The sequence below is a fragment of the Pseudomonas sp. GW456-E7 genome, assembly GCF_059424105.1.
In genome coordinates this window covers 57672-114331 of record NZ_JBWKZB010000001.1, presented here as the reverse complement: position 1 = coordinate 114331, position 56660 = coordinate 57672, and the positions used below count along the sequence as shown (strand labels likewise).

The 56660-nt window shown below is 61.9% G+C and carries 53 protein-coding genes (2 of these 53 cut by a window edge); 25 read left to right on the top strand and 28 right to left on the bottom strand.

Going from position 1 to position 56660, the window contains the following annotated elements; translation table 11 throughout:
* The 3 genes in view from AC07YV_RS00520 to selO are tightly spaced (at most 48 nt apart) and all read left to right on the top strand, a layout consistent with a single transcriptional unit that may run on beyond the window.
* Nucleotides 1-1275, top strand: the 3' portion of a protein-coding gene (locus AC07YV_RS00520; protein WP_102698610.1) for a potassium/proton antiporter. The gene continues 468 nt to the left of window position 1, outside the view; only the last 1275 of its 1743 coding nucleotides appear in the window; its start codon lies off the left edge, out of view; it ends in the stop codon at nt 1273-1275.
* Between the two features lie 34 nt (nt 1276-1309).
* Nucleotides 1310-4678: a mechanosensitive channel MscK gene (gene mscK, locus AC07YV_RS00515; protein WP_102698609.1), complete on the top strand. Its 3369-nt coding sequence runs from the start codon at nt 1310-1312 to the stop codon at nt 4676-4678.
* Between the two features lie 48 nt (nt 4679-4726).
* Nucleotides 4727-6190 (top strand): protein adenylyltransferase SelO, encoded by a 1464-nt coding sequence (gene selO, locus AC07YV_RS00510; protein ID WP_102698608.1) that lies wholly within the window; start codon nt 4727-4729, stop codon nt 6188-6190.
* 6 nt (nt 6191-6196) lie between these two features.
* On the opposite strand, the gene AC07YV_RS00505 is transcribed toward selO, so the two are convergent.
* Together AC07YV_RS00505 and AC07YV_RS00500 are read right to left on the bottom strand one after the other, a co-directional pair.
* Nucleotides 6197-6598, bottom strand: coding sequence for a helix-turn-helix domain-containing protein (locus AC07YV_RS00505; RefSeq protein ID WP_102698607.1), 402 nt, complete (start codon nt 6596-6598; stop codon nt 6197-6199).
* A complete protein-coding gene (locus tag AC07YV_RS00500) occupies nt 6595-6891 on the bottom strand; it encodes a type II toxin-antitoxin system HigB family toxin (protein WP_102698606.1) in 297 nt (98 codons plus the stop codon). The genes AC07YV_RS00505 and AC07YV_RS00500 overlap by 4 nt, the downstream gene beginning before the upstream one ends.
* Before the next feature lie 195 nt (nt 6892-7086).
* On the opposite strand from AC07YV_RS00500, the gene trxC reads away from it, so the two are divergent.
* Complete coding sequence (gene trxC / locus AC07YV_RS00495) at nt 7087-7521, top strand: thioredoxin TrxC (RefSeq protein ID WP_102698605.1); 435 nt, start codon at nt 7087-7089, stop codon at nt 7519-7521.
* A gap of 126 nt (nt 7522-7647) precedes the next feature.
* Here the strand turns inward: trxC and AC07YV_RS00490 are convergent, their stop codons facing one another.
* Nucleotides 7648-8418: a ParA family protein gene (locus AC07YV_RS00490; protein ID WP_102698604.1), complete on the bottom strand. Its 771-nt coding sequence runs from the start codon at nt 8416-8418 to the stop codon at nt 7648-7650.
* A gap of 345 nt (nt 8419-8763) precedes the next feature.
* Here AC07YV_RS00490 and AC07YV_RS00485 point away from each other — a divergent pair, with 345 nt between their 5' ends.
* The 20 genes from AC07YV_RS00485 (at nt 8764) to AC07YV_RS00390 (ending at nt 27115) form a co-directional block, all read left to right on the top strand.
* Nucleotides 8764-9489: a beta-ketoacyl synthase chain length factor gene (locus tag AC07YV_RS00485; protein WP_102698603.1), complete on the top strand. Its 726-nt coding sequence runs from the start codon at nt 8764-8766 to the stop codon at nt 9487-9489.
* Complete coding sequence (locus AC07YV_RS00480; protein ID WP_102698602.1) at nt 9465-10277, top strand: lysophospholipid acyltransferase family protein; 813 nt, start codon at nt 9465-9467, stop codon at nt 10275-10277. Before AC07YV_RS00485 ends, AC07YV_RS00480 begins: the two co-directional genes overlap by 25 nt.
* Nucleotides 10255-10530 (top strand): phosphopantetheine-binding protein, encoded by a 276-nt coding sequence (locus AC07YV_RS00475; RefSeq protein ID WP_095964643.1) that lies wholly within the window; start codon nt 10255-10257, stop codon nt 10528-10530. The genes AC07YV_RS00480 and AC07YV_RS00475 overlap by 23 nt, the downstream gene beginning before the upstream one ends.
* 9 nt (nt 10531-10539) lie before the next feature.
* A complete protein-coding gene (locus tag AC07YV_RS00470; protein ID WP_007972204.1) occupies nt 10540-10794 on the top strand; it encodes an acyl carrier protein in 255 nt (84 codons plus the stop codon).
* Nucleotides 10791-11336, top strand: a complete 546-nt coding sequence (locus AC07YV_RS00465) for a COG4648 family protein (protein WP_102698601.1) — start codon at nt 10791-10793, stop codon at nt 11334-11336. Before AC07YV_RS00470 ends, AC07YV_RS00465 begins: the two co-directional genes overlap by 4 nt.
* Nucleotides 11333-13012, top strand: coding sequence for an acyl-CoA synthetase family protein (locus AC07YV_RS00460; RefSeq protein WP_102698600.1), 1680 nt, complete (start codon nt 11333-11335; stop codon nt 13010-13012). The genes AC07YV_RS00465 and AC07YV_RS00460 overlap by 4 nt, the downstream gene beginning before the upstream one ends.
* A 131-nt stretch (nt 13013-13143) precedes the next feature.
* On the top strand, nt 13144-13878 hold the full coding sequence (locus AC07YV_RS00455; RefSeq protein ID WP_095964640.1) for a glycosyltransferase family 2 protein: 735 nt from the start codon (nt 13144-13146) through the stop codon (nt 13876-13878).
* Nucleotides 13875-14816 (top strand): lysophospholipid acyltransferase family protein, encoded by a 942-nt coding sequence (locus AC07YV_RS00450; protein WP_102698599.1) that lies wholly within the window; start codon nt 13875-13877, stop codon nt 14814-14816. The genes AC07YV_RS00455 and AC07YV_RS00450 overlap by 4 nt, the downstream gene beginning before the upstream one ends.
* Nucleotides 14797-16341: an HAL/PAL/TAL family ammonia-lyase gene (locus AC07YV_RS00445; protein ID WP_102698598.1), complete on the top strand. Its 1545-nt coding sequence runs from the start codon at nt 14797-14799 to the stop codon at nt 16339-16341. Before AC07YV_RS00450 ends, AC07YV_RS00445 begins: the two co-directional genes overlap by 20 nt.
* On the top strand, nt 16334-16759 hold the full coding sequence (locus AC07YV_RS00440; RefSeq protein ID WP_007974600.1) for an acyl-CoA thioesterase: 426 nt from the start codon (nt 16334-16336) through the stop codon (nt 16757-16759). The genes AC07YV_RS00445 and AC07YV_RS00440 overlap by 8 nt, the downstream gene beginning before the upstream one ends.
* Nucleotides 16756-17460 carry an outer membrane lipoprotein carrier protein LolA gene (locus AC07YV_RS00435; protein ID WP_102698597.1) on the top strand — a complete coding sequence of 235 codons (705 nt, stop codon included), beginning with the start codon at nt 16756-16758 and terminating at the stop codon, nt 17458-17460. The genes AC07YV_RS00440 and AC07YV_RS00435 overlap by 4 nt, the downstream gene beginning before the upstream one ends.
* Nucleotides 17444-19783 (top strand): MMPL family transporter, encoded by a 2340-nt coding sequence (locus AC07YV_RS00430; RefSeq protein WP_102698596.1) that lies wholly within the window; start codon nt 17444-17446, stop codon nt 19781-19783. The genes AC07YV_RS00435 and AC07YV_RS00430 overlap by 17 nt, the downstream gene beginning before the upstream one ends.
* Nucleotides 19783-20940 (top strand): sodium:proton antiporter, encoded by a 1158-nt coding sequence (locus tag AC07YV_RS00425; RefSeq protein WP_102698595.1) that lies wholly within the window; start codon nt 19783-19785, stop codon nt 20938-20940. The genes AC07YV_RS00430 and AC07YV_RS00425 overlap by 1 nt, the downstream gene beginning before the upstream one ends.
* On the top strand, nt 20927-22174 hold the full coding sequence (locus tag AC07YV_RS00420; protein ID WP_102698594.1) for an NAD(P)/FAD-dependent oxidoreductase: 1248 nt from the start codon (nt 20927-20929) through the stop codon (nt 22172-22174). Before AC07YV_RS00425 ends, AC07YV_RS00420 begins: the two co-directional genes overlap by 14 nt.
* Nucleotides 22171-22896 carry a class I SAM-dependent methyltransferase gene (locus tag AC07YV_RS00415; RefSeq protein ID WP_102698593.1) on the top strand — a complete coding sequence of 242 codons (726 nt, stop codon included), beginning with the start codon at nt 22171-22173 and terminating at the stop codon, nt 22894-22896. The genes AC07YV_RS00420 and AC07YV_RS00415 overlap by 4 nt, the downstream gene beginning before the upstream one ends.
* Nucleotides 22896-23513 carry a hypothetical protein gene (locus AC07YV_RS00410; protein ID WP_494990254.1) on the top strand — a complete coding sequence of 206 codons (618 nt, stop codon included), beginning with the start codon at nt 22896-22898 and terminating at the stop codon, nt 23511-23513. Before AC07YV_RS00415 ends, AC07YV_RS00410 begins: the two co-directional genes overlap by 1 nt.
* A complete protein-coding gene (locus AC07YV_RS00405; protein WP_102698591.1) occupies nt 23510-24706 on the top strand; it encodes a beta-ketoacyl-[acyl-carrier-protein] synthase family protein in 1197 nt (398 codons plus the stop codon). The genes AC07YV_RS00410 and AC07YV_RS00405 overlap by 4 nt, the downstream gene beginning before the upstream one ends.
* Nucleotides 24703-25164, top strand: coding sequence for a hotdog family protein (locus tag AC07YV_RS00400; protein ID WP_095964629.1), 462 nt, complete (start codon nt 24703-24705; stop codon nt 25162-25164). The genes AC07YV_RS00405 and AC07YV_RS00400 overlap by 4 nt, the downstream gene beginning before the upstream one ends.
* Entirely contained in the window at nt 25161-25889 is a 729-nt protein-coding gene (gene fabG / locus AC07YV_RS00395) for a 3-oxoacyl-ACP reductase FabG (RefSeq protein ID WP_102698590.1), read from the top strand. Before AC07YV_RS00400 ends, fabG begins: the two co-directional genes overlap by 4 nt.
* The gene (locus AC07YV_RS00390; RefSeq protein ID WP_102698589.1) at nt 25889-27115 is read left to right on the top strand and encodes a beta-ketoacyl-ACP synthase; all 1227 of its coding nucleotides are present in this window, start codon (nt 25889-25891) and stop codon (nt 27113-27115) included. Before fabG ends, AC07YV_RS00390 begins: the two co-directional genes overlap by 1 nt.
* Before the next feature lie 139 nt (nt 27116-27254).
* Here AC07YV_RS00390 and AC07YV_RS00385 read toward each other — a convergent pair whose 3' ends face one another.
* A complete protein-coding gene (locus AC07YV_RS00385) occupies nt 27255-27470 on the bottom strand; it encodes a DUF6124 family protein (RefSeq protein ID WP_102698588.1) in 216 nt (71 codons plus the stop codon).
* A 475-nt stretch (nt 27471-27945) separates the two neighbouring features.
* Nucleotides 27946-28848: a LysR family transcriptional regulator gene (locus AC07YV_RS00380; protein WP_095964625.1), complete on the bottom strand. Its 903-nt coding sequence runs from the start codon at nt 28846-28848 to the stop codon at nt 27946-27948.
* 118 nt (nt 28849-28966) lie between these two features.
* On the opposite strand from AC07YV_RS00380, the gene AC07YV_RS00375 reads away from it, so the two are divergent.
* Nucleotides 28967-30247 (top strand): MFS transporter, encoded by a 1281-nt coding sequence (locus tag AC07YV_RS00375; RefSeq protein ID WP_102698586.1) that lies wholly within the window; start codon nt 28967-28969, stop codon nt 30245-30247.
* Here the strand turns inward: AC07YV_RS00375 and AC07YV_RS00370 are convergent.
* The 23 genes from AC07YV_RS00370 to AC07YV_RS00260 form a co-directional block, all read right to left on the bottom strand.
* Nucleotides 30240-30671, bottom strand: a complete 432-nt coding sequence (locus AC07YV_RS00370) for a type II secretion system protein M (RefSeq protein WP_102698585.1) — start codon at nt 30669-30671, stop codon at nt 30240-30242. The genes AC07YV_RS00375 and AC07YV_RS00370 overlap by 8 nt on opposite strands.
* Nucleotides 30668-31774: a type II secretion system protein GspL gene (gene gspL / locus AC07YV_RS00365; RefSeq protein WP_102698584.1), complete on the bottom strand. Its 1107-nt coding sequence runs from the start codon at nt 31772-31774 to the stop codon at nt 30668-30670. The genes AC07YV_RS00370 and gspL overlap by 4 nt, the downstream gene beginning before the upstream one ends.
* Nucleotides 31771-32622 carry a type II secretion system protein GspK gene (locus AC07YV_RS00360; RefSeq protein ID WP_102698583.1) on the bottom strand — a complete coding sequence of 284 codons (852 nt, stop codon included), beginning with the start codon at nt 32620-32622 and terminating at the stop codon, nt 31771-31773. The genes gspL and AC07YV_RS00360 overlap by 4 nt, the downstream gene beginning before the upstream one ends.
* Nucleotides 32619-33161 (bottom strand): type II secretion system protein GspJ, encoded by a 543-nt coding sequence (locus AC07YV_RS00355; protein WP_102698582.1) that lies wholly within the window; start codon nt 33159-33161, stop codon nt 32619-32621. Before AC07YV_RS00355 ends, AC07YV_RS00360 begins: the two co-directional genes overlap by 4 nt.
* Nucleotides 33154-33537, bottom strand: a complete 384-nt coding sequence (gene gspI, locus AC07YV_RS00350) for a type II secretion system minor pseudopilin GspI (RefSeq protein ID WP_102698581.1) — start codon at nt 33535-33537, stop codon at nt 33154-33156. The genes AC07YV_RS00355 and gspI overlap by 8 nt, the downstream gene beginning before the upstream one ends.
* Nucleotides 33530-33997, bottom strand: coding sequence for a type II secretion system minor pseudopilin GspH (gene gspH, locus AC07YV_RS00345; RefSeq protein ID WP_102698580.1), 468 nt, complete (start codon nt 33995-33997; stop codon nt 33530-33532). Before gspH ends, gspI begins: the two co-directional genes overlap by 8 nt.
* 3 nt (nt 33998-34000) lie before the next feature.
* Nucleotides 34001-34456, bottom strand: a complete 456-nt coding sequence (gspG, locus tag AC07YV_RS00340) for a type II secretion system major pseudopilin GspG (RefSeq protein WP_102698579.1) — start codon at nt 34454-34456, stop codon at nt 34001-34003.
* Nucleotides 34457-34459: 3 nt separating this feature from the next.
* Nucleotides 34460-35668, bottom strand: a complete 1209-nt coding sequence (gene gspF / locus AC07YV_RS00335; RefSeq protein WP_102698578.1) for a type II secretion system inner membrane protein GspF — start codon at nt 35666-35668, stop codon at nt 34460-34462.
* A 3-nt stretch (nt 35669-35671) separates the two neighbouring features.
* Nucleotides 35672-37144 (bottom strand): type II secretion system ATPase GspE, encoded by a 1473-nt coding sequence (gene gspE, locus AC07YV_RS00330; protein ID WP_102698577.1) that lies wholly within the window; start codon nt 37142-37144, stop codon nt 35672-35674.
* 3 nt (nt 37145-37147) lie between these two features.
* Entirely contained in the window at nt 37148-39067 is a 1920-nt protein-coding gene (gene gspD, locus AC07YV_RS00325; RefSeq protein ID WP_102698682.1) for a type II secretion system secretin GspD, read from the bottom strand.
* Nucleotides 39068-39075: 8 nt separating this feature from the next.
* On the bottom strand, nt 39076-39630 hold the full coding sequence (locus AC07YV_RS00320; protein WP_371317835.1) for a type II secretion system protein N: 555 nt from the start codon (nt 39628-39630) through the stop codon (nt 39076-39078).
* A 58-nt stretch (nt 39631-39688) separates the two neighbouring features.
* Nucleotides 39689-41155 carry an N-acetylglucosamine-binding protein GbpA gene (gbpA, locus tag AC07YV_RS00315; RefSeq protein WP_102698576.1) on the bottom strand — a complete coding sequence of 489 codons (1467 nt, stop codon included), beginning with the start codon at nt 41153-41155 and terminating at the stop codon, nt 39689-39691.
* Nucleotides 41156-41658: 503 nt separating this feature from the next.
* Nucleotides 41659-42726 (bottom strand): uroporphyrinogen decarboxylase, encoded by a 1068-nt coding sequence (hemE, locus tag AC07YV_RS00310; protein WP_095964623.1) that lies wholly within the window; start codon nt 42724-42726, stop codon nt 41659-41661.
* A 254-nt stretch (nt 42727-42980) separates the two neighbouring features.
* Nucleotides 42981-44399 carry an FAD-dependent oxidoreductase gene (locus tag AC07YV_RS00305; protein ID WP_007975602.1) on the bottom strand — a complete coding sequence of 473 codons (1419 nt, stop codon included), beginning with the start codon at nt 44397-44399 and terminating at the stop codon, nt 42981-42983.
* Nucleotides 44400-44429: 30 nt separating this feature from the next.
* Nucleotides 44430-48875: a glutamate synthase large subunit gene (gltB, locus tag AC07YV_RS00300; protein WP_102698575.1), complete on the bottom strand. Its 4446-nt coding sequence runs from the start codon at nt 48873-48875 to the stop codon at nt 44430-44432.
* A gap of 349 nt (nt 48876-49224) precedes the next feature.
* Nucleotides 49225-50814: an AAA family ATPase gene (locus tag AC07YV_RS00295; RefSeq protein ID WP_102698574.1), complete on the bottom strand. Its 1590-nt coding sequence runs from the start codon at nt 50812-50814 to the stop codon at nt 49225-49227.
* 10 nt (nt 50815-50824) lie between these two features.
* Entirely contained in the window at nt 50825-51925 is a 1101-nt protein-coding gene (gene aroB, locus AC07YV_RS00290; RefSeq protein WP_007975598.1) for a 3-dehydroquinate synthase, read from the bottom strand.
* Between the two features lie 150 nt (nt 51926-52075).
* Nucleotides 52076-52594, bottom strand: coding sequence for a shikimate kinase AroK (gene aroK / locus AC07YV_RS00285; protein WP_015093141.1), 519 nt, complete (start codon nt 52592-52594; stop codon nt 52076-52078).
* A 4-nt stretch (nt 52595-52598) separates the two neighbouring features.
* Entirely contained in the window at nt 52599-54650 is a 2052-nt protein-coding gene (locus AC07YV_RS00280) for a type IV pilus secretin PilQ (RefSeq protein ID WP_102698573.1), read from the bottom strand.
* A 13-nt stretch (nt 54651-54663) separates the two neighbouring features.
* Complete coding sequence (locus tag AC07YV_RS00275; RefSeq protein ID WP_102698572.1) at nt 54664-55191, bottom strand: pilus assembly protein PilP; 528 nt, start codon at nt 55189-55191, stop codon at nt 54664-54666.
* Nucleotides 55188-55811 (bottom strand): type 4a pilus biogenesis protein PilO, encoded by a 624-nt coding sequence (gene pilO, locus AC07YV_RS00270; RefSeq protein ID WP_102698571.1) that lies wholly within the window; start codon nt 55809-55811, stop codon nt 55188-55190. The genes AC07YV_RS00275 and pilO overlap by 4 nt, the downstream gene beginning before the upstream one ends.
* Nucleotides 55808-56374: a PilN domain-containing protein gene (locus AC07YV_RS00265; protein ID WP_102698570.1), complete on the bottom strand. Its 567-nt coding sequence runs from the start codon at nt 56372-56374 to the stop codon at nt 55808-55810. Before AC07YV_RS00265 ends, pilO begins: the two co-directional genes overlap by 4 nt.
* On the bottom strand, nt 56374-56660 hold the end of the coding sequence (locus tag AC07YV_RS00260) for a pilus assembly protein PilM (RefSeq protein ID WP_102698569.1). Its footprint extends 778 nt past the window's final position; the window shows 287 of its 1065 coding nt (coding positions 779-1065); its start codon lies off the right edge, out of view; it ends in the stop codon at nt 56374-56376. The genes AC07YV_RS00265 and AC07YV_RS00260 overlap by 1 nt, the downstream gene beginning before the upstream one ends.

Here is a 56660-nt window from a genome sequence, read left to right as displayed (position 1 = left end):
TCCGGCAGCAACGACCCGATGGCGGTGTTCCTCACCGTCACCCTGATCGACATGCTCGCCAGCGGCCAGACCGGCCTGCACTGGAGTCTGCTGACCCACCTGCTGCGCGAGTTCGGCATCGGTGGCGTCATCGGCCTGGGCGGTGGCTGGCTCATGCTGCAACTGGTCAACCGCATCAATCTGGCCACCGGCCTGTATCCGATCCTGGTCATCGCCGGTGGCCTGGTGGTGTTTGCCCTGACCAACGCCCTGCACGGCAGCGGCTTCCTTGCCGTGTACCTGTGCGGCCTGGTGATCGGCAACCGTCCGGTGCGCAGCCGCCACGGCATTTTGCACATGCTCGACGGCATGGCCTGGCTGGCGCAGATCGGCATGTTCCTGGTGCTGGGGCTGTTGGTCACACCTCACGACCTGCTGCCAATCGCCTTGCCGGCTCTGGCCCTGGCGCTGTGGATGATTCTGTTTGCCCGGCCACTGTCGGTGGTGGTCGGCCTGCTGCCGTTCAAGGCATTCCATGGTCGTGAGAAAGCGTTCATTTCCTGGGTCGGCTTGCGCGGCGCGGTCCCGATCATTCTCGCGGTGTTCCCGCTGATGGCCGGCCTGCCCAACGCCCAGCTGTACTTCAACCTCGCCTTCTTTATCGTGTTGGTGTCGCTGCTGGTTCAGGGCACGAGCCTGCCGTGGGTCGCCAAGCTGCTGAAGGTGACGGTACCTCCGGAGCCTGCACCCATCTCGCGCTCGGCCCTGGAAGTGCATGTCACCAGCGAGTGGGAGCTGTTCGTTTATCGCCTCGGTGCGGAAAAATGGTGCATCGGTTCACCCCTGCGTGAGCTGAAAATGCCCGAAGGCACTCGTATCGCGGCCCTGTTTCGTGGTCAACAATTGCTCCATCCGTCGGGTAGTACGGTGCTGGAAGTCGATGATTTGCTGTGTGTTATCGGCCATGAACACAACCTGCCGGCCCTCGGAAAACTCTTCAGCCAGGCACCCCAACGGGGCCTCGATCTGCGCTTCTTCGGCGACTTCGTACTCGAAGGAGACGCCCAGCTGGCCGCGGTTGCGGCCCTGTATGGGCTGAAGGTCGAAGGCATCGATCCGGACATGTCCCTGGGCCGCTTCATTGCCCAGAAAGTCGGCGGCGCGCCGGTGGTGGGTGACCAGGTGGAATGGAACAACACCATCTGGACCGTGGCGGTCATGGACGGGAACAAGATCGGCAAAGTGGGCGTCAGATTCCCCGAAGGAAGTCGCCCGGGTCCCGGACTCTTCCTCTAAACTGCTTCCACTCTCACTTGCTTGACCGGTCTTTATGCCTAACCTGCGCTCCTTTTTCGCCATTGCCCTTCTGGGCTTGAGTCTCTCTGTCGGCCCCCTTGGTTTTTCACAAGCGGCACAAGCGGCCGAACCGCCCTCCAGCGAAGCCGTGCAAGCGAGCCTGGACAAGATTGCCGACCGCAAACTGCCGGAAGCCGATCAGAAGGCCTTGCAATCCGTCCTGCAAGGCACGCTGAACCAGCTCAACAACAAGCGCGATTACGAGCAGAAGCTGATCGAGCTCAAGCAAACGTTGAGTTCTGCACCCAAGCAGACGATCGAGAACCAGCGCGAACTGACCCGCCTCAAGGCCAGCCCTGTGGTGCCGGTGGCGCAGCGCTTCGCCAAAGAATCGATCCAGCAGCTGGAGCAAATGCTCACTGAGCGCTCCACCCAGCAAAGCGACCTGCAAAAAGCCCTGGGCGATGCCAACAGCCTGACCATCACTGCCCAGACCCGCCCCGAGCGCGCCCAGGCGGAGATATCCGCCAGCCAGACGCGCATCCAGCAGATCAACAATATCCTCAAGAACGGCAAGGACGCCGGCAAGACCCTGAGCGCCGAGCAGCGCGACCAGCTCAATGCCGAACTGGCGGCACTGAACGCCCTGATCCCGCTGCGCCGCCAGGAACTGGCCGGCAATACCCAATTGCAAGACCTCGGCAACAGCCAGCATGACCTGCTGTCGGAGCGATCCGACCGCCTGGACAAGGAAATCCAGGAACTGCAAACCCTGATCAACCAGAAGCGTCTGGCGTTGTCCCAGGAAACGGTCACCCAGCAATCCATCGAAGCGCAGAAGGCCGGCGGCAGCAGCCTGCTGGCCACCGAAAGCGCGGCCAACCTGAAGCTCTCGGACTACCTGCTCAAAAGCACCGACCGCCTCAACGAAGTCACCCAGCAGAACCTGCAGACCAAGCAACAGCTGGACAGTCTGACCCAGAGCGATTCGGCGCTGGACGAGCAAATCAACGTGCTCAAAGGCAGCCTGCTGCTCTCGAAGATTCTCTACAAACAGAAACAGGCGTTGCCGCGCCTGCGGCTCGACCGCAACCTGGCCGACCAGATCGCTGACATTCGCCTGTATCAGTTCGAAGTCAGCCAGCAACGGGAACTGCTGAGCAATCCGACCACCTACGTTGAAAACCTGCTGTCGACCCAGCCCCCCGAGCAAGTCACGCCGCAGTTGCGCAAAAGCCTGATGGAGCTGGCCACCACCCGCGCCGACCTGCTCGAGCGGCTCAATCGCGAACTGAGCGCAGTGCTCAATGAATCCATCACCCTGCAACTGAACCAGAAGCAACTGCTCAGCACCGCGCAAAGCCTGCGGGCGACGCTCGATGAACAGATGTTCTGGATTCCCAGCAACAAGCCGCTGGACCTGGAGTGGATTCACAGCGTGCCGGATCGCCTCCAGCGTCAACTCGACTCACTCCCGGTACTTTCAAGCCTGAGCGAGCTGACCGACGGTTTGACCCAACGCCCGCTGCTGTTCCTGCCATTGGCACTGCTGATCGGTGCGCTGCTGTGGCGGCGCAAGAGTCTGTACGCACGACTGAACAAGGTTCACCAGGACATCGGTCACTTCAAGCGCGATAGCCAGTGGCACACCCCGCAGGCGATTCTGATCAACATCCTGCTGGCGATGCCGGTTTCCCTGGGCCTCGCCCTGTGTGGCCTGGCCCTGCAAATCGACGCCCGTGGGCAGAACGCCAATATGGGCGCGGCGCTGCTGCAAATGGCCGGGGCCTGGCTGGTGTTCTACACCGCCTACCGGATCCTCGCACCGGGTGGCGTGGCAGAACTGCATTTCCGCTGGGAAAAGCCCCAGGTGGAATTCCTGCGCAGATGGATCCGCCGTCTCGGCATCGTGGTGATGGCACTGGTGACCGTAGTGGCCGTTGCCGAACTGCAACCGGCGGCACTGGCCGATGACGTGCTCGGCATGCCGGTGGTGCTCACCTGCTACGCCTTGATGACCTTGCTGCTCAGCCGCCTGCTCATCAGCAGCCCGACTCACGAGAACGCCTCGCTGTTCCGCAAACTGGTGGGGATCCTGTTCACCGCCCTGCCTGTCGCGCTGTTCGTGGCGGTGTGCTTCGGCTACTACTACACCGCACTTAAGCTCAGCGACCGCTTGATCAATACCCTGTACCTGCTGATGTTCTGGCTGGTGATCGAAGCCACCTTCGTGCGCGGCCTCAGCGTGGCGGCCCGGCGGCTGGCCTACCAGCGCGCCCTGGCCAAGCGCCTGGCCGCCAAAGAGGCCGGCGACGGCGAAGCGGTGATCGAAGAGCCGACCATGGACATCGAGAAGGTCAACGAACAATCCCTGCGCCTGATCCGCCTGGCGCTGCTCGGCGGCTTCATGGCGGCGCTGTATTGGGTCTGGGCCGACCTGATCACCGTGTTCTCGTACCTGGACAACATCACCCTCTACGAATACACCAGCGGTACCGGCGCCAACATGAGCATGGTGCCGATCAGCATCGGCGACATGCTCGGTGCGTTGATCATCATCGGCATCACCTTCGCCCTGGCGCGCAACTTGCCCGGTCTGCTGGAAGTTTTCGTGCTGTCCAAGCTCAACCTGGCCCAGGGTAGCGCCTACGCGACCACCACGTTGCTCTCGTACGTGATCGCCGGCGTCGGTTTCGTCTCGACCCTGTCGACCCTCGGCGTGAGCTGGGACAAGTTGCAATGGCTGGTGGCGGCGCTGTCGGTCGGCCTCGGTTTCGGCATGCAGGAAATCTTCGCCAACTTCATTTCCGGCATCATGATTCTGTTCGAACGTCCGGTGCGGATCGGTGACACCATCACCATCGGCAACCTGTCGGGTACGGTGAGCAAGATCCGCATCCGTGCCACGACCATCACCGACTTCGACCGCAAGGACATCATCGTCCCGAACAAGACGTTCATCACCGGGCAACTGATCAACTGGTCGCTGACCGACACCATCACCCGGGTGACCCTCAAGCTCGGCGTCGACTACGGCTCGGACCTGGACCTGGTGAAAGAGTTGCTGCTCAAGGCTGCACGGGATAACCCGCGCGTCCTGAAAGACCCGGAGCCGCATGTGTACTTCCTGAATTTCGGCGAAAGCACCCTCGACCACGAGTTGCGCATGCACGTGCGCGACCTCGGCGACCGCAACCCGGTGCTCGACGAGGTCAACCGCTTCATCAACCGCGAGTTCAAGAAGCAGCACATCAACATCTCGTTCCGGCAGATGGAGGTCTACCTCAAGAACCTGCACGGCCAGGAATACAAGATGGTGCCGATCGAGCCGGAAGCGAAAACCATCGTGCCGATCGTCGACGGCAAGCCGGCGCAAGAACCGCCTGCCGCCAAACTCGACTAACCGGCCTTTCCCCAGCAGAATGCTCGGACATTCTGCTGGAGCCGGCCCTTGAAAGCCCTCGACGAACTCACCTTCGATAATCGCTTCGACCGCCTGGGCGACGCGTTTTCCGCCCATGTGCTGCCCGAGCCCATCGACAATCCGCGCCTGGTCGTGGCCAGCCCCGCCGCCATGGCCCTGCTGGACCTCGACCCGGCCGTGGCCGAAACCCCGGAGTTCGCCGAACTGTTCAGCGGCCACAAGCTCTGGGCCGATGCGATTCCGAGGGCGATGGTCTATTCCGGACATCAGTTCGGTTCCTACAACCCGCAACTGGGCGATGGCCGCGGCCTGTTGCTCGGCGAGGTGTACAACGAGGCCGGCGAACACTGGGACCTGCACCTCAAGGGCGCCGGCCAGACGCCGTTTTCACGCATGGGCGATGGCCGGGCGGTACTGCGCTCGTCAATCCGCGAGTTCCTCGCTTCCGAAGCCCTGAATGCCCTGAACATCCCGACCACCCGCGCCCTGTGCGTGATCGGTTCCGACACCCCGGTGTGGCGCGAAAAGCAGGAGCGCGCGGCCATGGTCCTGCGCCTGGCGCCAAGCCATGTGCGCTTCGGCCACTTCGAATACTTCTACTACACCAAACGCCCCGAGCAGCAGAAAGTGCTGGGTGATCACGTGCTGGCCATGCACTTCCCGCAGTGCCTGGAACAACCGGAGCCGTACCTGGCGATGTTCCGCGAAGTGGTCGAGCGCAACGCCGAACTGATCGCAAAATGGCAGGCCTATGGCTTCTGCCACGGGGTGATGAATACCGACAACATGTCGATCCTCGGGATTACATTCGACTTCGGCCCGTTCGCCTTCCTCGACGACTTCGACGCCAACTTCATCTGCAACCACTCCGACGACCAGGGTCGTTACTCCTTCAGCAACCAGGTGCCGGTTGGCCAGTGGAACCTCAGCGCCTTGGCTCAAGCCTTGACGCCATTCATCAGCGTCGAAGCCCTGCGCGAAACCCTCGGCCTCTACCTGCCGCTGTTCCAGGCCCATTACCTGGACCTGATGCGCCGCCGCCTCGGCCTGACCACCGCGGAGGATGACGACCAGAAACTGCTGGAGAACCTGCTGCAACTGATGCAAAACAGCGGCGTCGACTACAGCCTGTTTTTCCGCCGTTTGGGTGATGAAGCACCGGAACAGGCCATCACCCGCTTGCGCGACGACTTCGTCGACCTCAAGGGCTTTGATGCCTGGGGCGAACTCTACGTCGCCCGGGTCGCACGTGAAGGCACGCTGGATCAAGAGCAGCGCCGCCAGCGGATGCACGCGGTCAACCCGCTGTACATCCTGCGCAACTACCTGGCGCAAAAGGCCATTGATGCGGCAGAAAGCGGCGACTATTCAGAAGTTCGACGACTGCACGCAGTGCTGAGCAATCCGTTCGAGGAACAACCGGGGATGGAAAGCTACGCCGAGAGGCCACCGGAATGGGGCAAGCATCTGGAGATCAGTTGTTCGTCGTGAGGCGGGTCAGATAAAGGTTTCTACAGACACACCGAAACGTTCGGCCAACCAGCGGATCTGCCGCAGGTTGAGCTGGCGTTTGCCGCTCAGGATCTCGGAAACGACCGACTGAGGGCCGACGCCAGGCAGGTCGCTCTGGCTCAAGCCGTGTTCGCGCATCAAGTAGCCAAGAACCTCGACTCCGCTGGGCTTCGGCATCGGGTGATGCTTGTGATCCCATTCCTCAATCCAGTCACCAATGATGTCTACCAGACTCATCAACGGGTGAGACTCATCGTCGCCGGTCATCTCGAGCAACTCGTCCAGCGCCTGCGCCAACAGGTCATAGTCGTCTTCGCTTTTCGGTTTTCGAAGCAACGGCGAGACGAACTCCCAATGCTCGGCAGCTCTTTCGATCAGGACACTCATGCTCTTTCCTCCTTCCATTTACCGCGGTCATATTCGCGGTGGTCCAGCACATGCTTGATATAAAGCTTTTGCGATCGATACCTGACAAAAGCGATCAGCCGCAATTTGTTGCCACCGATATCGAAAACATGAAACTCGCCCACCTTGTCGACTGCAGGAAAGGTGGTTCTCATCGCCGCAAAATCCGACGGCTTGCTTCCTTTGGCTAATTGATACCAATGATCCAGCGCGTTGGCTGCCATTGGCCATTTCGCCTTGGCTTCACGTACTCTTTTTTCGGTGAGAACATGCATGCAACATCCTTATCGCATTTTGCTATGGAAAGTTAATCTCAGATCGAAAATATCGCAAGTTGCGATAATGCTCCACAGACAAGCGGTCTGGCTCGGCAAGACTCAAGCCTAGATTCACCGCACGCCGCTGCACGATTGAAAATATGAGCAAACGTCTCCAACTAGGTGTTATCAGCTCCCCATTGGATCTTGCTCATGACCGACCCACTCCTCATTCCCTGCCCCCATTGCAACGGCCTCAACCGCATCCCCGCCGAGCGCCTCAACGACCACCCGAAATGCGGACGCTGCAAGGCCGACGTCCTGCTGAACAAGCCGTTTGAATTGAAACAAGGCGATTACGCCAGCCAGATCAAGGGCGATCTGCCGCTGCTGGTGGACGTGTGGGCGGACTGGTGCGGGCCGTGCAAGTCATTTGCACCGGTGTTCGAGCAGGCGGCCGGGCAACTGGAGGGCAAGTGCCGGTTGGCCAAGCTGGACAGCGAGGCGAACCAGCAGTTGTCGGCGCAGTTGGGGATTCGCTCGATCCCGAGCCTGATCCTGTTCAAGAACGGCCGGGAAGTCGCCCGGCAGAGCGGGGCTTTCCCGTTGCCGCAGTTGATGGCCTGGCTGCGTAGCCAGGGTATCTGAAGCAACACAGCCCCTGTGGGAGCGAGCTTGCTCGCGATGACGATGTGTCAGTCGAAGATAATGTTGACTGTCAGTCCGCTATCGCGAGCAAGCTCGCTCCCACAGTGTTTTGTTTCGCCTGGAAGATCAGGCGTTTTCCAGCAGGCTGTGCAATTCGACAAACTGCTGGGTCAGCTTGTGCCGCGGGTCGAGATGGATCAGCGGCGTGTTGGCCTGGTGGGATTCGCGCATGCGTACCGAGCTGGCCAGGTACACCGGCAGCACCGGCAGGCCTTCGGCGATCAGTTCGTCGAGGATTTGCTGGGGCAGGCTGGCGCGGGCCTGGAACTGGTTGACGACGATGCCTTCGACTTCCAGGCCTTCGTTATGGTCGTCCTTCAACTCTTCGATTTCCGCCATCAGGCCGTAGAGTGCCTGGCGTGAAAAACTGTCGCAATCGAAGGGAATCAGCACACGATCGGCGGCAATCAATGCAGAAACCGCATAGAAATTCAGCGCTGGCGGGGTATCTAGGTAAATCCGGTCGTAGTCTTCGCTCAGTTCCTCAAGCAACTTACGCAGCTTGTTGATCTTGTGCTTGGCTTCAAGCTTTGGCTGCAAGTCCGCCAGTTCAGCGGTGGCGGTAATGACGTGGAGGTTATCGAAGGGGGTTTCGTAGATGTCGACCTGATTCTTTTTGGAAAACGGCCCGGAAGACAGCGTCTGCTTGAAGAAATCGGCGATGCCCATCGGGATGTCGCTACCCGTGAGCCCCGTCAAGTACTGAGTGGAGTTGGCCTGGGCATCGAGATCCACCAACAAGGTGCGAAAACCCTCGTTGGCACTGACCGCCGCCAGATTGCAGGCAATGCTGGACTTGCCAACGCCACCTTTCTGATTGAACACCACGCGCCGCATGTCAAAACCTCCGTGTATCAAAGAATGATCGAGTGTAGTGGTGCACGGCGCTGCTTCGCTACCAGGGACTACACAGTCAGTTGCCTTCTCTTACATGAAAAGCCGTGAACGGCCCGATGGTTTGACGCAGGAACCGACAGACGGAGTAGTGATTGTGTGAATAATTACCAATCGCTCAGTTTTTGCGAGCCAGTCGCTGCATCTTGTTGAGCAAAATGTAACCAGCATTTGCTACAGGTTCCCGGCACCGGGATAATGCGCGCCACTCGGCGGCAAACGCCGCGCAGGGTGAGTCTCGGCTCTCGGCCACTCCCCGCGTCAAGTAAGCCCGTGAGGGCGGGATGAATGTCTGTGATCAACTTCAACATCGCCCAATGGCGCGCCTGGGCCCCGGGGCTTGAGAGCGTGAACGATTGGCAGGCCTGGAGCCGGCAACCCGTCGTGCTGCCGGACAGCGATGCCGCTCCTGACGTTTCCTTTCTGCCGGCCATGCAGCGCCGCAGGCTCAGCCGCCTGGCACGGATGGCCTTCAGTGTCGGCTGGCCATTGGCCGAAGGCCGGCAGGATCTGCCATTGGTCTTTGTTTCCCGTCACGGCGAAACACCCCGCACCGTCGACATTCTCAGTGATCTGGCCGCCGACGAGCCGCTGTCGCCGACCCGGTTCAGCTTGTCGGTGCATAACGCGATTATTGGTTTGTGGTCGATCATGCGCGGTGAAACCAGCGAAATGACGGCCCTGGCTGCCGCAGGCGATGGCCTGGAGCACGGCATGCTCGAAGCTGCCGCGCTGCTGGCCGAAGGCGCTGGCGCGGTACTGCTGGTGGTCACTGAAGAGCGGCCGCCCGAGGCTTACTCGACCTGGATCGACGACGTGCCATTCCCTTATGCCGTCGGCCTGCTGATCACACCCGGTACCGACTGGCAGTTGTCCCTGAACAGCCCCTCGGAAGCGTTGTCCAACTCCCGCTGGCCCCACGCGCTGAATCTGTTGCGTATGCTGCTCGGCCAGCAAACCACCTGCCAACATGCCTGGAAAAATCGTGTATGGACCTGGCAACGCAACCCGTGACCGAGAAAAACCGCGACGCCTATTACTGGCGCTTGCTGGCCACCGCCGCGAGCTTTGCCCTGTTCGGGTTGGGCGGCCTGTGCCTGCGCCTGGTGATTTTCCCTGTGCTGAACTGCCTGCCGGGCGACGCCCGGACCCATCGGCTGCGGGCCCGGCAAACGGTCAGCCGCTGTTTCTGGATTTTTGTGCGCTTCATGGCCCGTACCGGGGTGCTGACCTACGACATTGAAGGCGCGGAAAAACTCGGTCGTCCCGGGCAAATGATCCTTGCCAATCACCCCTCGCTGATCGACGTGGTGTTTCTGATCGGCCTGGTGCGTCACGCCAACTGCGTGGTCAAGCAAAGTCTCTGGGAAAACCCGTTCACACGTGGACCGCTGCGCTGCACCGAATACATCAGCAACGACGGCAGCATGGACATGCTCGACGCGGCGGCCGACGCGCTGAAAGACGGCCAGACCCTGATCATTTTCCCCGAAGGCACGCGCACCCAACCCGGCCAGGCACCGGCCTTTCATCGGGGCGGTGCGGCAATCGCCCTGCGGGGTGCGAAAATCCTCACCCCGGTCATTATCAAGGTCAACCCGACCACATTGACCAAGGCCGAGCCCTGGTACCGCATCCCCAAGCGGCGCGTGCACTTCAGTTTTCGGGTCGGGGCCGATATAGACCCACAGGCCTTCGCCTCGCTGGGGCCGGCTCCGCAAGCCTCGCGCAAGCTCAACGATTATTTGCATTCTTACTTCATCAAGGAGCTCGCCGAAGATGAGCGATCGGAACACCCATAGCCTGGTGCTGGAAATCAAAGAGCTGATCATCGACGCCCTGGGCCTCGAGGACATCAGCGCCGAAGACATCGGCAACGAGCAGACGCTGTTCGGCGAAGGCCTGGGCCTAGACTCGGTGGACGCCCTGGAACTGGGCCTGGCCATCCAGAAAAAGTACGGCATCAAAATCGATGCCGACGCCAAAGACACTCGCAATCACTTCAGCAACGTGGCGAGCCTTGCGGCGTTCGTCACCGCAAAACAGGCAGCTTGAGACCGGACCATGCAAACTCGTGATGACATTTTCAACACCCTGCGCGATGCCCTGGTCGAGCTTTTCGAACTGGACCCCGGGCGTGTGAGCCTGGAATCCAACCTGTATCAGGACCTGGAAATCGATAGCATCGACGCGGTCGACCTGATCGATCACATCAAACGCCAGACGGGCAAGAAAATCGCCGCCGAAGAATTCAAATCGGTGCGTACCGTCAGTGACGTTGTCGAGGCGGTCTACCGTCTGGTTCAACCGGCCGCATGAGTCGTCTGATTGGCCTCGGCCTGCTGCTGGCAGGCCTTTTGTATCCCTTTGCGGTGTATTTCGGCATGGAGCACTTCGCCCCCTGGCAGTTCGGCCTGCTGCTGGGCGGACTGTGGCTGGCCCGGGCGCTGACCGGCAAACGTCGGCCCGGCAGCCTGTGGATGGCAACGGTGGCCATTGGGTTCTGCCTGTTGCTGGCACTGTTCGACAGCCCGGCGCTGTTGCGCTGGTATCCGGTGTTGATCAGCGTCTTCATGTTGGTGCTGTTCGGCTCGAGCCTGACATTCGGCCCACCGATCGTCGAACGCCTGGCCCGGGTGCGCGAGCCGCAATTACCGGCCGAGGGCATTCGCTATACCCGTCAGGTGACCGTCGCCTGGAGCGTTTTCTTTTTATGCAACGGTTTGTGTGCCGCCGCCCTGACCCTCTGGGCGCCGCTGAGCTGGTGGACGCTGTACACCGGCCTGATCTCCTACGGATTGATAGGCCTGATGTTTGCCATTGAATGGCTGATACGACTAAGGGTACGAGGCCACCCATGAATTGGATAAAACTTGAGCACCTGCTGCTCAAGGCCCGGCCGGACCGTGCCATCACGACCGGTCCGGCACTGGATCACACCCGACTGTGCGAACTGGCGCTGAGCCTTGCCGCCGGCCTGCAAGCCCAGGGTGTACGGCAGATGGCCGTGCACCTTGAGGATGCCGCCGACCTGGCGATTGCCCTGCTCGGCGCCTGGCGTGCCGGGGTCAGTGTGCTGCTGCCGTCCGACCTGCAACCGCAGACCCGCCAACGCTGGTCAGGCGAAGTTGATCTGTGGCTGTCCGATCAACCGGGCGACATGCACCTTGGCGATTTCCATCAGCCGCCGCTCAGTGCCGCTGCGCTGGACCTGGATAACTGTCGGTTGAGCCTGTGCACATCCGGTTCCAGTGGCGAACCCAAGCGCATCGAAAAGAACCTGCGCCAACTGGCCAATGAAGTCGAAGCCCTGGAAAAGCTGTGGGGTCCTGGCCTGGGCCCGGCGTGCATCATTGGCAGCGTCGCCACCCAGCACATCTACGGTTTGTTGTTTCGGGTACTGTGGCCGTTGTGCGCCGGGCGTCCGTTCGTACGCAAGCAACTGGCGTTCCCGGAAGACCTGCAACGTGCCAGCCGCGAGCACCCGGCCTTTGCCTGGGTGGCCAGCCCGGCGCTGCTCAAGCGCATGGGCGACAACCTTGACTGGCCGGCCTTGAGTTCCGTTCGCCGGGTGTTTTCCTCCGGCGGTGCATTGCCGGTCGAAGCCGCACAAAGCCTGCATGAGCGTCTCGGGCAATGGCCAACGGAAATTTTCGGCAGCTCGGAAACCGGCGGCATCGCCTGGCGTCAGGGCTCCGAACTCTGGCAACCCTTTGCCGATGTCACACTGACTCAAGACAGTGAGGGTGCGCTGCTGATCGCTTCGCCCTACTTGCCTGATGGTCATATCGAACAGACTGCCGATTCAGCACGCATCGCCGTCGATGGTCGCTTCGAATTGCTCGGGCGACTGGACCGGATCGTCAAACTGGAAGAGAAACGCATCTCGCTGCCGATGCTGGAACAGGCGCTGATGGCCCATGACTGGGTCAGCGAAGCGCGGCTCGGCGTGGTTCGGGAAAACCGCGCTTCTCTGGGGGCGTTAGTGGTTCCGAGCGAAGCCGGTTTGCATGCTCTGCGTAATCTGGGCCGACGCAGCCTCACCGAGCAATTGCGCCAACACCTGAACCAACACTGCGAAACCCTGGCCCTGCCGAGACGCTGGCGCCTGCTGCGACAACTGCCACTGAACGCTCAGGGCAAGCTGCCCCAGGCCGACGTCGACGCCCTGCTGTTGGCGTCGCGCCCCAAAACCCCGGAGGTGCTGGAGCAAGTCGAAAGCGATGGCGAGTGGAGCCTGCAACTGGCCGTGCCACCGGACCTGGCCTATTTCAGCGGTCACTTCCCCAAGGCGCCGGTATTGCCTGGCGTGGTGCAGGTGGACTGGGCGCTGAGCCTGGGCCGGCAACTGATGAACCTGCCGGAGAAATTCGCCGGCATGGAAGTCTTGAAGTTCCAGCAACTGGTGCGCCCGGGCGATGAAATCCAGTTGCACCTGCGCTTCGACCCGGTGCGCGACAAACTCTATTTCACCTACCGCAACGAAACCGCTACCTGCTCCAGCGGGCGAATATTGCTGGAGGCGGCGCATGTGTAAGTTTGGTGAGTGCTGCGCACTCATTCGCGAGCAAGCCCGCTCCCACATGGGGTCCACAGCGTTCACAAATCCAGTGTGGGAGCGAGCCTGCTCGCGAAGCAGACACCTCGGTCTTTCAGGTGTACACCAACATGCATAGCCCCTGCGCCATTGTCCCGGTGTACAACCACGAAGGCGCCATCACCACAGTGGTCGATGCGCTGATCGCCAGCCATCTGCCGTGCATCCTGGTGGACGATGCCAGCAGCCCGCGCTGCGCCCGGGTTCTGGACCGCCTGGCCCAACGTGAAATGGTTTACCTGATCCGCCTCGCCGAAAACCAGGGCAAGGGCGGTGCGGTCATGACCGGTTTGCGCGAAGCTTCACGCCTGGGTTTCAGCCATGCCTTGCAGGTGGACGCCGATGGCCAGCACGACCTGCAGGACGTCAAACGCTTCATCGAACAATCACGCCGCCACCCACGGGCGGTGATCTGCGGTTATCCGCAATATGACGCCAGCGTACCGAAAGGCCGTTTGTATGCGCGCTATCTCACCCACGTCATGGTCTGGATCAACACCCTGTCGTTGCAGATTCGCGACTCCATGTGCGGTTTCCGGGTTTACCCGTTGCCACCGGTTCTGGCGTTGATCGAGTCAGCGAAAATCGGCAAGCGCATGGACTTCGACTCGGACATCCTGGTGCGCCTGGCCTGGCGCAATCAGCCGATGCAATGGCTGCAAACCAAAGTCCGTTACCCGCTGGACGGCGTTTCGCATTTTCGGATGTTCCACGACAACGTGCTGATTTCCAGCATGCACACGCGGCTGTTCTTCGGCATGTTGCTGCGCTCACCCATGATCCTCTGGCGACGGTGGCGGACATGAGTGCCGACAAACAACACTGGGCCGACCGCGAGGAGCGCGGCAGTTTCTGGCTGATGAAGCTCACCGCATTCGGCGCCAAAGTGCTGGGCCGTCGAGTACTGAGCCCGGTGTTGTACGGCATCGTCCTGTACTTCTTCCTGTTCGGGCGCAGTGCGCGACACAGTGCCTGGCAATACCAGCAACGCCTGGCCGACTGGAGCGGGCGCAACGAACTGCGCCCAAGCCATTGGCGGGTATTCGGCCAGTTCATGGCGTTCGCCGACTCCATGCTCGACAAACTCGACGTCTGGAACGGCAGGCTGAGCATCGAGCAGATCGAAATCATCGACCCGGCGCTGCTGCGCGACCAGTTGCGCGCTGCACGTGGCCAGATGCTGGTGGGCGCGCACCTGGGCAATCTGGAAGTCTGCCGCGCACTGGCGGAAATCGGCGAAAAGGTCACGATGAACGTGCTGGTGCACACCAAGCACGCCGAGCAGTTCAACCGTTTGCTGGGTGAAGCCGGGGCGACCAACTTGCGCCTGATTCAGGTCAGCGAACTCGACCCGGGGATCATGCTGCAATTGAGCGAGCGCCTGGAGCGCGGCGAGTGGCTGGCGATTGCCGGCGACCGCGTGCCGCTGCATGGCGGACGCAGCGTGACCGTGGATTTTCTCGGCCATCCGGCCAGATTCCCTCAAGGCCCGTGGCTGTTGGCCGGCCTGCTGAAATGCCCGATCAATTTGCTGCTGTGCCTGAAAAAGCCCGACGGCGACTATCGACTGACCATTGAACCCTTCGCTGAGGCAATCACCTGGATGCGCAGCGACCGCGAACAGGTCATTCATCAGTGGGCGTCCCGCTACGCCGAGCGCCTGAGTCACTATTGCCTCGAAGCGCCCCAACAATGGTTCAACTTTTACCCTTTCTGGAAGACCGATGACGACGCCAACGCTTGAGCCGGTAACCTTCGGCGAACGCCCTCTGCGCATTGAAGATGTGCTGGCACTGGCCAACCGCAAGGTGCCGGCGCAGTTGCAAAGCGATCCCGCCTACCGCGAGCGCATCGCCAAGGGCGCGCGTTTTCTCGACTCGCTGCTGGACAAGGAAGGCGTGATCTACGGCGTGACCACCGGTTATGGCGATTCCTGCGTGGTCGCGGTGCCGCTGCATCACGTCGAAGCGCTGCCGCAGCATCTGTACACCTTCCACGGCTGCGGGCTGGGTAAACTGCTCGACGCCCAGGCCACCCGCGCGGTATTGGCGGCGCGCCTGCAGTCGCTGTGCCACGGTGTTTCCGGGGTGCGCGTGGAGCTGCTGGAACGCCTGCAGGCGTTCCTTGAGCACGACATCCTGCCGCTGATTCCGGAGGAAGGTTCGGTGGGCGCCAGCGGTGACCTGACGCCGCTTTCGTACGTTGCCGCCACGCTGTCCGGCGAACGCGAAGTGATGTTCCGCGGCGAACGCCGGCAGGCTGCCGATGTGCACCGCGAACTCGGCTGGCAACCACTGGTGTTGCGGCCGAAAGAAGCCCTGGCGCTGATGAACGGCACTGCGGTAATGACCGGCCTCGCCTGCCTGGCATTCGCCCGCGCCGATTACCTGCTGCAACTGGCCACCCGCATCACCGCGCTGAACGTAGTCGCCCTGCAGGGCAACCCGGAGCACTTCGACGAGCGCCTGTTCGCCGCCAAGCCACACCCGGGGCAGATGCAGGTCGCCGCGTGGTTGCGCAAGGATCTGGCCATCGATGCGCCGACCGCCCCCTTGCATCGCCTGCAAGACCGCTATTCCCTGCGCTGCGCGCCCCATGTGCTGGGCGTGCTGGCCGACAGCCTGAACTGGCTGCGTTCGTTCATCGAGATTGAACTCAACAGCGCCAACGACAACCCGATCATCGACGCCGAAGCCGAGCGCGTGCTGCACGGCGGGCACTTCTACGGCGGGCACATCGCGTTCGCCATGGACAGCCTGAAAAACCTCGTGGCCAACGTCGCCGACCTGCTGGACCGGCAACTCGCGCTGCTGGTGGACGAGCGCTACAACCATGGCTTGCCTAGCAACCTGTCCGGCGCTACGGCTGACCGCGCCATGCTCAACCACGGCTTCAAGGCCGTGCAGATCGGCACCAGCGCCTGGACCGCCGAAGCGCTGAAAAACACCATGCCGGCCAGCGTCTTCTCGCGCTCCACCGAATGCCACAACCAGGACAAAGTCAGCATGGGCACCATCGCCGCCCGGGATGCGATCCGCGTATTGGAACTCACCGAACAAGTGGCAGCCGCCACCCTGCTGGCGGCCAATCAGGGCGTCTGGCTGCGCGGCCAGGCCGAAGATGCGCGACCACTGCCACCCGCACTGGCCGCCATGCATGAAGACTTGGCCAGGGACTTCCCACCGGTCATCGAAGACCGCGCGCTGGAAGGCGAGTTGCGCCTGTGCCTGCAGCGCATCGCCGAACAACACTGGAGGCTGCATGCGTAGCAAGGGACTTCTGCACACCGACACGGAAATCGTCGTGCCCTTCTTTGACGTCGACAGCATGCACGTGGTCTGGCACGGCCATTACGTCAAATACCTGGAAGTCGCCCGCTGCGCGCTGCTGGACACGATCGGCCACAACTACACGGCGATGAACGAATCCGGCTACGCGTGGCCGGTGATCGACCTGCAATTGCGCTACGTGCGCGGCGCGGTGTTCGGCCAGAAACTCAACGTGCGCGCCAACCTGGTGGAGTGGGAGAACCGCTTGAAGATCAACTACCTGATCAGCGATCTGCAAACCGGTGAGCGCCTGACCCGGGCCATGACGGTACAGGTCGCCGTCGACCTCGCCAGCCGCGAGATGCAACTGGCCTCGCCCAAGGTGTTCACCGACGCTGTTGAAAGGGCCCTGCCATGATGTTCCGCCACCCCCGTTACCCTGTAGGAGCGAGCCTGCTCGCGATGGTCGTTAACGATGACACCGGGCCCCTGACACCCCGCGGCTTTCTCAGGTTTTTCGCGAGCAAGCTCGCGCCTACAGTGTTCTGCGTGCTACTGGGTATTCCAGGGCTGGCCCATGCCTTCGACCTGCAACAACTCAGCGAGCAACTGGCCAAACCCGAGGTGATCCACGGCAACTTCATCCAGGAGAAACACCTGCGCGCCCTGCCCCAGCCGCTGACCAGCAAGGGCTCGTTCGTGCTGGCAAAAAACCACGGCTTGTTGTGGCTGCTCAAAACACCGTTGCAACAGGACTATCGCATCACCACCAAAGGCATTGCCCGGCGAGACGGCAGTATTTGGCAAATGCTGCCGGGCAAAAGCGCCGGTGCCGAGCAGAACCGTTTGTTCCTCGCCGTGCTGCAAGGCGACAGCAGCGGGCTGCAACGGGATTTCGAGTTGGCCCTGAGCGGCGACGCGCAGAACTGGAAACTCACGCTGGTGCCGCGCTCGATGCTGCTCAAGCAGGTGTTCAACCAGATCAACATTACCGGCGCCGCACTGGTGCAGAGCATCGAACTGCTCGAAACCCAGGGCGACAGTACGCTGTTGCGCATGCAGGACAGCACCAGCGCGCAACCGTTGAGCGACGCGGAGCAACATGACTTTGCCGAGTGAACGGTGGTTGCCACGGCTGTTTCTGATCCTGCTGCTGGCAGTACTGGCGCTCGCGGGTTGGCAATGGCGTGACGGCGCGCCACTGTCGGCGAACCTGATGGAACTGGTGCCCGGCACGGCGCCCGACGCCCTGGAACTGCGCGCCGAACAACGCATGCAAGAACCGCTGAACCGCGAAATGCTGGTGCTGGTCGGCCACGCTGATCGCCAGCAAGCCGTCGCCATGGCGCAAACCCTCGGCGAGCAATGGCAGGCCAGCGGACTGTTCGAAAAGGTCCAGTGGACCCTGCAAGCCGACTTGCCGGCGCTGCGCTCTCAATTGCTGCAAGGTCGCCTGGCGATGCTCTCGGCGGTGGACCGACAACTGCTGATCGAGCACCCCGACACCTTTATCCAGCAACGCGTGCAAGCCTTGTTCGATCCGTTCAATGGTTACAGCCTGGTGCCGAGCCAGGATGACTGGCTGGGCCTGACCGGGCGTATCCAGAACAGCCAGCCGCAACGCGGTTCGGTGCAACTGGACATCGGCAGTGGCACCCTGGTCGCCGATGCCGATGGCAAGAGCTGGGTGCTGCTGCGCGCACGCACCACCGGCAACGCCTTCGACATGAACCTGCCGCTGCAAGTGGCCGACCTGCTCGAGCACAGCCGCGAACAAGCTGCGCAGCACGACGTGCAACTGCTTGCCGCCAGCGGCTTGCTGTACGCGGCCCACGGGCAACAGCAGGCCGCCCGGGAAATGACCTGGGTCGGTGGCGGTGCCACCGTCGGGATTCTGTTGCTGCTGCTGTTGGCCTTCCGGCGCTGGCGCGTGTTGCTGGCGTTCGTGCCGGTGCTGGTGGGCATGCTCTTCGGAGCGGTGGCCTGCGTGGCGTTGTTCGGCCATATGCACGTGATGACGCTGGTACTGGGTTCGAGCCTGATCGGTGTGGCGGTTGACTACCCTCTGCACTACCTGTCCAAAAGCTGGAGCCTGAAACCCTGGCACAGCTGGCCTGCCCTGCGCCTGACCCTGCCAGGGTTGACCCTGAGCCTGATCACCAGCGGTATCGGCTACCTGGCCCTGGCCTGGACACCCTTCCCGGCGCTGACCCAGATTGCCGTGTTCTCTGCCGCCGGTTTGCTCGGCGCCTATTTGTCCGCCGTGTGCCTGCTGCCGGCCTTGCTCAAGGGCGTGGAGCTGCGTCCGGCGCAGTGGCCATTGCGTGTTTGCGAGCTTTTGCTTGGCTGTCGAGAAGCGCTGCTCAATCAGGTGAAAACGCCAGTCCTGCTGGCGCTGCTGATCGCCTTTTGCGTAGGCGGGCTGTTGCAGCTGAGCAGCAAAAACGACATCCGCCAGTGGATCAGCGCACCGCAACAATTGACCGACGAAGCCCGGACCATTGCACAGATCACCGGCTATCAACCCACCAGCCAGTTTTTCCTGATACGCGCCGCCAACCAGCAGCAACTGCTTGAACGCCAGACCGCCCTGAGCGAACGACTGGATCAATTGATTAGCCTGGAAAAGCTCCAGGGGTATCTGTCGCTCAATCAACTGGTCAGCCCGCCGAATGCACAGCAGCAGGTGCGCGAAGCGTTGAGCAAACTGCCGGCGTTCTGGCAACCGTTGCTCGACATCGGCGTACCGGCCGAGGCGTTGCAAGCCGAGCTGACGAAGCTACAGGCATTGCCGGCCGTGGACATCGACGCAGCGCTCAGCGGCCCGCTGGCAGAACCCTACCGGCCCCTGTGGCTGGGGCCGACCGAAGACGGCGTGGCGGCGATGGTCAGCCTGCAAGGCATCAACAACCCGGCCCTGCTGCGGCTCCAGGGCGAGGACCTACCCGGCGTGACACTGGTGGATCGACTGGGTGAATTGAACACTGTCTTCGCCGCCACCCAAATCAGTGCCGCCGAACTGAAACTCGCCTCCTGCGTGCTGATCGTGCTGGTGCTGATCCTGCCGTTCGGTCTCGGCGGTGCGTTGCGCATCGTCTCCCTGCCGCTGCTGGCGGCGTTGTGCAGCCTGGCCAGCCTCGGTTGGCTGGGGCAGCCGTTGACCCTGTTCAGCCTGTTCGGCCTGCTGCTGGTGACGGCGATCAGCGTCGATTACGCGATCCTGATGCGCGAACAGGTCGGCGGCGCGGCCGTGAGCCTGTTGGGCACCCTGCTGGCGGCGTTGACCACCTGGCTGTCGTTCGGCCTGCTGGCGGTGTCGAGCACTCCGGCGGTGAGCAACTTCGGATTGTCGGTGAGCCTCGGCCTGGTCTTCAGCTTCCTGCTGGCACCCTGGGCCGGTCGACAGGTGCATGAGTCCACGGCCGCGGAGCATGCAGCGTGATGATCGTTCTGTTCTGGGCGATGGCCCTGGCGTTGTTCGCACTGGCGACCCGTGTCGGCCGGCATTTCGGCCTGATTCCCATCGTCAGCCAGTTGTTGCTGGCAACCCTCGGCTTGCCGCTGCTGATGTATTTCTGGATCGAGCCGCAATGGCAATTGAGCGGTGCGCAGCTGGTGTCGCCGGGCTGGCTGAAGAACCTCTACAGCCTGAGCTTTGCCCTGTTGCTGGGCTACATCCTCAGCGATGTGATCGACCTGCAACTGGAGCGCCAGAGCCTGAAAATCGCCCTGCCGAGCTTTTGCATACCGTTTGCCTGTGGCCTGGCCACGGCCATCTGGCTGTTGCCGGCGCAACCCTGGATCAGCTCGCTGGCCGTCGGCCTGTTGTTCGCCATCACCGCGATTCCGGTGTTGTACCTGTACCTGCGGCACATCGATTACCCGCCTGCTGCCACCCGGCGTCTGGTGCAAACCGCGATTCTCATCGACCTCGCCTGCTGGACTTTATTCGGCCTCGCCCAGGGCAGCCTGCACCTGAGCAGCCTGTTGCTGCCACTGGCCGGCGCCTGCCTGCCGGTGCTGCTGCGGCTACTTGGCTTGCGCCAGACGTGGCTCTACAGCCTGGGTTTTTTCGCCCTGCTGGTCGTCGCCGAGCACTACAAGCTCAATGCGCTGATTTTCGGCATCGGCTATGTGTTGATCATGGCCGCGTTGAAAGCGCCGTTGGTGCTGCCGTTGCCGGCCATCTGGATGAGCCGATTGCAGACGTACATCGCCATCCCGCTGATCCTCACGTTCGGCATCGTGCAGATCAACGTGCACAGCGCGATGGACAGCCTCGGCTGGGTGCAACTGGTCGCCCTGCTGCTGTTGCCGATGCTGAGCAAACTGCTGGGCAACTGGCTCGGCCTTGGCTGGGCTGGGGCCTCGTTCAAGGGCGCCAGCCGCTGGCGGGAAAGTGTGCTGCTGAACATCCGCGGCTTGAGCGAGATCGTCTTTCTCAACCTGTTGCTGCAACAGCAACTCATCAGCCCGCCACTGTACTTTGCGCTGATGCTGATGGGCCTGATCGCTACACTGCTGCCAGCCCTGACCGGTATGCACCGAATCCCCCTGAAAGCCGCTGTCCCGGCAAGGAGCCCCCATGCCAACCGTTGAAATGGAATGCCGCCAGGTCGTGGTCATCGGTGCCGGTCCTTCGGGGGCCATCGCCGCCGCGTTGCTCAAGCGCAAGGGACACGATGTGCTGGTGATCGAGCGTCAGCATTTTCCACGTTTTTCCATCGGTGAAAGCCTGTTGGCCCATTGCCTGGATTTCGTCGAAGAAGCGGGCATGCTCGACGCCGTCAACGCGGCCGGCTACCAGGTGAAAACCGGTGCCGCCTTTGCCTGGGGCGAACGTTACAGCGCGTTCGATTTCGGCGAGACGTTCAGCCACGGCAAATCAACGACATTTCAGGTCCAGCGCGCCGATTTCGACAAGCTGCTGGCCGATCAGGCCGCGCTGCAAGGCGTGGAGATCCGCTATGGCGAAACCATCGTCAGCGTCGACATCGACCCGGAAAAACCGCAACTCGGCGTGCGCCGCGAAGACGGCAGCGAGTACCGCATCAAGGCCGGCTTCCTGCTCGATGCCAGTGGCTACGGCCGCGTGCTGCCGCGCTTGCTCGACCTCGAGGCGCCGTCGAACTTCCCGGTGCGCCAGGCTGTGTTCACCCACGTCGAAGACCGTATCGACCACCCGGCCTTCGACCGCAGCAAGATCCTCGTGACCACTCATCCAACCTTGCGCGACGTATGGTTCTGGACCATTCCGTTCAGCAACGGGCGCTGCTCGGTCGGCGTGGTCGCCGCCGAGGAACGTTTCGCCGGCCGCAGCGACAATCTGGACGAGTGCCTGCGCGGCTTTATCGCCGAAACGCCAAGCCTGGCCGGCGTGTTGCAAAATGCGCAGTGGGACACCGCAGCCCGAACCATCGGCGGTTACTCGGCCAACGTCAAAACCCTGCACGGTCCGGGCTTCGCACTGCTGGGCAACGCCGCGGAATTCCTCGACCCGGTGTTTTCCTCCGGCGTGACCATCGCCATGCGTTCGGCGAGCATGGCGGCCGGGGTGTTGCACCGCCAGCTGCAAGGTGAAACCGTCGACTGGCAAACCGAGTTCGCCGAGCCGCTCAAGCGCGGTGTCGACACCTTCCGTTGTTACGTCGAAGGCTGGTACGCCGGGACTTTCCAGGATGTGATTTTCCATGAGAGCAGCTCGCCGGAAATTCGCGGAATGATCAGCTCCATCCTTGCAGGGTATGCCTGGGACCCGCGCAACCCGTTCGTCAGCGAAGCCCGGCGCCGGTTGAAGGTGATATCGGAGTTCTGTGCAAGGGATGCGTCATGAACCACTTGAGCGACCACTACGTCGAAGAAACCCGTTTCGGTTTGTGGTTCCTGCGCAGCCGGATCTGGCAACACTATGTGCTGCGGCTGGCGGTCAACGATTTGCGCGGCCTGTTCAACGAAGCGCCGCCTGCCGACCCGGTACTGCTGGATGCCGGCTGTGGTCAGGGCAAGTCATTCTCGCTGTTGCGCCAGGCCTTTGCGCCCGCTCGCCTGATCGGCATCGATGCCGACCCGCAGAGCCTCGCCCAGAGCGCCGAAGAAGCGGCGCGCCAGGGCATGGACGTGGAGCTGATCGGCAGCGACTGTGCGAACCTCAAGCTGGCGGACGCCAGTATCGACCTGCTGTTCTGTCACCAGACGTTCCATCACCTGGTGCAGCAGGAACAGGCTCTGGCCGAGTTCTACCGTGTGCTCAAGCCGGGCGGCTATCTGCTGTTCGCCGAGTCCACCGAGGCCTACATTGATACCTGGGTGATCCGCTGGTTGTTCCGCCACCCCATGCAGGTGCAGAAAAGCGCGGCGCAGTATCTGCAAATGATCCGACAACAGGGTTTCGAATTTACCGCGCAAAACGTGTCTTATCCGTACCTGTGGTGGAGTCGCGCCAAGGATTTCGGCCTGCTCGAATACTTGGGTGTGTGCAAGCCAAAACCCTTTGGCCAGCGGGAAGAAACCCTGGTCAATGTGGTGGCGCGCAAACCTTTTGAAGGAACTGTGTGATGTCGATTACCCGTCGCCTGGAATACCCAACCTGTGGGAGCGAGCTTGCTCGCGATAGCGGTGGGTCAGCCAATATCAATGCTGAATGTATCGCCGCCATCGCGAGCAAGCTCGCTCCCACAGGGGTAGTCGGTGTGTTGCGATTTCTGCTACTTACCGCGGCCCTGCTGCTAAGCGCCTGCACCAGCCGGGCGCCATTGCCCGAGAAAAACCCGGAGCTGCCGTTGCCGCTGCAGTTGCATATCCAGCTATTGAAGCCCGACGACCGCCTGGACTGGATAGTGGTGATCCAGCGCGAAGAGACGGGCATTCGCTGGTCGATGATGGACCTGCTGGGCATTCCCCAGGCCCGCCAGCTATTGAACGATAAAACCTGGCACGCCGACGGCCTGTTGCCACCCAACCCGCAAGCCCGGGAACTGTTCGCGGCGCTGCTGTTTGCACTGACGCCGAATGATGAACTGGCGGCCAACTATCCCGGCGCCTGGCAGCACGGCAGACAACGGTCCCTGCCCGAGCGCTGGGACGTCCGCTACGCACAACCGCAGAATTTTGAATTGATGACTGCGAACGGTGCGACCTATCAAGTCACGCCCCTGAGCGGTGAAACACCATGACAGCTTACCTCAATGCCCTCGGACTGGTCTGCGCGCTGGGCCGCGACAAGCAGGAGGTTGCCCGCCACCTGTTTGCCGGCGACTGCGGCGGCATGCGCGAACAAGCCGGCTGGGTGCCGCAACGCACGCTACCGGTCGGCGCGGTCCAGGGCAACCTGGCAACCCTTCCAGCCGACATGTCGCGCCATCACAGTCGCAACAATCAGCTGTTGCTGGAAGCCACGCTGCAAATCCGCCCGGACATCGACAGCGCCATCCAGACGTACGGCCGCGATCGCATCGGTGTCGTGCTCGGCACCAGCACCTCGGGCATCGACGAGGCCAGCCAGGGCCTGGCGCACTACCTGCGCGAAAAGCAGTTCCCGCCCGAGTACGACTACCAGCAACAGGAGCTCGGGGCGCCGGCAAACTTTCTCGCCGAGTGGCTGCAATTGAGCGGGCCGGCCTATGTCATTTCCACGGCTTGCACCTCCAGTGCCCGAGCCTTGATGAGCGCCCAGCGCCTGTTGGACCTGGGCGTCTGCGACGCGGTGCTGTGTGGCGGTGTCGATACCCTGTGCAAGCTGACTCTCAACGGTTTCTCGGCGCTGGAAGCGGTCTCGGACCAGCGTTGCAATCCGTTTTCGCTGAACCGCAATGGCATCAACATTGGCGAGGCGGCAGTGCTGTTCCTGATGACCCGACACGCAGGCGACAGCCAACCAATTGCCTTGCTCGGCAGCGGTGCCAGCTCCGATGCGCATCACATTTCCGCCCCCGAGCCGACGGGTCGAGGCGCCCTGCAGGCCATGCGCAAAGCCTTGGACCGCGCCAACCTGCAACCGGAGCAGATCGCTTATCTGAACCTGCACGGGACTGCCACCCAACACAACGACGCCATGGAAAGCCTGGCCGTGGCAACGCTGTTCCCTGCCGGCGTGCCCTGCTCGTCGAGTAAACCCATGACCGGCCACACCCTCGGTGCAGCCGGGGCGCTGGAAGCGGCGTTCTGCTGGTTGAGCCTGAGTGCCGACAATCGCGAGCATGCCCTGCCGCCGCACGTCTGGGACGGACAGCCCGATCCCGAATTGCCGCCGCTGCAATGGGTGACCCCGGCCACTCGCCTGACGTCCATTGCACCCCGTTACCTGATGAGCAATTCCTTTGCCTTCGGTGGCAACAACGTCAGCCTGATTATCGGAGACGCCCCATGATTGACTGGCCGCTCGCCGAACTGCTGCCCCACGCTGGCGACATGATCCTGATCGATCAGGTCCTGGCGTTCGATGAAGAGCAGATTCACACCCGCCTGACCGTCAAGCCCGATGGCCTGTTCAACCTCCCCGACGGCAGCCTGCCGGCCTGGGTCGGCATCGAACTGATGGCCCAGAGCGTGGCGGCCTTTGCCGGTTGCCATGCGCGTCAGCGCGGCGATGCGGTGGAGTTGGGCTTCCTGCTCGGCAGCCGCAAATTCGAATGCAACGTGGAAAGCTTCCCGGCCGGCACCGAGCTGACCCTCCACGGGATTCGCTCCCTGGAGGACGACAACGGCATGGGCGTGTTCGAGTGCCACATCAACGCCCCCGGCATTCACGCCACAGCCCGTCTGAACGTGTACCGCCCACCCCAGGCCGCCCAATATCTTCATGAACCCGAAGGAGTCCAGTCATGACTGAATCCGTACTGGTCACCGGTTCCAGCCGTGGCATCGGCCGCGCCATCGCCTTGCGCCTGGCCCGGGCCGGGCACGACATCGTGCTGCATTGCCGTAGCGGCCTGGCCGACGCCGAAGCCGTCAAGGCCGAAGTCGAGGCCTTGGGCCGCCGTGCGCGCATCCTGCAGTTCGACGTGGCCGACCGCGCCCGTTGCAAGGAGATTCTCGAAGCCGACGTGGAAACCCACGGCGCCTATTACGGCGTGGTGCTCAACGCCGGCCTGACCCGCGACGGCGCCTTTCCGGCCCTGAGCGAGGACGATTGGGATGTGGTGATGCGCACCAACCTCGACGGTTTCTACAACGTGCTGCACCCGGTGATGATGCCGATGATCCGGCGTCGCGCCGCCGGGCGGATTGTCTGCATCACCTCGGTGTCCGGGCTGATCGGCAACCGTGGCCAGGTCAACTACAGCGCTTCCAAGGCCGGGCTGATCGGTGCAGCCAAGGCATTGGCGATCGAGCTGGGCAAGCGCAAAATCACCGTTAACTGTGTCGCCCCCGGCCTGATCGACACAGCCATGCTCGACGAAAACGTGCCGGTGGAAGAACTGATGAAAATGATCCCCGCACAACGCATGGGCACCCCTGAAGAGGTGGCCGGCGCGGTGAATTTCCTGATGTCGGCGGAAGCCTCGTACATCACCCGGCAGGTTCTGGCCGTCAACGGAGGCCTGTGCTGATGAAGCGCGTAGTCGTCACCGGCATGGCCGGCATCACCTCACTGGGCAGCGACTGGGACACCATCGCCGGCAACTTCGCGGCCAACCGCAGCGGCATTCGCCGGATGGACGAGTGGGATCGTTTTACCGAACTCAACACACGCCTGGCAGCCCCCATCGATGACTTCATGGTGCCAAGCCACTGGACCCGCAAGCAACTGCGCAGCATGGGCCGGGTCTCACGGCTGGCGGTGGGCGCGGCGGAGATGGCGCTGGCCGATGCCGGCCTGTTGGGCGACGAATCGATCAAGGACGGGCGCATGGGCGTCGCCTGCGGCTCCTCCACCGGCAGCACCGACGAGATCAAGGCGTTCGGCAACATGCTGCTCAACTCGGTGGCCGAAGGCCTGAACGCCAATTCCTACGTGCGCATGATGCCGCACACCACCGCGGCGAACATCAGCATCTTCTTCGGCCTCACCGGCCGCCTGATTCCCACCTCCAGCGCCTGCACCAGCGGCAGCCAGGGCATCGGCTATGCCTACGAGGCGATCAAGTTCGGCCGCCTGCCGCTGATGCTCGCCGGCGGCGCCGAGGAACTGTGCCCGACCGAAGCCATGGTCTTCGACGCGCTCTACGCCACCAGCCTGAAAAACGACACCCCACAACGGAGCCCGCGCCCTTACGACACCGCACGCGACGGTCTGGTGATCGGCGAAGGCGGCGGCATGCTGGTGCTCGAAGAACTGGAGCACGCCCTGGCCCGTGGCGCCCGCATCCACGCCGAGATCGTCGGTTTCGGCAGCAACGCCGACGGCCAGCACACCACCCGTCCGGAGCAAGTCACCATGCGCCGGGCCATGGAACTGGCCCTGGAAGACGCCGGGCTGAAACCTTCGGACATCGGCTACGTCAACGGCCACGGCACCGCCACCGAACAGGGCGACATCGCCGAAACCCTGGCCACCAGCAGCCTGTTCGGCGAACACATGCCCATCAGCTCGCAGAAGAGCTTCCTCGGCCACACCCTCGGCGCCTGCGGTGCGCTGGAGTCCTGGTTCAGCATCGAAATGATGAACCGCGACCTCTACGCCCACACCTTCAACCTCGACGAAGTCGACCCGCATTGCGGCAAGCTCGACTACCTGCGCGGCGAGTTTCGGCAGATGAGTAACCGGTACGTGATGAACAATAACTTTGCGTTTGGCGGGGTAAATACTTCGCTGATTTTCAAGCGCTGGTCGTAACCTAGAATATTTTCCCTGTGGGAGCGAGCTTGCTCGCGATGGGCGTCAACGATAACGCGCGGTGCCTGAATGACCGCGTTGTCTGGACGTTTTTCGCGAGCAGGCTCGCTCCCACAAAGGTTCTCGCCTCCCCGGACGATCACGGTGGATCAAGGTTATCCAACACCCGATTCACCGCCATTTCCCCCAGCATGATCGACTGCTGGATCCCCAGCAGGGTGTGGCCCTGCGATCCCTTCAAGTCTCTGGCGAAATCACTCGCCATGACATTGGCTGATGCCAGCGACACGCAGGCGTATTCCAGCAGGGTGCGGTTATCGATGTCGGGGGCGATGAGGAAGATTGTACTGGTCATGATTCAGCGTCCTGAAAATGGGCGGCCACGCCGAATCGTTGCTGATCATAAGGGTGGCAGCTGTACGCAGGTTAGCAGACCGGACAAACCGAAAACCGGCGCGCCCGAAGGCGCCCTGCGCACAGCCACCGTCAAGGGCAGGTACGGACATACCTGCCTATCAGGAGCGCAAATACGCTTAGGTTTGCTACGGGCTGCTAAACCCGATCACTGACCATCAGTGACCCGGATCAAGCTACCGATGGCCCCCAAAGCGCACAAGCCGGCGGATTCTGGAGTAGTTGTAGGCAGCGCCGCAAGGCGCTGTAGCCTGTCCGGGGGATTTCGGAAATGTCCCACAGCCGGCGGTGAAGCTTCCTGCTGGCTTGGGATACTGTTGGTGTTCTTGCGGACGCCTTCGCGGGCAAGCCCGCTCCCACAGGGATTGCGCTGAACCCTGTGGGAGCGAGCTTGCTCGCGATTGACGGCGCAGCCGTCATGGCTTCAGTGGCTCAACCTTCCTGGTCAGCAGCTCAACAAATGCTTTGGCCATCGCCGACTTCTGATCCTTGCGCTGCACCAACCACACCGCCGACACCGCCGCCGGATCCAGCAAAGGCCGATAGACCACGCCATCAATGCGCATCCGCTGATAAGACGCCGGCAACACCGACACACCGAGCCCCGCCGCCACCAGGCCGATGATGGTCATCGCCTCCCCGGCCTCCTGGGCAAAGTGCGGGCTGAAGCCGGCGTCCCGGGCCAGGCTGAGCAACTGCGCATACAGGCCACTGCCATAGCTGCGCGGAAAGAACACGAAAGGCTCAAGGGCCAGAGCTGACAGAAACAGACCCTCCTCGCTCCCCTCTACCAACGGGTGCTTGGAGCTGAGCACCGCGACCAGCGGTTCACGCATCAACTCGACCACGCTGAGGCAGTCCGGCAGCCCGAGCGGGCGCATGATGCCGACCTCAATCGACTCATCCACCAGCGCATCGGCCACTTGGGTGCTGCTCATTTCCCGCAGGTTCAGGTGCACCGCCGGGAAGCGCTGGCGAAAAGAGAAAATCGCCTGGGGAATGGTCGAGTTGAACGGGGCCGACGAGGTGAAGCCAATCTTCAATTCACCCAACTCACCCAGTTGCGCCCGTCGCGCGACATCCGCCGCTTTGTCGACCTGTGCCAGCACCAGCCGCGCCTCTTCCAGGAACAGCCGACCGGCCTCGCTCAGCTCGACCCGACGATTGGTACGCTCGAACAGCCGCGCGCCGACTTCCTGCTCCAGTGCCTGGATCTGCTGGCTCAGCGGCGGCTGGGAGATGCCCAGCACCTGTGCGGCGCGGCCGAAGTGCAGTTCTTCGGCGACGGCGATGAAGTAGCGCAGATGACGCAATTCCATGGAAACCCCATTAGGTCGTAAAAGCTATCAAACAGGTCGAACAATATATTGGATTGAATCATTAGCCAGCTATATGCTTTTTTCATTGCCTGACCGGCTGCGTCCTCCGAGGTCCCCCGTGAAAACTGCTGTCGCTCCACTCGCCCATGAAGTGCCTCCCGTAGCGCCGGACGCTATCGCCGTCGAGCTGGCGGAGATCTACATCGAAAAAGGCACGCCAGCGTTCATGCGCACGGTGCTGGCGCTGTTCTGCGGCGGCTTCGCGACCTTCGCCCTGCTGTATTGCGTGCAACCGATGATGCCGCTGCTGTCCGACGAATATTCCATCAACGCGGCGCAAAGCAGCCTGATTCTCTCTGTCGCCACCGGCATGCTCGCTTTCGGCTTGCTGATCACGGGGCCGATCTCCGACCGCGTCGGGCGCAAACCGGTGATGGTTGCCGCGCTGTTCGCCGCCGCCCTGTGCACCCTGGCCAGCGCCATGCTGCCGAGCTGGCACGCGGTGCTGGCGATGCGGGCGCTGGTGGGCCTGTCATTGAGCGGGCTGGCGGCGGTTGCCATGACCTACCTGAGCGAAGAGATCCATCCGCAGCACATCGGCCTGGCGATGGGGCTGTACATCGGTGGCAACGCGATTGGCGGGATGAGCGGGCGCTTGATCACCGGGGTATTGATCGACTTCGTCAGTTGGCACACGGCAATGCTGGTGATCGGCGGCCTGGCCCTGATTGCGGCGGCGGTGTTCTGGAAGATCCTCCCCGAATCGCGCAACTTCCGTTCCCGCTCGCTGCACCCGCGCAGCCTGCTCGACGGCTTCACCATGCACTTTCGCGATGCAGGCTTGCCGCTGCTGTTCCTCGAGGCCTTTGTGCTGATGGGGGCGTTCGTCACGCTGTTCAACTACATCGGCTATCGCCTGCTGGCCGAGCCGTATCACATGGAACAGGCGTTCGTCGGGATGCTCTCGGTGGTGTACCTGTCGGGTATCTACAGCTCGGCGAAAATCGGTGCCCTGGCCGACAAGCTCGGTCGACGCAAAATGCTCTGGAGCACCATTGCGCTGATGATCGCCGGCCTGGCGCTGACGATGTTCACACCGCTGCCGCTGGTGATCATCGGCATGCTGGTGTTCACCTTCGGTTTCTTCGGTGCCCACTCGGTGGCCAGCAGCTGGATCGGCCGCCGCGCCACCAAGGCCAAGGGCCAGGCGTCGTCGCTGTACCTGTTCAGCTACTACGCCGGGTCGAGCATTGCCGGCACGGCGGGTGGCGTGTTCTGGCATCTGGGTGGCTGGAACGGGATCGGGCTGTTCATCGGCACGCTGCTGGTGATTGCGCTGCTGATCGCGTTGAAACTGGCGAAGTTGCCGCTGTTGCCACAACACACCTCGGCTACCTGAGCACCAGTTGCGCCTCCAAGGCATCGTCACGTTTTTCCAGGGTCAGCGACTGCAACGCGACACCGTTGCGCTCCATAGCGTCGAGCCACTGTATCAACGGCTGCGCGTTGCCATTGAGGGTCAGGCGCAGCAGATCGCTGTCGCTCTCCATCTGACGGATTTCCAGCCCCGCTGCCGCAGCGCTTTCACTGATGCGCAGCGATAACGGCTGACCGGTGTCGGCGGGGACATGGCTGCGCGGTGACGCCCGTTGCAGTTGCGCGGCCAGACTCGCCTGCTGTTGATACTGTCGCTCGACTGTTTCCAGGCGCTGCCGGTTCGGTTGCCAGATCAGGCTGAAAGCCACAACCGCCAACAAAAATGCGCCCATCACCTGCAACAGCCGTTGTTCGCGCACAGAAAGGCGCCGCCATGCCTGGATCATGCCTCGTCCTCCACGGTGAGGGTGGCGTGCACCCGGTCTGCGGCTTTGTTTGCGCTATCGAGCCGGATGGGTATGCCTTGTTGGCGTCCGCGCTCACGCAATTGCTCCAGCTCGGCAAAGCCGCTGGCGGTCAGCTGGATTTTCCAGCCTTCCCCGGCCCTGAATTCGATGCGCCGGACCTCGACCGGGCTGGCGCCGATCACCTGCTCAATCAATCGGACCAGCCCCGCCATGCGGGTGTTTTGCGATTCGACAGGCTGGCTTTGCAGGGCCTTGAGTTGCGCTGCCATGTCGACGATGCGGCCTTGGTCCGGGTAAAGCGCCTTGAATCGCAGTTCATTTTGGCTGGCGAGGCGGCGGGCTTCGCTGTCGATGAAGCGGATCCGCGTCTCGCTGGCCCCCCAGGTCAACAGCGCCAATATCAACGTCACCCATCCACCGGTACGCCAGGGCAGACGCTTGCCGCGCGGGGCAAATGCGCCTTGCAGCAGGTTGATGGCCCGGATCGGGCGGTGGGTCAGGCATTGGTCGATGACAGCGAGATCCTCACGTTCGTCCAGCCATTGCATGTCTTTGGGCAATAAAGGGGTGAGCTGCGCCAGGTGGTCTTGCGACAACGCCATGCGTGCCGAAAGGCTTCCACCCAACAGCCAACGACCGAACCACCATGCGCCGCACGGCTGATCACCTGACAATACATCGGCATCGACGAACACCCCGCGCACCGCGATACCCGTCTCGCGCAGCAGGGCGAGTACGGCGGCCAACCGCTCCAGGCCGATGACCATGGCCGGGTAGCAGCCGTCGCGATCACGAGCGCCAACACCCAGATGCACAACGTCCAGCGCCTCGCTCAGTTGATCTTCCACGGCGAAAGCTATGGCCTGGGCCTCGGGTTGACGCCGCGCCGGCCATGGCTCGCTGCGTACCCAACTGCACATTTCCATGGGTAGCAGCACATCGACCGACTTCCCCTGCAATGCCGAGGCCGCCTGACTCAGTGGCATCGGCTGGCGTTGGCCGGTGGGGGACCACAGTATGCAAGGCCAGAGTGCGGATGGCGCATCCCGGCCCTCGGCGGTCAGGTAAAGCCAAGTGTTCATCGCGGTCTCTCGTAGCTACTGGTGGGAAGAAAGCGTCGTTGCAGCACCGTCAATTGTTGAGTCTTGGGGTCGTGCCCGACATCCGTGGCCAGATGCAATTGGCGCCCGTCCCGGATCACCTGCACGCCGATCCGATACCAGCGGCTATGGGTGCCAAGGCCGTGGCTGCTCAAGCCCTGCCCGGAGAGCAAGGGGTCCTGCGTAAACGCCTGGACACTCGTCCAGGGCGTTGTTGCGGCCTGAAGCGCCAGCGCATCGGCGGTCGCAGCGTCCACCTCGCCGAGGGTTCTCAACACCAGCGCCGGTGCGGTGTTGATGTTCAGGGTGACGTCGGTTGGCAGCAGTGCCACCCAGGGCTCCAGTCGTTGCAGCAGGCGAGCGTCAATGCCAGGAAGCAAGCGCAGCTGGCTCAGTTCCCGCAGTGGCCCGACCTGGCTCAGTTGCACAGGAGGAAGCTCGAGCAGCTCAAGCAGGCGCGCCCAACGGTTGAGGGTGACCTGATCCACCTGGCCCTGGCGTAACAAAGCATTGAGATTGAAACGCCCGGCGAGGTCATCGATATCGATGCGGATCTGCGCATCCTCAACCTCGAAACCCGGCGCCATGCCCCTCCAGCCCTGAATCCGCTCGACGGGTTTTTCCGTGTCCTGCAGCGCGTCGCGCAACAGCAGCAACGCCCAGCTTTCCCCACCCGATGCGAGTTGGCGCAGGTGTATCTGCTGCAACTGTTGCCCGCTGCTTTGCAGCGACAAGTGATGGCTGCGCAATAAGCCACCGGTGATCAGCAGGGCCAGGCTCAGGACTAGCAAAACACTGATCAACGCCATGCCGCGTTGATGCCCGTTCATGGCAATGCACCCGGCATCGGCAACACCCGACGAATAGATTCGAAGCGACCAACCGAGACTTGCACCTCCAGCGCCAGGAGCGGCTTCGCGTCCTGCCCGGACGGCCCATGAGCGACCCAGCCGGACTGGCTGTCGAACAGGCGCCAGTTCAACTCGCGAACGTCATCCAGCAGTTTTTGCCGCTGCACGAGCTCTGTGCCTTCGCCCTGGCTTTCGCGCCACAGCACGCCGTCGTCGAGTCGATAGGTCAGCGTCTGAAGCTCACTGCGCGGCTGGTCCAGAGGATTGCGCCAGTGACTGCGCTGGAACTGCAAAAGCGGCGGTGCGAGCACCATCGGCTGCACAGTGACATGCAGCAGATCCCGCTCGATCACCGCCACCGCGCGCTGCAGGCTCCTGAGTTCCCGCTCGTGAGTCGCGGCACCTCGTTGCACCCGCACCACGCTATCGAACAAGCCCCAACTGGCCAGCCCCAGCACGGCGAAGATCGCCAGGGCGATGACCAGCTCCAACAAGGTGAATCCGCGCTGCTTATTCATGAACCGCGAGTATCCAACCGCTGGCACGATGCAAGGCGTGCGTACTGTTTGCGGGGCTGACTTGAATGTCGACCTGGAGCAAACGTGGATCACCGGTGGCGCTGATGTGTTGATGCAACACCCAGTCGCGCTGATCCATCGACACCACCTGTTGTTGCTGCCCAACCGCCAACCCGGGTTGCAGGCGCAATTCGTTCAACCGGTTGTCCGCCAGCCACGCCGCGAACAGTCGCCCCTCAACGGCGCCACGCTGTTTGACCACGTATTGACTGGCTGAGAGCACAGCAGCCGCCAGTGTCGCGAAGACCGCCAGGGCCACCATGATTTCCAGCAGTGTGAAACCGCCCATGGCGGGTCGGGATCGCGAGCTAGCCATCGATCTCCACCTCGCCCAGGCCATCGCCGGACAGGCTCAGCCAGGTCCGGTTGGTGGACTCGAATGTCAGGGTGAAGACGCTGGTCTCATCGTTGCTGAATATCAACAACTGCGGCGGTCCTTCATCGGCGTCCAGGTCTACCGCATAGCCGTCATGCCGAAAACGCACCCGCACGCTCAGGGGCCAATCAGTAAGCTCCGCCACCGGCTCCCATCCGTGCGCACCCTGGCGCATCGCCCGGTGGCCATCGGTACTCAGCCGCAAGCCATAATCCTGCCCCTCGAATACCGCTCGCTCACGCAACTGATGGATCACCTGCACCATCGCCTCAGCCTCCTGCCTGACCTGGCGCGCGGGACTGCCCCCACCGGCGAAGCTCACCATGCCCAGCAAAAAGCCGACCATGACAATCACGATCATCAACTCCAACAACGTAAATCCCCGGCAACGGTAGCCCACGGTTCAATGACCCCAATTGCCGATTTCCGCTGCAAACCCTTCACCGCCGGCTACGCCATCGGCACCCAGGGAATACAGGTCGTACGTGCCTTCCGGCGATTTCACACCCGGATTGAGATACTGATAAGGCGTGTTCCACGGGTCGACCGGTATGCTCTTGAGGTAACCCTCAGGGTTCCAGCCACGCGCCGTGGGCAGTCCGGAGGGACGTTTGACCAACGCTTCCAGGCCTTGCTGGGTCGAGGGGTAATGGGCGTTGTCGAGGCGATACATTTCCAGGGCGGTGGCGATGGCCTGGATATCGATTCTGGCGGCGGTGACCTTGGCCTGATCGGGACGGCTCATGAACTGCGGCACCACAATGGCCCCCAGCACGCCGATGATGACCACCACCACCATGATTTCGATCAGGGTAAAACCGCGTTGCACGCGGGAAAGGCTTTTGCGGACAGGTTGCATGGATCAATTCACCAATTGGTTGAGGCTGAGAATCGGGAGCAGGATGGCCATGACGATCAGCAGCACAACGCCGCCCATCAGCACCAGCATGGCCGGCTCGAACAGGCTCACCACCAGCGCAATGCGCGCGGCGAGGCTGCTTTCCTGTTGTTCGGCGGCCCGGGCCAACATGCGGTCGAGTTCGCCGGCACGTTCACCGCTGGCGATCATGTGCAGCATCATCGGCGGGATGTCGCCGCTCAACTCCAGCCCGCGAGTGAGTGTTCCGCCTTCGCGCACGGAACGGGCGACATCGACCATCCGCGCGCGAATGGTCAGGTTGCCGATGACCGCGGCGGCAATCTCCAGTGCGTCCACCAAGGGCACGGCACTTTTGCCGAGGATCGCCAGGGTGCTGGCAAACCGCGCGGCTTCCATGGCCCGCAGCACTTCACCGATGACGGGCGCACTCAGCAGCCAACGATGCCAGCGCAGACGCCACTGCGGCTGCTGCCAGCCCCAGCGCCACAGGCCGAACAGCGTCACCAGCACCCCCATCAACAACAGGAAATGGTTGCGCAGGCCGTTGCTCACACCAATCAGTGCCTGGGTCAGCCAGGGCAACGGCTGGCCGCTGTCGACGAAGATCTTCACCACATCCGGCACCACATAGCCGAGCAGAAAACCGACGATTGCTGCGCTGGCCAGCATCAGGATCAAGGGGTACACCAGGGCCATCTGGATCTTTTGCCGCGAGGCCTGGCGGGCCTGTGTGTAGGCCGCCAGTTGCTCCAGCACATGGCCCAAATGCCCCGAACGTTCGCCGGCGGCCACGGTGGCGCGAAACAATTCGGGGAAAGCCCTGGGGAATTGCCCCAGGGCCGAGGCCAGGGCGTGGCCTTCCATCACCCGGCTCCTGACCGCCGAGAGCAGGCCCGCGACCTTGCGCTTCGAGCTCTGTTTCGTCACCGCCTCGAGTGCCTCTTCCAGAGGCAGCCCGGCCTGAACCAGCGTTGCCAGCTGCAAGGTCAACAACGCCAGATCAGCCGCGCTCAGGCCTGCGCCGCGAGGTTGCTTGCCTGTATCGCTGCCGACCCGGACCTCGATCAACACACGCGGCCACACGCCACGCTCGCGCAACACTTGTCGCGCATGACGGGGTCCATCGGCCTCCAGGCGTCCCTTGCAAGATCGGCCTTGGGCATCAAGGGCGCGGTAATCGAAGGTCGGCATCCGTCAGTGCTCCTGGGTCACGCGCAGCAACTCATCGAGGCTGGTCAAGCCTTCCAGCACCCGCTGACGCCCGTCCTGGAACAGGCTGCGCGAGACCCTGCGCGTTGCGTCGACAAGGATTTGCTCACTCGCGCCCTGATGGATCAGCGCCGAGACGGCGGGCGTCACGCTGATCAGTTCGTAGATGCCGATGCGCCCGCGATAGCCGTGCTGGCACTGCACGCAGCCCGAGGCTTTGCACAGGGTGTGCGATGTCGCCGTGTCGAGCCCCAGGCGCTCACAGGCCGCCGCATCGGCGGTGTACGAAACCTTGCAATGGGGGCACAGGGTGCGCAGCAGGCGCTGGGCCAGAATGCCTACCAGCGAGGACGCCAGCAGGTAGGCATCGACGCCCATGTCGACCAGCCGCGTGACGGCGCCGACCGCACTGTTGGTGTGCAAGGTCGACAGCACCAGATGCCCGGTCAAAGACGCCTGCACGGCGATCTCGGCGGTTTCGCGGTCGCGGATTTCGCCGACCATCACCACGTCCGGGTCCTGGCGCAGAATCGCCCGCAGGCCGCGGGCAAAGGTCATGTCGACTTTCGGGTTGACCGGCATCTGGCCCACACCCGGCAGGTGATACTCAATCGGGTCTTCGACCGTGAGGATGTTGCGGGTCTGGTCATTCAGGCTGCTCAACGCGGCGTACAGGCTGGTGGTCTTGCCGGAGCCGGTCGGCCCGGTCACCAACAGGATGCCGTGGGGTTTGCCCAATAACTGGCGCAGGGCCGCGAGGGTATCGTCCGGCATGCCCAACCGATGCAGGTCAAGGCGCCCGGCCTGCTTGTCGAGCAGGCGCAGCACCACCCGTTCACCGTGGGCCGAAGGCAGCGTCGAGACCCGCACATCGACTTCATGCCCGGCCAGACGCAAGGCCATTCGCCCATCCTGGGGCACGCGTTTTTCCGCGATGTCCAGGCGCGCCATGACCTTGATCCGCGACACCAGCAGCGTCGCCAGTTCGCGCTTGGGCCTGAGCATTTCACGCAGTTGGCCATCCACCCGCATACGCACCGACAGGTACTGCTCGAAGGTTTCCAGGTGCACGTCCGAGGCGTGCTCGCGCACGGCTTCACCGAGCAGTGCGTTGATCAGGCGAATGATCGGCGCATCGCCCTGTTGCTCCAACAGGTCGGCGGTTTGCGGCACCTGATCGACCAGGCTGAGCAAGTCCAGTTCTTCGTCCAGCCCTTGGGCTACCTGCTCCACCGCGCTTTGCCCCTCGCGATAGGCAGCCGCCAGGCGTGAGGCATATTCTTCGGCGTCGACGATGACGAACGGCAGCGTCGACCCGCACACCCGGCGCGCCTCTGACACTGCGCTGAGCGGTGCATCGCTGCGCAGGGCAAGGCGCAGATCGTCGCCGTCACGCTCCAGCAACACACCAAAACGCCGGGCGAAGCCGAAGGGCAATTGCTCGCTGAATTCGCCCATGGGTTACTGCGCCTTGCCGCGCAAGTCGAACACTGGCGCGTCGCTGGCCGGTTCAAACAACCCGCGCGCCTCGGATGGCAGCAGCAACGAGTTGTTTTCCCCCGCCCCCGATTTGCTCAAGTCACGCAGCGCGTTATAACGCTGCTGGCTGACCTGGGACAGGTCCTCCTTGCTGCGCACGATGGTCGGGCGCAAGAACACCATCAGATTGCTTTTGGTCTGGGTGTCGCGGCTCCAGCGGAACATCGCGCCGAGGTAGGGAATGTCACGCAGCAGCGGCACGCCACTTTTCTGGGTGCGCACGCTGTCGCGGATCAGGCCGCCGATCACGATGATTTCGCCATCGTCGGCGAGGATGGTGCTTTTGAGCGCTCGCTTGTTGGTGATCAGGTCCGAGGAGTCGATGCCCGACACCGAGGGGGCGATGTCCGACACCTCCTGCTCGACCTCCAGGCGCAGCGTCGAGCCTTCGTTGATGTAAGGCTTGATCTTCAGGCTGATGCCGACGTCCTTGCGCTCGACGGTGGTGAACGGATTCTCCGCGCCGTTGCTGTTGGTGGCGTAGGAACCGGTCTTGAACGGCACGTTCTGGCCGACGATGATTTCCGCTTCCTGATTGTCCAGGGTCAACAGGCTCGGGGTGGACAGCAGGTTGCTGTGGGTGTTGCTGGCCAGGGCCGAAATCAGCGCACCGAAGCGGTCGCTGCCCAGTTGCAGGATCGCCCCTTCCGGCGCCGATCGTTTCTCGTCGAACCTCAACCCGCCGACAATCGGAATGTCGGTGCCGGGAAAGTTGATGAAGCCCTTGGCGTCGCCGGTGTTGAGGTTCCACTGCACACCGACGGCCTCGGCGATGTCGCCGGAGATTTCGACGATGGCGGCGTGGATCAACACCTGGGCCCGCGGCTGGTCCAGTTGGCGCACGATGCTTTCGATGGTCCGCACCTGTGCCGGCTCGGCAATCAGCACCAGCGCGTTCTGGCTTTCATCGGCCTTGATCATGAAGGCTGTGCCGCCCGACATGTCCTTGGCGTTGCCGGCGGCGGACACCTGTTTTCTGCCCTGCCCCATCGACTCCAGAATCTCGGCCAACTGCTTGGCATCGCTGTGACGCAGGCGAATCACCCGGGCGTTGTCGAGGGTCGTGGTGGCCGGTGTATCGAGACCACGGGCCAGTTCGATCAAACGCTGGCGAACGACCGGCGGACCAATGAAAACCAGGCGATTGGTCCGGGTGTCAGCCAGTACTTGTATGGCCGACTCGGCATTGCGCTTGCCCATGGAGGCCTCGATCACCGGCGCGACATCGCCGGCCTGGGCATGCTGGAGCTGAAGCACCGCGTGCAGGTTGTTCTGCCCCGAGTCCAGTTCACGGATCACCCGGGCGATGCGCTTCACATTCGCGGCCGTATCGGTCAGCACCAACGCGTTGGCCGACACCGAGGGGCCGACATAACCGTTGGCAGAAACCAACGGCCGCACCAGCCCGGCGATATCGGTGGCGCTACCGGTGTTCAACCCGATGACCTCAGTCACGAACTGCGACGCCGTGCTGGTTTTTACCGTGCCCTGACCGGCCCGGGTCCTGGCCTCGGCAACCGGAGTGATGAGAATCCGGTCGCCCTCATCGATCACCGTGAAATTGTGGGCGTCGAGCACTGAATAGAACAACCGGCGCACCCCTTCACGATCGAGGGCCTGCCGGGACATGACGGTGATACGACCGGAGACCTTGGGGTCCAGCACTACCGTGGTCCCGAGAATGCTGGAGATCTCTTCGACGATGTCGCGCAGCTCTGCGTTGTTCATCGCCAGTTGCCATTTTTCTTCGGCGCCTCGAAGCGTGCCCGGGAAGGCTGCCGCCGCCAAAACGGCAAGCAAAAGCATGGAACGCAACCAATGCGCGCCGACGAAGCTGTTCATGAAATTCATCACTCTGGTTGCCCGGAGAGCGGGCGTAAAAAACGCGTGGTCGTGGTGACCGGTTGAGCATCGACGGATGATTCGAGTCCCGTCAGGAACCGTGCGCCAGAGGGGACGAGCGTTAGCAGCTCTTCCCGGCCCTTGTTCCACAGCACAACCTGGTGGGTCTCGATACGACGCAGGACACTGCCGCCGGGCAAACGCTCGCCCACCTGATAGAGACGAGAACCTTGAGCATTGGCCAGCAGTGCCTTGGATAGTCCGTTGCTGACAAAGCTCGCTTGCAAGGTCAGCGGTTCGGCGCTGGGCCGCGGTGCGGCCTCCGTCGTCAGGCCGAACACGATGGCAATCGATGTTGTTTCGAGCGGCTCACGTACAGGCACCGCCTCCAGCGTTGCGATGTCGGGCGACGGTGAAGCCAGGTGCTCGCGAAACAACTGTTCCTGCCACGCCAGAAATACCGCAGCGCCCATTGGCAACGCGAGCCAGCAAATGCTGCTCAGGCATGCCCGAAAGCGTTGTCCGGAAAAATTCGAAACCTTCATTTTCAACTCGGTACTCAACAGAAACACCTGGCTTCAGGCGACCTTTTTGAGGCCGTCTGAAGCCAGTTGCGGGGACTTACAACTTGTCCCACGCCATGTGCGAGTGAGCACCGACACCCGGTTCAAAACCGTTGGCGGTAGGGGTGTACTGCTTGCAATAACCCGACGCAGGGAATGGCTTGCACTCGAAGACTTCGTCGGTCTTCGGTTGCAGCACCTTGGTGCCGGCGGTGTAGTCGCTGAGGCCTTCAGGGAATACGAAGTCGTATTCGATGACCGCGCCTTCACCGGTCAGTTGAGTGGTCTTGGTGTCCTGACGGGTGGTGCGGCCATCCAGGGTGGTGCCGACCAGGGTCAGCGTGTGCGCACCCGGGTTGCTGCGCACATCCAGGGACAACGAGGTGGAGCCGGTGGCCACTTGTGCCGACGTGGTGCCGACCGGTTTGTTGTTCTGGTCGAACAAGGTCGCTTCGACGTCCATCGCGCGGTTCGCAGTCATGCTGAATTCGACTTTGGCCCGGCCTTTATCCAGGACGTATTCGGCTTGCTGAGAGGTCACCGCCATGTGCGCAGCGGCGTCTTCCTTCATGGCCAACTGCACTTCATAGCGGACTACGCCGCTTTCTTTTTGCACGTAGAGGCGGTTGGTGCCTTTGACTGGGACAACATTGCCGCTCTCGTCACGGATACCGGCGCGAACCAGGGTGTGGGTCTGGTTGATTTTTTCCGCCAGCTTGTACGACCAGTTTTGCGGTGTGCCTTCTTCAGCGTTATCGATGCTGATTTCCACGCTGTATTCCGCACTCTCGCCCTTGGCGGTAAACGCGCGGGCCTTGACCTTGTCACCCACCAGCAACGGAGTCGATGACGCAATGCTGCCTACCGGCGACCAGCCGCCCGGCAAGTCGGGTTCGGCAAGGATGTTCACGTCTGCGACATTGTAAAACGCGGCGGCGGTGTCACCGACGGTCCAGATGGCCAGGATGACGTGGTGGCCGGACTTGTCGGACGGGAGGGTGCAGCTGTGCCTGGCGCCCGACGCCGGCAACTGGTTGCCGCCATCGATGGTGCAGAACGGCGTGCTTTCGAAGGTGGCGCGCTTGAGCGACTCGTTCGGGTTCCAGCCGTCGCTGGAGATGAAATACTCGTGCTTGGTCGCCGGGTGGGCGGCGGTGTAACGCCATTGGAAATCGATGTTGCGATCCTTGATTTCCGTCAGGTGCCAGCGGGTGGCGGACTGTGCGTCCAGCGCGGAGAACAGCGCGTGACCGCCGCTGGCGATCTTGCCATCGACCGGCCCCTGCAAAGGGGCACCGCCGACACCTGCGGGAAAGCCCTTGAAGGTTTCACCGACGCTCTGCGGCTCGTACTGTGCGCCACCACAGTTGGTGTTCAAGCCTTTCTGGCAGGCCAGTGCGCGTGACGGCGGCACATCCAGATAGCCGTGGGCGGATGCGGTTTGAGAGGCCAGCATTGCCGATAAAAGGATCATCGAAGAGGTGCAGGCCGTTAACGCACTTCTTTTATCAAATGTAAGTTTCATGATGTGTTCCAGACTGCCTATCGAAAACAAGGCGCCTTGCAGGCCGCGATGTTTGCTTCGTTACCGTTCAGCGTTGTGCTGAACAGGGATCTGGAACCTTACGGGGATGACGAAGAATTCTATGTAGGAGTAATCATCGAACCGGCCAGGAATAGTCTGCTCATTCGAATTTCACTCAGGAAAGAAAATACCCTGCCAACAGAAACGCTACATCCGGAGAGTATTTCTGCAGGGCATAAAAAAGGTTCTTTACGGAATCCCGGGGGAACACAGATAGCGAAATATCTGTAGGAGCTGCCGAAGGCTGCGATCTTTTGATTTTGATTTTGCGATCTGGAGATTGCGGAAGATCAAGATCAAAAGATCGCAGCCTTCGGCAGCTCCTACAGGGGAACACGTGCACCACCAAACAGTTATCGGTGTTCCCCGGCATTGCGTGAACAACCATAAAAAAACCTGTCCGGCACGAGGCGGGACAGGTTTCTTGAAAACGGCGCTGGCCGTTACTCGTGATATTGCGCCGACAGTTCATGCACGGCGCGCAGGAATGCGCCGGCGTGTTCCGGATCGACTTCCGGCGTAATGCCATGACCGAGGTTGAACACGTGACCGCTGCCTTTGCCGTAGCTGGCGAGAATGCGCCCGACTTCAGCGCGAATGGCTTCCGGCTTGGCGTAGAGCACCGTCGGGTCCATGTTGCCTTGCAGCGCGACCTTGTCGCCAACACGGGCACGGGCGTTGCCGATGTCGCAGGTCCAGTCCAGGCCCAATGCATCAGCACCGGCATCGGCGATGCTTTCCAGCCACAGGCCGCCGTTCTTGGTGAACAGGATGACCGGCACCTTGCGGCCTTCGTGTTCGCGGATCAGGCCGCTGACGATTTTGCGCATGTAGGCCAGGGAGAACTCCTGGTACGCCGCTGCCGACAGGTTGCCGCCCCAGGTATCGAAGATCTGCACCGCTTGCGCACCGGCCATGATCTGGCCGTTGAGGTAGCTGGTGACCGATTGCGCAAGCTTGTCCAGCAACAGGTGCATGGCTTGCGGGTTGTCGTAGAGCATGGCCTTGGTCTTGCGGAAGTCTTTCGACGAGCCGCCTTCGACCATGTAGGTCGCCAGGGTCCATGGGCTGCCGGAGAAGCCGATCAACGGTACACGACCGTTCAGTTCACGCCGGATGGTGCTGACCGCATCCATCACGTAGCCCAGGTCTTTCTGCGGGTCGGGAATCGGCAGGGCTTCGATGTCGGCCAGGGTACTGACGACTTTCTTGAAGCGCGGACCTTCGCCGGTTTCGAAGTACAGACCCTGGCCCATGGCATCGGGGATGGTCAGGATGTCGGAAAAGAGGATCGCCGCGTCCAGTTGTGGATAACGGTCGAGCGGCTGCATCGTGACTTCGCAAGCGAACGCCGGGTTCATGCACAGGCTCATGAAATCGCCGGCCTTGGCGCGGCTGGCGCGGTATTCAGGCAGGTAGCGACCGGCCTGACGCATCATCCACACGGGGGTGACGTCTACGGGTTGCTTGAGCAGGGCGCGCAGGAAACGGTCGTTCTTCAGGGCAGTCATGTCGGCATCCGGAAAAAAAGTGAGGGCATTTTCTCAGAGCCGGGCGCAAAAGGCACGGATGCAGGTCAGCCTTTTGTCTATCGGGTCAATTTGTCGCGGTGGAATGCAGCCTTCGCAACACCAAGAAACAACTGTGGGAGCGAGCTTGCTCGCGAAGAGGCCGGCACATCCAACAGAGATGTTGGCTGGCAGACCGCTTTCGCGAGCAGGCTCGCTCCCACAGGGTTACTGCATTTCAAGGCTGGATCGGGTGCTTAGACGCCCAGGTAATCCAGGATCCCTTCGGCGGCATTACGGCCTTCGAAGATTGCCGTCACCACCAGGTCCGATCCGCGCACCATGTCGCCACCGGCGAAGATTTTCGGGTTGCTGGTCTGGTGCTTGTACTGGCCTTGTTCCGGTGCCACAACGCGGCCCTGGCTGTCGGTCTGGATCTCGAACTGCTCGAACCACGGCGCCGGGCTTGGGCGGAAACCGAAGGCGATGACCACGGCGTCGGCCGGGATGATCTCTTCGGAACCCGGGATCGGCTCGGGACTGCGACGGCCACGGGCGTCCGGCTCGCCGAGACGGGTCTCGACCACTTTCACGCCTTCGACCTTGTCTTCACCGACGATGGCAATCGGCTGGCGGTTGTAGAGGAACTTCACGCCTTCTTCCTTGGCGTTCTTCACCTCTTTGCGCGAGCCCGGCATGTTCGCTTCGTCACGACGATAAGCACAGGTCACCGACTTGGCGCCCTGGCGGATCGACGTACGGTTGCAGTCCATCGCCGTGTCGCCACCGCCCAGGACCACGACCTTCTTGCCTTTCATGTCGACGAAATCTTCCGGCGACTTTTCAAAGCCCAGGTTGCGGTTGACGTTGGCGATCAGGAAGTCCAGTGCGTCGTACACGCCCGGCAGGTCTTCACCGGCAAAACCGCCCTTCATGTAGGTGTAGGTGCCCATGCCCATGAATACGGCATCGTATTCTTCGAGCAGTTGCTCCATGGTCACGTCCTTGCCCACCTCGGTGTTGAGGCGGAACTCGATGCCCATGCCGGTGAAGACTTCGCGACGATTGCTCAGCACGGTCTTTTCCAGCTTGAACTCGGGGATGCCGAAGGTCAGCAGGCCACCGATTTCCGGGTTCTTGTCGAACACCACCGGGGTCACGCCGCCGCGCACCAGCACGTCGGCGCAACCCAGGCCAGCAGGCCCGGCACCGATGATCGCGACACGCTTGCCGGTCGGCTTGACCTTGGACATGTCCGGGCGCCAGCCCATGGCGAACGCGGTGTCGGTGATGTACTTCTCCACCGAACCGATGGTCACCGCGCCGAAGCCGTCGTTGAGGGTGCAGGCACCCTCGCACAGACGGTCCTGCGGGCACACCCGGCCGCAGACTTCCGGCAGGGTGTTGGTCTGGTGCGACAACTCGGCGGCCTGGAGGATGTTGCCCTCGGCCACCAGCTTCAGCCAGTTGGGAATGAAGTTGTGCACCGGGCACTTCCATTCGCAATACGGGTTACCGCAACCCAGGCAGCGGTGGGCCTGGTCGGCCGACTGCTGGGGTTTGAAGGGTTCGTAGATTTCCACGAACTCTTTCTTGCGTTGACGCAACAGTTTCTTCTTCGGATCCTTGCGCCCGACCTCGATGAACTGGAAGTCATTATTCAGACGTTCAGCCATTTTAAAACCTCATCAAACTCTTCAGGCGCATCACTGCGGGTTGGCACGGGTGCTGGAAAGCAACGATTTCAGGTTGGCAGCCTTGGGCTTGACCAGCCAGAAACGACGCACGTAATCATCGAGGTTCTCGGCGAGCTCACGACCCCACTCGCTGTCGGTTTCCTCGACGTACTCGTTCAGCACGCGTTGCAGGTGGCTACGGTAGGCTTCCATCGCCTCGCCGCTGATCCGCTGGATTTCCACCAGTTCGTGGTTGACCCGGTCAACGAAGGTGTTGTCCTGGTCGAGCACGTAGGCGAAACCGCCGGTCATGCCAGAGCCGAAGTTGTAACCGGTCTTGCCCAATACGCAGACGAAACCACCTGTCATGTACTCGCAGCAGTGATCGCCAGTGCCTTCCACCACAGTGTGGGCACCGGAGTTACGCACGGCGAAACGCTCGCCCGCGGTGCCGGCGGCGAACAGCTTGCCGCCCGTGGCGCCGTACAGGCAGGTGTTGCCGATGATGGCACTGTCCTGGGTGCGGTAGACGCTGCCTTTCGGCGGCACTATCACCAGCTTGCCACCGGTCATACCCTTGCCGACGTAGTCGTTGGCGTCGCCTTCCAGGTACATGTTCAGGCCGCCGGCGTTCCACACACCAAAGCTCTGGCCCGCAGTGCCCTTGAAGCGGAAGGTGATCGGCGCGTTGGCCATGCCCTGGTTGCCGTGCTTGCGCGCGATTTCGCCGGAGATCCGTGCACCGATGGAACGGTCGCAGTTGCAGATATCCAGGGTGAATTCAGCGCCGCTCAGGTCGTTGATCGCCGAGGTGGCCATATCGACCATTTTCTCGGCCAGCAGGCCCTTGTCGAACGGCGGGTTGCGCTCTACGCCACAGAACTGCGGTTTGTCCGCCGGCACGTGGTCGCTGCCCAGCAACGGAGTCAGGTCCAGGTGATGCTGCTTGGCGGTCTGGCCTTCGAGGACCTCCAGCAGATCGGTACGGCCGATCAGCTCCTCGAGGGAACGCACGCCCAGCTTCGCCAGCCACTCACGGGTTTCTTCGGCGACGTAGGTGAAGAAATTCACCACCATGTCGACGGTGCCGATGTAGTGGTCCTTGCGCAGCTTCTCGTTCTGAGTCGCGACGCCGGTGGCGCAGTTGTTCAGGTGGCAGATGCGCAGGTATTTACAGCCTAGGGCGATCATCGGCGCGGTGCCGAAGCCAAAGCTTTCAGCGCCGAGGATGGCCGCCTTGATCACGTCGAGGCCGGTTTTCAGGCCGCCGTCGGTCTGTACCCGGACTTTGCCGCGCAAGTCGTTGCCACGCAGGGTCTGGTGGGTTTCGGCCAGGCCGAGTTCCCACGGAGCGCCCGCGTATTTGATCGAGGTCAGCGGCGATGCACCGGTGCCGCCGTCGTAGCCGGAGATGGTGATCAAGTCCGCGTAGGCCTTGGCCACACCGGCGGCGATGGTGCCGACGCCCGCTTCTGCTACCAGCTTCACCGAAACCAGCGCCTTCGGGTTGACTTGTTTCAGGTCGAAAATCAGCTGCGACAAGTCTTCGATCGAATAGATGTCGTGGTGCGGCGGTGGCGAAATCAGCGTCACGCCTGGCACTGCGTAACGCAGCTTGGCGATCAGACCGTTCACTTTACCGCCCGGCAGTTGACCACCCTCGCCCGGCTTGGCGCCTTGGGCGACCTTGATCTGCAGCACTTCGGCGTTGACCAGGTATTCCGGGGTCACACCGAAACGGCCAGTCGCAACCTGCTTGATTTTCGAGCTCTTGATGGTGCCGTAGCGCGCCGGGTCTTCGCCGCCTTCGCCGGAGTTGGAACGCGCACCGAGGCGGTTCATGGCTTCGGCCAGGGCCTCGTGAGCTTCCGGCGACAGGGCGCCCAGGGAGATACCGGCGGAGTCGAAGCGCTTGAGCACCGATTCCAGCGGTTCGATCTCGCTGATATCCAATGGAGTGTCGAGGGTTTTGACTTTCAGCAGGTCGCGGATCATCGACACCGGGCGGTTGTCCACCAGCGACGTGTATTCCTTGAACTTGCTGTAGTCGCCCTGCTGCACAGCCGCCTGCAGGGTGTTGACCACGTCCGGGTTGTACGCGTGATATTCGCCACCGTGGACGAACTTCAGCAGGCCGCCTTGCTGGATTGGCTTGCGCGGACTCCAGGCTTCGGTGGCCAGGGCTTTCTGTTCAGCTTCGATGTCGACGAAACGCGCACCCTTGATGCGGCTCGGCACGCCACGGAAGCTCAGGTTGCAGACTTCCTCGGAAAGGCCGATGGCCTCGAACAACTGCGCACCGCGGTACGACGTGATGGTCGAGATGCCCATCTTCGACAGGATCTTGAGCAGGCCCTTGGTGATGCCTTTACGGTAGTTCTTGAACACCTCGTAGAGGTCGCCCAGTACTTCACCGGTACGGATCAGGTCACCCAGCACTTCGTAGGCCAGGAACGGATAAACGGCAGAGGCACCGAAACCGATCAACACGGCGAAGTGATGCGGGTCACGAGCAGTCGCGGTTTCCACCAGGATGTTGGAGTCGCAACGCAGGCCTTTTTCGGTCAGGCGGTGGTGCACCGCGCCGGTGGCCAGGGACGCATGGATCGGCAACTTGCCCGGGGCGATGTGACGGTCACTCAGCACGACCTGGGTACGACCGGCGCGCACGGCTTCTTCAGCCTGATCGGCGACGTTGCGGATGGCCGCTTCGAGGCCGACGCTTTCGTCGTAGTTCAGATCGATGATCGCGCGCTCGAAGCCCGGACGATCGAGGTTCATCAGCGAACGCCACTTGGCCGGGGAAATGACCGGCGAGCTGAGGATCACGCGCGAAGCGTGTTCCGGCGACTCCTGGAAAATGTTGCGCTCGGCACCGAGGCAGATTTCCAGCGACATGACGATGGCTTCACGCAGCGGGTCGATCGGCGGGTTGGTCACCTGGGCGAACTGCTGGCGGAAATAGTCGTACGGCGTGCGCACGCGCTGGGACAGCACGGCCATCGGCGTATCGTCGCCCATCGAACCCACGGCTTCGTAGCCTTGCTCGCCGAGCGGGCGCAGCACCTGGTCGCGCTCTTCGAACGTGACCTGGTACATCTTCATGTATTGCTTGAGCTGATCGACGTCGTAGAACGCCGAACCGTGGTCGTTGTCTTCCATGGTCGCCTGGATGCGCAGGGCATTCTTGCGCAGCCATTGCTTGTACGGATGACGGGACTTCAGACGGTTGTCGATCGCATCGGTGTCGAGGATCTGACCGGTCTCGGTGTCCACGGCAAAGATCTGGCCAGGTCCCACACGACCCTTGGCGATCACGTCTTCAGGCTGGTAGTTCCAGACACCGATTTCCGAGGCCAGGGTGATGAAGCCGTTCTTGGTGGTGACCCAACGCGCCGGACGCAGACCGTTACGGTCGAGCAGGCACACCGCGTAGCGACCGTCGGTCATTACCACGCCGGCCGGGCCGTCCCACGGCTCCATGTGCATCGAGTTGTATTCGTAGAACGCACGCAGATCCGGGTCCATGGTCTCGACGTTCTGCCACGCTGGCGGAATGATCATCCGCACGCCACGGAACAGGTCGATGCCGCCGGTGACCATCAGCTCCAGCATGTTGTCCATGCTCGAGGAATCCGAACCCACGCGGTTGACCAGCGGGCCGAGTTCTTCCAGGTCCATCAGGTCGTTGGTGAACTTGGTGCGACGGGCCACGGCCCAGTTGCGGTTGCCGGTGATGGTGTTGATCTCGCCGTTGTGCGCCAGGAAGCGGAACGGTTGAGCCAGCGGCCATTTCGGCAGGGTGTTGGTGGAGAAGCGCTGGTGGAACACGCAAATCGAAGTTTGCAGGCGCTCATCGCTCAGGTCCGGATAGAAGGCGGTCAAGTCCGCCGGCATCATCAGGCCTTTGTAAATGATGGTCTTGTGCGAAAAGCTGCAGACGTAGTGGTCGGTGTCGGCGGCGTTGGCCACGGACGAGCGACGACGGGAGGTGAACAGCTTGACGGCCATGTCCTGGTCGCTCAGGCCTTCACCGCCGATGAACACTTGCTCGATCTGCGGCAGGCGCTCAAGGGCCAGGCGGCCGAGGACGCTGGTGTCGATCGGCACTTTGCGCCAGCCAACCAGCTGCAAGCCGGCGGCCAGGATCTCGCGGTTCATGTTCTCGCGAGCGGCTTCGGCTTTGACCGGGTCCTGGTTGAAGAAGACCATGCCCACCGCATATTGCTTGGGCATTTCGACGCCGAAGGTTTCCTGGGCGATGGCTCGCAGGAACACGTCCGGCTTTTGAATCAGCAGACCGCAACCGTCACCGGTCTTGCCGTCGGCATTAATCCCACCGCGGTGGGTCATGCAGGTCAGGGCCTCGATGGCCGTTTGCAAAAGGGTATGACTGGGCTCGCCCTGCATATGGGCTATCAGGCCGAAACCACAGTTATCCTTGAATTCATCTGGTTGGTACAGACCTGCTTTCATAGACACTTTCTCACCAGGCTGCCTCTGTACGAGGCAAATTTCTTTTCAATTCAACCACTTGCCATCCGCGCCGAACGTACGCCAGCTTTGCGGGGACAAAAGGGAGGTCATTGTACACACCGACACTTGGCCTCACAAATTTGACGACGAAATGTCGCAAATCTATGTCGCATTTGTGAAAGGTTTAAAGCGATATGCTGTGCTAGTCAAAACTTTTTTAATTTTGACCGCAACGACTCAAAGACTACTGTGACGCAGACACCACAAGGCACGCAGCCCGGAAGGTTGCGCGCACTTGTAGAAATTTTGAGGTGCTTGGAGAGGCGGCCTGGGTAAGGCCGCCGAATCTTCAGCGAGTTGTTGCCAGTTCCTGTTGGACGCTGGCGACAGTGCGAGGCCAAGGTTTACCAGCCTGAACCTTCGCTGGCAAGGCCTTGATGGCGGAAACGGCTGCATCACGATTGGCGAAGTTGCCATAGGTGATCACGTAGAGCGGCTTGCCATTGAGGACTTTCTTGAAATAACGGTACTCGCCGCCCTGCTCCTTGACGAAGCTTTGTGCGGCAGTTTCGGAGCTGGTGCCGAGGATTTGCACCACGTAGTTGCCCGGTGCCTGACCGGCGTACCAGGTGCCACCCGCCGCCTTGGCCGTAGGAGCCGGTTTCTCGGCAGGCTTGGCCGCCGCAGCAACGGCTGGCTTGGCTGGCGCAGGGGCTGGCTTGGCCACTGGAGCAGGCGCTGGCTTGGCCGTGGCGACCTGAGTCGGCGCAGGTGCAGGCTTGGCCGCTGGTGTCGGCGCAGGGCCGGCAGGAACGCCCACAGGCGGCGCGGTGGTGGTCACCGTCGGTGGTGTGGCGCTGGAGCCTTCAACCGGAACGCCGTCGTCGCCTTCGGTGATGCCGCCTGCGGCTTCAGCCAGCGGGGCGCGCATGACCGGTTGCGAGTTACCGACCAACGGCAACGGCATCGGCTGGGTGTTGCCGGCGAATTCCACGGCCGGAGCACCGCCATTCGCGGTTGGCTGGCCCTGGCCAAGCGGCAGTTGCGCCTGTTCATTGGCGGGCGCACCGGTGGTCGGTGCCTTGTTGCGACCCGGCATCATCCAGGCGGCAGCTACCGCAACCACGACAACGGCGGAAATCGCCAATACGTGTTTCTTCGGCATATTGAACCCCATTTTTGGACGCTTGACCGCAGAGCGGCTGGCGATCATGGCTTCGATCATTGCATCGCGGGCGACCTGATTGATGCTGCCAGGCCAACCTTCGGAGCTTTCGTGAATATCAGAGATCTGATCCGCGGTGAAAAGTTCGATGCCGCGGCCAGCGCCCTCGAGCCGCTGCTCCAGATACTCGCGGGTTTCGTCCTCGGTATAGGGCTGCAGTTCGATGACGTGGAAACGCTCTTCCTCGAGATGCAAAGCCTCAAGCTGAGCGATCAGCGCGGTCTCACCGAACAGGAATACATGCGGGCGACCTTCAGGCGCGCCGGCCGCCAGGACCATCAGAACCTCAAGGGCGGACTCATCGAGCTGTTCGGCGTCATCGACCAGCAAATAGACTTCCTGGCCGGTGAGTGCAAGCTGCACCACCTGGGCCAGGATAGCGTCGGCATCCGCCTGGGCGACATTCAGCGCCTGGGCCACCTGACGCAGCACCCCGGCCGCATCGCCGGCGCCACGGGCGGACACCACCACACTTTGTACCGACTGCTTGTTGGTGCTGGCGACCAGAGCCTGACGCAACAAGGTCTTGCCACTGCCCTCGGGGCCAGTGACGACCAGCAGCAGCTGACTGTAGCGGGCCAGGTGATGCAACTGTCCCAGCACGGGTTTGCGCTGGGCCGGGAAAAATTTGAAGCCAGGCACCCGTGGAGCAAAAGGGTCATGACTCAACTGGTAATGGCCGAGGAAAGCCTCGTCGGCATGCAAACTAGTCATCGTGTTCTTATTAACCTTTAAGCTGAGCCAGGGCGCGGTAGTCTGCCCCCAGCGTGGCCTGTAGAACCTCTTTCGGATAATCGTCGGTCACCACCGCTTCACCCATGTGGCGCAGCAGCACCAGGCGCAAACGACCGTCGATCACTTTTTTATCAATGGACATATGTTCGAGGAAATCGGCTTCTGTCATCTCTTCTGGCGGAATGACCGGCAGCCCTGCACGCTGGAACAGACGAATACCGCGATCACGCTCCTGCTCGCTGATCCAGCCCAGTCGCGCGGACATTTCCAGCGCCATCACGGTGCCAGCAGCCACCGCTTCTCCATGTAGCCAGACACCATAGCCCATGTGGGTTTCGATGGCGTGGCCAAAAGTGTGGCCCAGGTTCAACGTGGCACGAACGCCCGTCTCTTTCTCATCGGCACCGACCACCGCGGCCTTGGCCGCGCAGGAGCGCTCGATGGCATAGGTCAGGGCTTGCTGGTCCAGGTTGCGCAGGCGGTCGACGTTGTCTTCGAGCCAGGTCAGGAACGGCTCATCACAGATCAGCCCGTACTTGATGACTTCCGCCAGACCGGCGGACAGTTCGCGCGCCGGCAGGGTATTGAGGCTGGCGGTATCGATCAGCACCACGTTCGGCTGATAGAAGGCGCCGACCATGTTCTTGCCCAGCGGATGGTTGATCCCGGTCTTGCCGCCCACCGAGGAGTCGACCTGCGACAGCAGCGTGGTCGGAACCTGGATGAAATCGACGCCGCGCTGGTAGCAGGCGGCGGCAAAGCCGGCCATGTCACCGATCACACCGCCACCGAGGGCGATTACCGTGGTGCGGCGATCATGCCGCGCGGTCAGCAGACCGTCGAAAATCAGTTGCAGGGTTTCCCAGGTCTTGAAGGCTTCACCGTCGGGCAGCACCACGGAAATCACCGAGAACTGCGCCAGGCTGCGGGTCAGACGCTCGAGATAGAGCGGTGCAACAGTCTCGTTGGAGATGATCGCTACTTGCCGTCCACGAATGTGCGGGGCCAGCAGCTCAGGCTGATCCAACAAACCTTCGCCAATATGAATCGGGTAGCTGCGCTCGCCTAGATCGACCTTGAGTGTCTGCATGTGTCCCCACAGTGAAGATGAATCAGGCGTCCTGCCTTGAGTTAACGAATATCCACGGCATCTGCTGGTGTGACGCCGTTCGGTAGCCATCCGCCACAACCTTGAGCGGTCATGGCGAGACGCCGAGGATAGCGCATTTCGCGCGGCGCTTTAACGGGGTGGCAACTGCTGCAGGCGCTCTAGAATGTCGAGTACGACCATTCGCGGCGGTCGCTCATCGGTTTCGACCACCAGGTCGGCAATTTCCCGGTAAAGCGGATCGCGGATCGCCAACAGGTCCCGCAGGGTCTTGGCCGGATCGGCGGTACGCAACAATGGCCGATTGCGGTCACGGGCCGTGCGGCCGACCTGCTGCTCGACCGACGCATGCAGATAAACCACCCGCCCACCGGCATGCAGTGCCCGACGATTGGCTTCGCGCATGACCGCGCCCCCACCTGTCGCCAGCACCACTCCGTCGTAATCGCACAGCTCGGCAATCATTGCCTGCTCGCGATCACGAAAGCCCGGTTCGCCTTCTTTATCGAAGATCCAAGGGATATTGGCGCCCGTGCGCAATTCAATTTCCTTATCGGAATCTTTGAATGGCAGGCGCAGCTCTTTGGCCAGCAACCGGCCGATGGTGCTTTTTCCAGCACCCATCGGTCCTACAAGAATCAAATTTCGCACAGAATCAATGACTCACAGCAATCGCCTGATTATTCATGATACGCGGAGTGAGGAATACCAACAGCTCGGATTTTTTCTCCGAAACCACATCACGCCGGAAAAGGCGGCCAAGATACGGCACATCGCCAAGAAATGGCACCTTATCTACGACCTTGCTCTGAGTATTTGAGAAAACGCCGCCAATGACGATGGTCTCGCCATCGTTGACCAGGACCTTGGCGTTGACTTCGTTTTTCTTGATCGGCGGTACATCCTGGACCTTGTTCAGGTAGTCCGGCTCGTCCTTGGTCACCTTCACCTCCATGATGATCCGGTTGTCGGGCGTGATCTGCGGCGTCACCTCCAGCGACAGCGAGGCCTCCTTGAACGACACCGAAGTCGCGCCACTGGAACTGGCCTCCTGATAGGGAATCTCGGTGCCCTTGAGGATCTTGGCGGTTTCCTTGTCGGACGTGACCACCTTGGGTTGCGAGACGATTTCGCCGTTGCCGGTTTTCTCCATGGCCGTCAGTTCCAGGTCCAGCAAGACGTTATCGGTGATGAACGCGATGCCGATTCCCGAGGTGTTGTTGGCGACGCCCATGTCGACGAACGGTGAGTTGGTGCTGGTACTGCCGGGCGTGCCGATGGTCGATGAACCGTTGAGTCCATTGCTGACACCGGAGGTGTTCCAGTTGCCCCTGTTCTGTATCGATCCGCCCCAGCGCACCCCGAGGCTTTTGTCATAGTCGACGTTGGCTTCGACAATGCGCGCCTCGATCATGACCTGACGCACAGGGATATCCAGCTGCGTGACGATCCTGCGCAGCTCATCAAGCCGGTCCTGGGTCTGGTAGGCAATGATGTTGTTGGTGCGCTCGTCGACGGTGATCGACCCCCGTTCGTCGGGTTTCGCTTCGGCACTGGTCACCGACTGGAAGAGCTTGGCGATGTCCGCCGCCTTGGCGTAATTCACCTGCAACAGTTCCCGGCGCAACGGCGCCAGATCGGCAATCTGCTTTTGTGATTCCAGTTCCTGACGCTCACGAGCAGCAATTTCATCGGCCGGCGCAACAAGCAGGACATTACCGACCTTGCGCTTGTCCAGCCCCTTGGTTTTCAGCACCAGATCCAGCGCCTGATCCCACGGCACGTTCTGCAGGCGCAATGTGATGCCACCCTGCACCGTATCGCTGGCCACCAGATTGAGGTTGGTGAAATCGGCGATCAGTTGCAGCACCGAGCGTACATCGATGTCCTGGAAATTCAGCGAAAGTTTCTCGCCGCTGTAGGCCTGTTGCCCGGCATTGCGCTTTTGCAGGTCGTCGACCGTCGCCGGGCGAACGCTGACGGTGAGTTTACTGTCGGTCTGATAAGTCGAGTAATCGAACGCACCACCGGGCTCGATGCTGATGGTGGCTCGATCGCCGCTTGCGCTGGCATTGACGAACTGCACGGGCGTGGCGAAATCCTTCACATCCAGACGCACGCGCAACGACTCGGGCAATCGGGTTTTGGCAAACCCGACAATAATCTTGCCCTCACGCTGTTGTATGTCGGGCGCAATCGATGGGTCCGACAAGTCGATCACCACGTTGCCCTCGCCCTGTGTGCCTCGCTGAAAATCCACACCCCGAATGGCCTTGCCTGGCGTCGCAGCGGCGCGTGCCGGGATTGCCGGGATTGCCGACGGTTTGACCCCCTGCCCGACTACCACCAGCAAATTGTTGCCTTCAATTCGCGAGTCGTACGGGGCCGACTGAGCCAGGTTGATGATCAATCGCGTACGGTCCCCGGCCTCCACCACCGTTGCACTGCGGGCATTTCCACTACCGAGATCGCGAGTCTTGCTGGCCAGTTGACTGGCGACACCCGGCAAATCCAGCGCAATCCGGGCCGGCGACTCAGTCATGTAGCCCTGAGGCAACGGGGGCGGCGCATCGAACGACAACTTCAACTCGACCCGGTCTCCCGGCAGCGCAGCGACATCCAGCGCCTTGAGATTGGCCGCTTGTACCATCGGCGACAACATCGCTATCCATAGCGAAAGGCCGAAGGCGGAGAAAATCCTGTTCATTATTCGGGTTCCACTATGAGTGCTCTTTTAAAGGGATGGTCCGGGGACGCTCCAGCCACGCGCCCTGACCATCAGGGACAATTTCAACCACATCGACTTGCGAACCACTGATCGCAACGACTCGTCCGTCATTACGCCCCAGGTAATCACCGACTTTCAGGCGGTGCACGCCACCCGCCCCGCGCAACAGGGCAAAGGAGCCCGTCGCATTGGAAAGGGTGCCGACCATTTCAAACTGCTCGATGTTGAAACCTTCGAGGTATTGCCTGACCCGGTCCGGGTCGGGCTTGACGTTGCGCGAACCCCGCCGATGGGCCGCCAGATCAGTGCTGACCTGTGGTGAAAACGGACTGCGCAGATTCCCTGCGTCGTAGGTGAATGTCGGGTAAGACCGGAATACCGGCGTTGGTTCAATACCGCCCGGCCCGCGCAGGCGTATCTCGCTCAGGTAGGCGTCCAGATCGCTGTAGTCATCGCCAGCGCCACAACCGGACAGAACAGACAGCAACAGCACCATCGGAATACAACGCGCCAGGGTCATTGATGCCGCCCCGTTTCGTTGTAGCGGTAGGTCTTGGCGAGGATGCTCAAGCGCAGTTTCGGAGCACCCTGGGGACTGACGGGGGCAAGGTCGAAATCGTGCAAGGTGACGATTCGCGGCAACCCGGCCACGCCACTGACGAAGGTGGCCAGGTCATGGTAGCCCCCGGTGACCGTGATCTGGATTGGCAACTCGATGTAAAACGGCTGGGCGACCTCCGGCAGCAACTTGATCTCCTCGAACTCCAGGCCACTGCCCAGACCTGTACGCGTGATGTCTTCCAGCAAGCCAGGCACTTCGGTGTCGCCGGGCAGTTGCCGCAACAGCACGCCGAAAGCGTTCTCCATCTCCTTCAACTGCTGGGTGTAGAGATCGAGATTCGCCGCCATGCGGACTTTGCCGGCGAACTGTTCCTTGAGCGTCAATTCTTCCTCGCGCTTCAAATCGAGCTGGTTCTCGAGGTCGCGAGTGGAAAAGTTGTAGCCCAAGGCCAGCACCACAAGCATGAGCAAACCGGCCACCAGACACTTGATCGCCGGCGGCCAGGCCCCCATGTTGTTGGTGTCCAGATCATTGATGTCGATCTTGCGCAGCCCTTCGAACCATTCGGACAGGCTCATTTGCCGCCCTCCGGTGCTGCGGGTTGAGTCTGGCGAACGCTCAACTGGAAGACGTTGGCCTGCTCCACCTGACCGACAGCTGCGGCCTTGACTTCGGTCAGGCTCGGCGCATCGAACCAGTCTGATGCCTCGAGGTTGCGCATCAAGTCTGAAACACGGTTGTTGGATTGCGCGGCACCGGTGATGGACAAGGTCTTTCCGGTCATTCTCACTTCGGTGAAATACACGCCCTCAGGCAGTGCCCGCGCCAGCTGGTCAAATATTCGCCCGCTGATTTGGCGGTTGTCTTGCAGGCCCTGGATGATTCGCATGCGCTCGACCAGTTGCTGGCGGCGCGCCTTGAGATCATTGATCTGCGTGATCCGCTCATCGACCACGGCGATTTGCCTGCCGATGTAATCGTTACGGGCGATTTGCCGGTCGATGGCACGGCTGATGGCCTGGTTGGCAACCAGCACCGCGCCCATCGTGCCCGCCATAGCGGCCACCAAGACCAGCAGGAAGCGTTTGCGGCGGACTTCACGCCGCTCCTCGCGCCAGGGTAAAAGGTTGATCCGTGCCATCAGTCGAAGCTCCTGAGGGCAAGACCACAGGCGATCATCAACGCCGGGGCGTCACTCGCCAGGGCAGCACCGTTGACCTTGCTGCCCAGCGTCATTGCGGAAAAAGGGTTCGCGATCAGGGTCGGCGTGCCCAATTGCTGCTCGACCAAACGGTCCAGCCCCGGGACCGACGCGGTACCGCCAGCCAGCAGGATATGGTCGACAGCGCCGTACTGACCGGCGGCAAAGAAGAACTGCAGCGAGCGCGACACCTGCTGCACCAGTGCCTGTTGAAAGGGCTGCAGGA

Excerpts from the sequence above, each read along its gene's own strand:
- mscK (WP_102698609.1), top strand. The coding sequence starts at position 1,310 with ATGCCTAACCTGCGCTCCTTTTTCGCCATTGCCCTTCTGGGCTTGAGT.
- AC07YV_RS00505 (WP_102698607.1), bottom strand. The coding sequence starts at position 6,598 with ATGAGTGTCCTGATCGAAAGAGCTGCCGAGCATTGGGAGTTCGTCTCG.
- AC07YV_RS00500 (WP_102698606.1), bottom strand. The coding sequence starts at position 6,891 with ATGCATGTTCTCACCGAAAAAAGAGTACGTGAAGCCAAGGCGAAATGG.
- trxC (WP_102698605.1), top strand. The coding sequence starts at position 7,087 with ATGACCGACCCACTCCTCATTCCCTGCCCCCATTGCAACGGCCTCAAC.
- AC07YV_RS00490 (WP_102698604.1), bottom strand. The coding sequence starts at position 8,418 with ATGCGGCGCGTGGTGTTCAATCAGAAAGGTGGCGTTGGCAAGTCCAGC.
- AC07YV_RS00485 (WP_102698603.1), top strand. The coding sequence starts at position 8,764 with ATGTCTGTGATCAACTTCAACATCGCCCAATGGCGCGCCTGGGCCCCG.
- AC07YV_RS00480 (WP_102698602.1), top strand. The coding sequence starts at position 9,465 with ATGGACCTGGCAACGCAACCCGTGACCGAGAAAAACCGCGACGCCTAT.
- AC07YV_RS00475 (WP_095964643.1), top strand. The coding sequence starts at position 10,255 with ATGAGCGATCGGAACACCCATAGCCTGGTGCTGGAAATCAAAGAGCTG.
- AC07YV_RS00470 (WP_007972204.1), top strand. The coding sequence starts at position 10,540 with ATGCAAACTCGTGATGACATTTTCAACACCCTGCGCGATGCCCTGGTC.
- AC07YV_RS00465 (WP_102698601.1), top strand. The coding sequence starts at position 10,791 with ATGAGTCGTCTGATTGGCCTCGGCCTGCTGCTGGCAGGCCTTTTGTAT.
- AC07YV_RS00460 (WP_102698600.1), top strand. The coding sequence starts at position 11,333 with ATGAATTGGATAAAACTTGAGCACCTGCTGCTCAAGGCCCGGCCGGAC.
- AC07YV_RS00455 (WP_095964640.1), top strand. The coding sequence starts at position 13,144 with ATGCATAGCCCCTGCGCCATTGTCCCGGTGTACAACCACGAAGGCGCC.
- AC07YV_RS00450 (WP_102698599.1), top strand. The coding sequence starts at position 13,875 with ATGAGTGCCGACAAACAACACTGGGCCGACCGCGAGGAGCGCGGCAGT.
- AC07YV_RS00445 (WP_102698598.1), top strand. The coding sequence starts at position 14,797 with ATGACGACGCCAACGCTTGAGCCGGTAACCTTCGGCGAACGCCCTCTG.
- AC07YV_RS00440 (WP_007974600.1), top strand. The coding sequence starts at position 16,334 with ATGCGTAGCAAGGGACTTCTGCACACCGACACGGAAATCGTCGTGCCC.
- AC07YV_RS00435 (WP_102698597.1), top strand. The coding sequence starts at position 16,756 with ATGATGTTCCGCCACCCCCGTTACCCTGTAGGAGCGAGCCTGCTCGCG.
- AC07YV_RS00430 (WP_102698596.1), top strand. The coding sequence starts at position 17,444 with ATGACTTTGCCGAGTGAACGGTGGTTGCCACGGCTGTTTCTGATCCTG.
- AC07YV_RS00425 (WP_102698595.1), top strand. The coding sequence starts at position 19,783 with ATGATCGTTCTGTTCTGGGCGATGGCCCTGGCGTTGTTCGCACTGGCG.
- AC07YV_RS00420 (WP_102698594.1), top strand. The coding sequence starts at position 20,927 with ATGCCAACCGTTGAAATGGAATGCCGCCAGGTCGTGGTCATCGGTGCC.
- AC07YV_RS00415 (WP_102698593.1), top strand. The coding sequence starts at position 22,171 with ATGAACCACTTGAGCGACCACTACGTCGAAGAAACCCGTTTCGGTTTG.
- AC07YV_RS00410 (WP_494990254.1), top strand. The coding sequence starts at position 22,896 with ATGTCGATTACCCGTCGCCTGGAATACCCAACCTGTGGGAGCGAGCTT.
- AC07YV_RS00405 (WP_102698591.1), top strand. The coding sequence starts at position 23,510 with ATGACAGCTTACCTCAATGCCCTCGGACTGGTCTGCGCGCTGGGCCGC.
- AC07YV_RS00400 (WP_095964629.1), top strand. The coding sequence starts at position 24,703 with ATGATTGACTGGCCGCTCGCCGAACTGCTGCCCCACGCTGGCGACATG.
- fabG (WP_102698590.1), top strand. The coding sequence starts at position 25,161 with ATGACTGAATCCGTACTGGTCACCGGTTCCAGCCGTGGCATCGGCCGC.
- AC07YV_RS00390 (WP_102698589.1), top strand. The coding sequence starts at position 25,889 with ATGAAGCGCGTAGTCGTCACCGGCATGGCCGGCATCACCTCACTGGGC.
- AC07YV_RS00385 (WP_102698588.1), bottom strand. The coding sequence starts at position 27,470 with ATGACCAGTACAATCTTCCTCATCGCCCCCGACATCGATAACCGCACC.
- AC07YV_RS00380 (WP_095964625.1), bottom strand. The coding sequence starts at position 28,848 with ATGGAATTGCGTCATCTGCGCTACTTCATCGCCGTCGCCGAAGAACTG.
- AC07YV_RS00370 (WP_102698585.1), bottom strand. The coding sequence starts at position 30,671 with ATGATCCAGGCATGGCGGCGCCTTTCTGTGCGCGAACAACGGCTGTTG.
- gspL (WP_102698584.1), bottom strand. The coding sequence starts at position 31,774 with ATGAACACTTGGCTTTACCTGACCGCCGAGGGCCGGGATGCGCCATCC.
- AC07YV_RS00360 (WP_102698583.1), bottom strand. The coding sequence starts at position 32,622 with ATGAACGGGCATCAACGCGGCATGGCGTTGATCAGTGTTTTGCTAGTC.
- AC07YV_RS00355 (WP_102698582.1), bottom strand. The coding sequence starts at position 33,161 with ATGAATAAGCAGCGCGGATTCACCTTGTTGGAGCTGGTCATCGCCCTG.
- gspI (WP_102698581.1), bottom strand. The coding sequence starts at position 33,537 with ATGGCTAGCTCGCGATCCCGACCCGCCATGGGCGGTTTCACACTGCTG.
- gspG (WP_102698579.1), bottom strand. The coding sequence starts at position 34,456 with ATGCAACCTGTCCGCAAAAGCCTTTCCCGCGTGCAACGCGGTTTTACC.
- gspF (WP_102698578.1), bottom strand. The coding sequence starts at position 35,668 with ATGCCGACCTTCGATTACCGCGCCCTTGATGCCCAAGGCCGATCTTGC.
- gspE (WP_102698577.1), bottom strand. The coding sequence starts at position 37,144 with ATGGGCGAATTCAGCGAGCAATTGCCCTTCGGCTTCGCCCGGCGTTTT.
- gspD (WP_102698682.1), bottom strand. The coding sequence starts at position 39,067 with ATGAACAGCTTCGTCGGCGCGCATTGGTTGCGTTCCATGCTTTTGCTT.
- gbpA (WP_102698576.1), bottom strand. The coding sequence starts at position 41,155 with ATGAAACTTACATTTGATAAAAGAAGTGCGTTAACGGCCTGCACCTCT.
- hemE (WP_095964623.1), bottom strand. The coding sequence starts at position 42,726 with ATGACTGCCCTGAAGAACGACCGTTTCCTGCGCGCCCTGCTCAAGCAA.
- AC07YV_RS00305 (WP_007975602.1), bottom strand. The coding sequence starts at position 44,399 with ATGGCTGAACGTCTGAATAATGACTTCCAGTTCATCGAGGTCGGGCGC.
- gltB (WP_102698575.1), bottom strand. The coding sequence starts at position 48,875 with ATGAAAGCAGGTCTGTACCAACCAGATGAATTCAAGGATAACTGTGGT.
- AC07YV_RS00295 (WP_102698574.1), bottom strand. The coding sequence starts at position 50,814 with ATGACTAGTTTGCATGCCGACGAGGCTTTCCTCGGCCATTACCAGTTG.
- aroB (WP_007975598.1), bottom strand. The coding sequence starts at position 51,925 with ATGCAGACACTCAAGGTCGATCTAGGCGAGCGCAGCTACCCGATTCAT.
- AC07YV_RS00280 (WP_102698573.1), bottom strand. The coding sequence starts at position 54,650 with ATGAACAGGATTTTCTCCGCCTTCGGCCTTTCGCTATGGATAGCGATG.
- AC07YV_RS00275 (WP_102698572.1), bottom strand. The coding sequence starts at position 55,191 with ATGACCCTGGCGCGTTGTATTCCGATGGTGCTGTTGCTGTCTGTTCTG.
- pilO (WP_102698571.1), bottom strand. The coding sequence starts at position 55,811 with ATGAGCCTGTCCGAATGGTTCGAAGGGCTGCGCAAGATCGACATCAAT.
- AC07YV_RS00265 (WP_102698570.1), bottom strand. The coding sequence starts at position 56,374 with ATGGCACGGATCAACCTTTTACCCTGGCGCGAGGAGCGGCGTGAAGTC.